The 49,075-nt window shown below is 60.0% G+C and carries 47 protein-coding genes, 1 tRNA gene and 3 pseudogenes; 28 read left to right on the plus strand and 23 right to left on the minus strand.

All coding sequences use genetic code 11. The features are described 5' to 3' along the window. Together ltrA and P0D96_RS40145 are read left to right on the plus strand one after the other, a co-directional pair. Positions 1–1,026: group II intron reverse transcriptase/maturase (gene ltrA / locus P0D96_RS40140; RefSeq protein WP_408319321.1), on the plus strand; the 1,026-nt coding region annotated here is incomplete at its 5' end. Between the two features lie 398 nt (positions 1,027–1,424). Continuing rightward, the gene (locus P0D96_RS40145; RefSeq protein ID WP_408319403.1) at positions 1,425–1,733 is read left to right on the plus strand and encodes an HU family DNA-binding protein; all 309 of its coding nucleotides are present in this window, start codon (positions 1,425–1,427) and stop codon (positions 1,731–1,733) included. A 525-nt stretch (positions 1,734–2,258) separates the two neighbouring features. Here the strand turns inward: P0D96_RS40145 and P0D96_RS40150 are convergent. Continuing rightward, entirely contained in the window at positions 2,259–3,173 is a 915-nt protein-coding gene (locus tag P0D96_RS40150) for a LysR family transcriptional regulator (protein WP_408319323.1), read from the minus strand. 130 nt (positions 3,174–3,303) lie between these two features. Between P0D96_RS40150 and P0D96_RS40155 the strand changes: the two genes are divergently transcribed. The 4 genes from P0D96_RS40155 to P0D96_RS40170 are packed head-to-tail and all read left to right on the plus strand — an operon-like array spanning position 3,304 to position 7,265. After that, complete coding sequence (locus tag P0D96_RS40155; RefSeq protein ID WP_408319325.1) at positions 3,304–4,296, plus strand: hydroxyacid dehydrogenase; 993 nt, start codon at positions 3,304–3,306, stop codon at positions 4,294–4,296. Continuing rightward, positions 4,293–4,994, plus strand: coding sequence for an RraA family protein (locus tag P0D96_RS40160; protein WP_408319327.1), 702 nt, complete (start codon positions 4,293–4,295; stop codon positions 4,992–4,994). Before P0D96_RS40155 ends, P0D96_RS40160 begins: the two co-directional genes overlap by 4 nt. Positions 4,995–5,029: 35 nt before the next feature. Beyond that, on the plus strand, positions 5,030–5,866 hold the full coding sequence (locus P0D96_RS40165) for an amidohydrolase family protein (RefSeq protein ID WP_408319329.1): 837 nt from the start codon (positions 5,030–5,032) through the stop codon (positions 5,864–5,866). 43 nt (positions 5,867–5,909) lie between these two features. Beyond that, on the plus strand, positions 5,910–7,265 hold the full coding sequence (locus P0D96_RS40170) for an MFS transporter (protein WP_408319331.1): 1,356 nt from the start codon (positions 5,910–5,912) through the stop codon (positions 7,263–7,265). 379 nt (positions 7,266–7,644) lie between these two features. On the opposite strand, the gene P0D96_RS40175 is transcribed toward P0D96_RS40170, so the two are convergent. The 10 genes from P0D96_RS40175 to P0D96_RS40220 all read right to left on the minus strand — a co-directional run bounded on the left by P0D96_RS40175 (position 7,645) and on the right by P0D96_RS40220 (position 17,859). After that, positions 7,645–8,712 (minus strand): SDR family oxidoreductase, encoded by a 1,068-nt coding sequence (locus P0D96_RS40175; RefSeq protein ID WP_408319333.1) that lies wholly within the window; start codon positions 8,710–8,712, stop codon positions 7,645–7,647. 95 nt (positions 8,713–8,807) lie between these two features. Continuing rightward, a complete protein-coding gene (locus tag P0D96_RS40180; protein ID WP_408319335.1) occupies positions 8,808–9,887 on the minus strand; it encodes a maleylacetate reductase in 1,080 nt (359 codons plus the stop codon). Then, a complete protein-coding gene (locus P0D96_RS40185) occupies positions 9,884–10,747 on the minus strand; it encodes an intradiol ring-cleavage dioxygenase (protein ID WP_408319337.1) in 864 nt (287 codons plus the stop codon). Before P0D96_RS40185 ends, P0D96_RS40180 begins: the two co-directional genes overlap by 4 nt. Positions 10,748–10,773: 26 nt before the next feature. Next, a complete protein-coding gene (locus tag P0D96_RS40190) occupies positions 10,774–11,058 on the minus strand; it encodes a YciI family protein (protein ID WP_408319338.1) in 285 nt (94 codons plus the stop codon). Positions 11,059–11,097: 39 nt separating this feature from the next. Then, positions 11,098–12,003, minus strand: coding sequence for an NAD(P)-dependent oxidoreductase (locus P0D96_RS40195; protein WP_408319340.1), 906 nt, complete (start codon positions 12,001–12,003; stop codon positions 11,098–11,100). A gap of 33 nt (positions 12,004–12,036) precedes the next feature. After that, positions 12,037–13,107: a 2,3-butanediol dehydrogenase gene (locus P0D96_RS40200; RefSeq protein ID WP_408290775.1), complete on the minus strand. Its 1,071-nt coding sequence runs from the start codon at positions 13,105–13,107 to the stop codon at positions 12,037–12,039. 103 nt (positions 13,108–13,210) lie between these two features. Further along, positions 13,211–14,182: an ABC transporter permease gene (locus P0D96_RS40205; RefSeq protein ID WP_408319341.1), complete on the minus strand. Its 972-nt coding sequence runs from the start codon at positions 14,180–14,182 to the stop codon at positions 13,211–13,213. Next, positions 14,179–15,153, minus strand: a complete 975-nt coding sequence (locus tag P0D96_RS40210; RefSeq protein WP_408319343.1) for an ABC transporter permease — start codon at positions 15,151–15,153, stop codon at positions 14,179–14,181. Before P0D96_RS40210 ends, P0D96_RS40205 begins: the two co-directional genes overlap by 4 nt. A 1-nt stretch (position 15,154) precedes the next feature. Next, positions 15,155–16,711: a sugar ABC transporter ATP-binding protein gene (locus tag P0D96_RS40215; protein ID WP_408319345.1), complete on the minus strand. Its 1,557-nt coding sequence runs from the start codon at positions 16,709–16,711 to the stop codon at positions 15,155–15,157. Beyond that, a complete protein-coding gene (locus P0D96_RS40220; protein WP_408319347.1) occupies positions 16,708–17,859 on the minus strand; it encodes an ABC transporter substrate-binding protein in 1,152 nt (383 codons plus the stop codon). The genes P0D96_RS40215 and P0D96_RS40220 overlap by 4 nt, the downstream gene beginning before the upstream one ends. 193 nt (positions 17,860–18,052) lie before the next feature. On the opposite strand from P0D96_RS40220, the gene P0D96_RS40225 reads away from it, so the two are divergent. The 4 genes from P0D96_RS40225 (at position 18,053) to P0D96_RS40240 (ending at position 22,448) form a co-directional block, all read left to right on the plus strand. Then, positions 18,053–18,970 carry a helix-turn-helix transcriptional regulator gene (locus P0D96_RS40225; RefSeq protein ID WP_408319349.1) on the plus strand — a complete coding sequence of 306 codons (918 nt, stop codon included), beginning with the start codon at positions 18,053–18,055 and terminating at the stop codon, positions 18,968–18,970. 392 nt (positions 18,971–19,362) lie between these two features. Further along, complete coding sequence (locus tag P0D96_RS40230) at positions 19,363–20,178, plus strand: IclR family transcriptional regulator (protein ID WP_408319351.1); 816 nt, start codon at positions 19,363–19,365, stop codon at positions 20,176–20,178. A 162-nt stretch (positions 20,179–20,340) separates the two neighbouring features. Then, entirely contained in the window at positions 20,341–21,705 is a 1,365-nt protein-coding gene (locus tag P0D96_RS40235) for an MFS transporter (protein ID WP_408319353.1), read from the plus strand. A 98-nt stretch (positions 21,706–21,803) separates the two neighbouring features. Continuing rightward, the gene (locus P0D96_RS40240) at positions 21,804–22,448 is read left to right on the plus strand and encodes a hypothetical protein (RefSeq protein ID WP_408319355.1); all 645 of its coding nucleotides are present in this window, start codon (positions 21,804–21,806) and stop codon (positions 22,446–22,448) included. An 875-nt stretch (positions 22,449–23,323) separates the two neighbouring features. On the opposite strand, the gene P0D96_RS40245 is transcribed toward P0D96_RS40240, so the two are convergent. The 5 genes from P0D96_RS40245 to P0D96_RS40265 all read right to left on the minus strand — a co-directional run bounded on the left by P0D96_RS40245 (position 23,324) and on the right by P0D96_RS40265 (position 26,398). Beyond that, positions 23,324–23,698 carry a phage holin family protein gene (locus tag P0D96_RS40245; RefSeq protein ID WP_408319357.1) on the minus strand — a complete coding sequence of 125 codons (375 nt, stop codon included), beginning with the start codon at positions 23,696–23,698 and terminating at the stop codon, positions 23,324–23,326. 108 nt (positions 23,699–23,806) lie between these two features. After that, positions 23,807–24,103 carry a CsbD family protein gene (locus tag P0D96_RS40250; RefSeq protein ID WP_408319359.1) on the minus strand — a complete coding sequence of 99 codons (297 nt, stop codon included), beginning with the start codon at positions 24,101–24,103 and terminating at the stop codon, positions 23,807–23,809. A 1,492-nt stretch (positions 24,104–25,595) separates the two neighbouring features. Beyond that, positions 25,596–25,772: a hypothetical protein gene (locus P0D96_RS40255; protein WP_408319361.1), complete on the minus strand. Its 177-nt coding sequence runs from the start codon at positions 25,770–25,772 to the stop codon at positions 25,596–25,598. Between the two features lie 95 nt (positions 25,773–25,867). Further along, the gene (locus P0D96_RS40260; protein ID WP_408319405.1) at positions 25,868–26,026 is read right to left on the minus strand and encodes a divalent metal cation transporter; all 159 of its coding nucleotides are present in this window, start codon (positions 26,024–26,026) and stop codon (positions 25,868–25,870) included. A 63-nt stretch (positions 26,027–26,089) separates the two neighbouring features. Beyond that, complete coding sequence (locus P0D96_RS40265; protein ID WP_408319363.1) at positions 26,090–26,398, minus strand: hypothetical protein; 309 nt, start codon at positions 26,396–26,398, stop codon at positions 26,090–26,092. 460 nt (positions 26,399–26,858) lie between these two features. Here P0D96_RS40265 and P0D96_RS40270 point away from each other — a divergent pair. Further along, positions 26,859–27,050 (plus strand): annotated as a pseudogene (locus P0D96_RS40270) (DEAD/DEAH box helicase); the annotation flags it as partial. Here P0D96_RS40270 and P0D96_RS40275 read toward each other — a convergent pair. Further along, positions 27,034–27,417 carry a hypothetical protein gene (locus P0D96_RS40275; protein WP_408319365.1) on the minus strand — a complete coding sequence of 128 codons (384 nt, stop codon included), beginning with the start codon at positions 27,415–27,417 and terminating at the stop codon, positions 27,034–27,036. The pseudogene P0D96_RS40270 and the gene P0D96_RS40275 overlap by 17 nt on opposite strands. Between P0D96_RS40275 and P0D96_RS40280 the strand changes: the two genes are divergently transcribed. The 8 genes and pseudogenes from P0D96_RS40280 (at position 27,416) to P0D96_RS40315 (ending at position 33,449) form a co-directional block, all read left to right on the plus strand. Next, positions 27,416–27,622, plus strand: coding sequence for a hypothetical protein (locus tag P0D96_RS40280; protein ID WP_408319367.1), 207 nt, complete (start codon positions 27,416–27,418; stop codon positions 27,620–27,622). The two genes, P0D96_RS40275 and P0D96_RS40280, sit on opposite strands and share 2 nt — an antisense overlap. A gap of 37 nt (positions 27,623–27,659) precedes the next feature. Then, a complete protein-coding gene (locus P0D96_RS40285; RefSeq protein ID WP_408319369.1) occupies positions 27,660–28,100 on the plus strand; it encodes an Hsp20/alpha crystallin family protein in 441 nt (146 codons plus the stop codon). A gap of 24 nt (positions 28,101–28,124) precedes the next feature. Continuing rightward, positions 28,125–28,532 carry an Hsp20/alpha crystallin family protein gene (locus tag P0D96_RS40290; RefSeq protein WP_408319371.1) on the plus strand — a complete coding sequence of 136 codons (408 nt, stop codon included), beginning with the start codon at positions 28,125–28,127 and terminating at the stop codon, positions 28,530–28,532. Positions 28,533–28,665: 133 nt separating this feature from the next. Then, positions 28,666–29,229: an Hsp20/alpha crystallin family protein gene (locus P0D96_RS40295; protein ID WP_408319407.1), complete on the plus strand. Its 564-nt coding sequence runs from the start codon at positions 28,666–28,668 to the stop codon at positions 29,227–29,229. 49 nt (positions 29,230–29,278) lie between these two features. After that, positions 29,279–29,354, plus strand: a tRNA-Lys gene (locus tag P0D96_RS40300). A gap of 882 nt (positions 29,355–30,236) precedes the next feature. Beyond that, positions 30,237–30,461, plus strand: a pseudogene (locus P0D96_RS40305) (sugar ABC transporter substrate-binding protein); the annotation flags it as partial. A gap of 21 nt (positions 30,462–30,482) precedes the next feature. Continuing rightward, positions 30,483–30,836 carry an FAD-binding protein gene (locus P0D96_RS40310; RefSeq protein ID WP_408319373.1) on the plus strand — a complete coding sequence of 118 codons (354 nt, stop codon included), beginning with the start codon at positions 30,483–30,485 and terminating at the stop codon, positions 30,834–30,836. A 1,104-nt stretch (positions 30,837–31,940) separates the two neighbouring features. Next, positions 31,941–33,449, plus strand: coding sequence for an alkaline phosphatase family protein (locus tag P0D96_RS40315; RefSeq protein ID WP_408319375.1), 1,509 nt, complete (start codon positions 31,941–31,943; stop codon positions 33,447–33,449). 397 nt (positions 33,450–33,846) lie between these two features. On the opposite strand, the pseudogene P0D96_RS40320 reads toward P0D96_RS40315, so the two are convergent. After that, positions 33,847–34,139: pseudogene (locus P0D96_RS40320) on the minus strand (hypothetical protein). A gap of 1,106 nt (positions 34,140–35,245) precedes the next feature. Here P0D96_RS40320 and P0D96_RS40325 point away from each other — a divergent pair. Beyond that, entirely contained in the window at positions 35,246–36,046 is an 801-nt protein-coding gene (locus P0D96_RS40325; protein ID WP_408319377.1) for a uracil-DNA glycosylase family protein, read from the plus strand. A gap of 213 nt (positions 36,047–36,259) precedes the next feature. Here P0D96_RS40325 and P0D96_RS40330 read toward each other — a convergent pair whose 3' ends face one another. The 4 genes from P0D96_RS40330 to P0D96_RS40345 all read right to left on the minus strand — a co-directional run bounded on the left by P0D96_RS40330 (position 36,260) and on the right by P0D96_RS40345 (position 39,802). Then, positions 36,260–36,880, minus strand: a complete 621-nt coding sequence (locus P0D96_RS40330; RefSeq protein WP_408319379.1) for an NADPH-dependent F420 reductase — start codon at positions 36,878–36,880, stop codon at positions 36,260–36,262. 164 nt (positions 36,881–37,044) lie between these two features. After that, positions 37,045–37,986: an SDR family oxidoreductase gene (locus tag P0D96_RS40335; RefSeq protein ID WP_408319381.1), complete on the minus strand. Its 942-nt coding sequence runs from the start codon at positions 37,984–37,986 to the stop codon at positions 37,045–37,047. Between the two features lie 172 nt (positions 37,987–38,158). Further along, the gene (locus P0D96_RS40340; RefSeq protein ID WP_408319383.1) at positions 38,159–39,118 is read right to left on the minus strand and encodes an SDR family oxidoreductase; all 960 of its coding nucleotides are present in this window, start codon (positions 39,116–39,118) and stop codon (positions 38,159–38,161) included. Positions 39,119–39,166: 48 nt separating this feature from the next. Continuing rightward, positions 39,167–39,802: an NADPH-dependent F420 reductase gene (locus tag P0D96_RS40345; RefSeq protein ID WP_408319385.1), complete on the minus strand. Its 636-nt coding sequence runs from the start codon at positions 39,800–39,802 to the stop codon at positions 39,167–39,169. Positions 39,803–39,925: 123 nt separating this feature from the next. Here P0D96_RS40345 and P0D96_RS40350 point away from each other — a divergent pair, with 123 nt between their 5' ends. Further along, the gene (locus P0D96_RS40350; protein ID WP_408319387.1) at positions 39,926–40,378 is read left to right on the plus strand and encodes a winged helix-turn-helix transcriptional regulator; all 453 of its coding nucleotides are present in this window, start codon (positions 39,926–39,928) and stop codon (positions 40,376–40,378) included. 601 nt (positions 40,379–40,979) lie between these two features. On the opposite strand, the gene P0D96_RS40355 is transcribed toward P0D96_RS40350, so the two are convergent. Then, the gene (locus P0D96_RS40355; protein WP_408319389.1) at positions 40,980–41,618 is read right to left on the minus strand and encodes a hypothetical protein; all 639 of its coding nucleotides are present in this window, start codon (positions 41,616–41,618) and stop codon (positions 40,980–40,982) included. 909 nt (positions 41,619–42,527) lie between these two features. On the opposite strand from P0D96_RS40355, the gene P0D96_RS40360 reads away from it, so the two are divergent. The 7 genes from P0D96_RS40360 to P0D96_RS40390 all read left to right on the plus strand — a co-directional run bounded on the left by P0D96_RS40360 (position 42,528) and on the right by P0D96_RS40390 (position 48,504). Further along, positions 42,528–42,986 carry a hypothetical protein gene (locus tag P0D96_RS40360; RefSeq protein WP_408319391.1) on the plus strand — a complete coding sequence of 153 codons (459 nt, stop codon included), beginning with the start codon at positions 42,528–42,530 and terminating at the stop codon, positions 42,984–42,986. Then, positions 42,983–43,204, plus strand: coding sequence for a hypothetical protein (locus tag P0D96_RS40365; RefSeq protein ID WP_408319393.1), 222 nt, complete (start codon positions 42,983–42,985; stop codon positions 43,202–43,204). The genes P0D96_RS40360 and P0D96_RS40365 overlap by 4 nt, the downstream gene beginning before the upstream one ends. Positions 43,205–44,080: 876 nt before the next feature. Continuing rightward, complete coding sequence (tnpA, locus tag P0D96_RS40370) at positions 44,081–44,488, plus strand: IS66-like element accessory protein TnpA (protein ID WP_408319409.1); 408 nt, start codon at positions 44,081–44,083, stop codon at positions 44,486–44,488. Beyond that, positions 44,485–44,832 carry an IS66 family insertion sequence element accessory protein TnpB gene (tnpB, locus tag P0D96_RS40375; RefSeq protein ID WP_408319395.1) on the plus strand — a complete coding sequence of 116 codons (348 nt, stop codon included), beginning with the start codon at positions 44,485–44,487 and terminating at the stop codon, positions 44,830–44,832. The genes tnpA and tnpB overlap by 4 nt, the downstream gene beginning before the upstream one ends. A 51-nt stretch (positions 44,833–44,883) precedes the next feature. Continuing rightward, positions 44,884–46,473 carry an IS66 family transposase gene (gene tnpC, locus P0D96_RS40380; protein WP_408319397.1) on the plus strand — a complete coding sequence of 530 codons (1,590 nt, stop codon included), beginning with the start codon at positions 44,884–44,886 and terminating at the stop codon, positions 46,471–46,473. A gap of 490 nt (positions 46,474–46,963) precedes the next feature. Continuing rightward, positions 46,964–47,458, plus strand: coding sequence for a hypothetical protein (locus tag P0D96_RS40385; protein ID WP_408319399.1), 495 nt, complete (start codon positions 46,964–46,966; stop codon positions 47,456–47,458). Positions 47,459–48,060: 602 nt separating this feature from the next. After that, on the plus strand, positions 48,061–48,504 hold the full coding sequence (locus P0D96_RS40390; protein ID WP_408319401.1) for a hypothetical protein: 444 nt from the start codon (positions 48,061–48,063) through the stop codon (positions 48,502–48,504). The last annotated feature ends 571 nt before the right edge of the window (positions 48,505–49,075 follow it).

The raw sequence follows: 49,075 nt of genomic DNA on the forward strand, positions 1-49,075 counted from the left end.
CCACGTGTGCAGTTCGCGCTGACCGTCCCGACGGTGACGGACCGGCTGATCCAGCAGGCGTTACTGCAGGTACTGCAGCCGGTTCTGGACCCGACCTTCAGCGAGCATAGCTACGGCTTCCGGCCCGGGCGGCGTGCGCACGACGCGGTGCTTGCCGCGCAGTCGTACGTGCAGTCAGGGCGTCGGATCGTGGTAGACGTGGACCTGGAGAAGTTCTTCGACCGGGTCAACCACGACATCCTGATCGATCGTCTGCAGAAACGCATAGACGATGCCGGCGTAATCCGGCTGGTCCGGGCGTATCTGAACAGCGGCATCATGGATGGCGGGGTGGTCCAGCAGCGGGATCAGGGCACGCCGCAGGGCGGGCCACTATCCCCGCTGCTGGCCAACGTGCTGCTCGATGAGGTGGACAAGGAACTGGAGCGGCGGGGCCATTGCTTTGCGCGTTACGCCGACGACGCGAATGTTTATGTTCGTAGTCGCCGGGCGGGTGAGCGGGTGATGGCGCTGCTACGACGTCTGTATGGTCGACTGCGGCTGAAGGTCAACGAGACTAAAAGCGCGGTGGCAAGTGTGTTTGGTCGCAAGTTTCTGGGCTACAGCTTGTGGGTGGCTCCGGGCGGTGTGGTGAAGCGCAAGGTGGCGGCTAAACCGCTGCTGGCGTTCAAACGCCGCATCCGTGAACTGACGCGTCGGTCTGGTGGACGCAGCATGAAGGATGTGGTGGAACGGTTACGGTCCTACGTGCAGGGCTGGAAGGCGTACTTCCGGCTGGCGCAAACGCCGCGCGTCTGGTTAGCATTGGACAAGTGGCTGCGTCACCGGTTGCGTGCCATTCAGCTTAAACACTGGCGCCGTGGCACTACCATCTACCGGGCACTGCGTGCGCTGGGGGCATCGGCTGACGTTGCGCGACACGTCGCGGCGAACAGTCGCCGCTGGTGGCGCAACAGCGACCAATTGCTCAACAGCGTGCTGACCATCGCGTACTTCGATCGGCTGGGCGTGCCACGACTCTCATAACTTCAACTTCCCGAACCGCCCGGTGCGGACCCGCATGCCGGGTGGTGTGGCAGGGGTACGGCCTTCTGGCCGTCCCCTATGCCGATTGGACAACCGTCCCTTTCTCCAAATAAGGATGTGGCCAGACGCCATCGAACCGGCGCCACGGCGCGCGGTAACCGATGCCGACCGGCGCCGGATTGGGGCGCAGGTGCGCAGACGCCGGCGCTGACTTAATTGGCGCGCCGAGCCATAACGTTGAGGTAGTGGAGTCCGGAACGCTGCACGGGGCAAATTCCTGTCGGGGCAGACCGCTGGCCATCGCATCGACAGACGGTGCCAACGTCGGGCGCGATCGCGCCACGTACGATCCTGCGTGCGGATTGCGCGAAGGCGCGCCGATCGGGTAGGGTGACGAGATCGTCACCAACCACGACCGGGGCACAACGATGAACAAGCAGGAGTTGGTGGATGCAGTCGCCGCGAAGACCGGCGCAAGCAAGGCGGCCGCCGGCGAGGCGATCGATGCGTTTATCGGCACGGTCACCGCGGCCGTCACGAAAGGTGACACCGTGCAGCTGATCGGCTTTGGATCATTTTCGACGGGGGCGCGCGCCGCGCGCGTCGGCCGCAATCCGGCGACCGGCGCCGAAATCCAGATCGCGGCTGCGAAGACAGTGAAGTTCACGGCGGGCAAGGCGTTCAAGGATGCCGTGAACGGCGCCTGAGACCCGACGCAGACCGTCGGCCGGATGTCTGCCGATGGCGCGGCTGCCAGCAGTAGCCGCTGCAGGTACTGGCGGCAGCGACGGCGCGGCGTGATCGGGCAGGGCCTGGACCCCGGCCAGCCGGCCTGGTAGGATCAGTGCGAGATGCCGCGACATACTGCGGCCCCCGCGATTCGCTGCACATCTATATAGATAGCCGTATGGAAAAGAAACGATCGCGGACCGGGCGCGAAATCTCGTGCCCAACGATCGGCGCGTTACTGCGCTACCGGACGCGCATCGTGCAGTGATTCATGACGGACTCTGCTGACGCCGACGACACCCGACGTCCTTCCGTTCTGGCGCGCTGACAGTCGACAAGATCCTTTCTATCCGAGGCGGATGGTTACGACCGGTGGAAAAGCCGCGCTAGCAGAATTAAGGGACAGCATTAGCGCTTCAACGGACACCGCCAGCAAAATTAACGATCTCCAACACCAATCCTGACTTGTCGAATTGATTCTGGTGGGAATCAAATTCACTCGCTCAAGCGGCGTCGCGCGGAGGTTTGCTTTGGGCCTGGACAATCTGAATGAAGCGCTGTGTCGCCGGTGACAGATACGCATCGGTCCGATGGACGACGCCGAATTCGCGCGTCATGGTGGTGTCGGCGTTGAAGACCTCGACGAGTCTAGGCGCGAAGCGCCGGTCGTTCAGGTTGCGCCGCGAGATGAAACTGAGCAGGCCGGTTTCCGCAATGAGGCGGGGCACGGCATTGATCGAACTCGTCATTATGGCCGCGCGAGGCGGCGGCAAGCCACGCGCCGCGAACACCCGTTCGAGCCATTGCCGTGTCGCAACCGAGCGCGCCGGCAATACCCAGCCGTATTCGCACATATCTTCAAGTGGCGCGTGCTGGCCGGCGAGCGGATGCGTCGCGCTGACCGCGACCACCACGTGGTCCTCCGTAATCGGAATTCCCACCAGTTCTTCATCGCGAGTGCCGAGCGGGCCGATTACCACATCGAGCAGGCGACTGCGCAACGACTCGTGCAGTACATCGTTCATGCCGATCTGCAAATCGATCACCACATCGGGCGCCTCCTGCTGCAACGCCCGGCAGGCCTCCGGCATGATGAATTCGGCGACGGTCGCCGCCGCGCCCGCCCTGATCAAGCCTGCCAGCCCCTTGCCCAGCGATGAAATCTGCCGGTACGTCTCGTCGAGCGTACGTTCCACCAGCAGCGAGCGCGTGTAGAGCAGGTGCCCTGCGTCCGTGAGCCGGATGCCGCGGCCGCTGCGCTCGAACAGATCGGCACCGTAGGTCTCTTCAAGACGGTCAATACATTTCGACAGGGCCGGCTGCGTGATGTGCAAGGCGTGTGAAGCACGCCCAAGATGCCCTAGTTCGGCAACTTTGACGAAGTAAAGAAGGTCGCGCACCTGCAGGTTCATCGCCATTGCGTGATCTCCCTTAGCCACAAAATCCCAGCTCGAATCATAACTGGCAGGAATGTAAAGATGAAAAATTGAAAATAGACATTATGAGTCCATCCGTCAACAATGTGTCCAAACATTCAAGGAGACATTGATGTCTTACCGGATTCTCGTCACCGCTCCGCTGCTTGCCGCTGCCGGCCAGCGCGCATTGGCCGAGGCGCAATGTGAGGTCGTCTATATCGCCGACGCGCAGGATTCCGCGGAGGTCGAGCGCATCCTGACCACGCAGCCCATCGACGCCGTGATCTCGCGCACGGTCGAATTGTCCGCCGCTGGCATCGGGGCGTGTCCGACGCTCAAGGTGATCTGCAAGCACGGCGTGGGCGTGACCAATATCGATGTCGATGCAGCCACTCAAGCCGGCATCCCCGTCTTTACGACACCCGGCACCAACACGTTTTCGGTGGCCGAACTGACAATCGGACTGATGCTTGCGGCAGCCCGCAAAATCAATTTCTATGACAGCGAGCTGCGCGCCGGCCGCTGGACGCGCACCGGCGACGGCGTGCAATTGCATGGCCGCACGCTGGGCCTGGTGGGTTACGGCCAGATTGGACGGCATGTCGCGACAATCGCGCACGCACTCGGCATGCGCGTGCATGTGTTCGATCCCGCGTTGAGCGAGGGCAGCGTGGAGGCGCATGTGACTGTGGAGCGCTCGCTGCAGGATCTGTATGCACGTGCGGATGTGCTGAGCCTTCACTGTCCGGTGAACGCCCACACGCGCGGGATGATCGATGCGCATGCCATTGCCGCGCTGCCGGATCGCGCAATTGTGATCAACACGGCACGTGGTGAACTGATCGACGAGGCTGCGCTGGTGGCGGCGTTGCAAAGCGGGAAGCTGGCGGCGGCCGGACTCGACACCTTCGCGCATGAACCGCTCGGACGGGAAGATCCGCTCCTCGCGCTTCCCAATATTGTCCTAACGCCACATGTCGGCGGTTCGACGCCGGATGCACTCGACGCCGTCGCGACTTCGGCGGTGGCTACCAGCGTGCGTTATCTGCGTGGCGATGAAGTCGATACGGCAAGCTGCGTCAATCCGCAGATTCTTCTCTCTGACAGAAAGGTTATCGCATGAGCGTCATTCAGAATCGGGCCGGCTGGCCCGCAGGATTTTTCGTCGGCCAACGCACTTCCGTGCCCACTGCTGCGCAGGTCGACGCGTTCCGCACGGTGCCGGTCGCGCATGCAGGCGACTGCATGGGCCGCAGCGTGGGCGCTACGGGGCTGGTCGCGTACCACAACTCTCTGTCGCTGACGATGTGCGGCCCGGCGATCACGGTGCGCGTGCGTCCTGGTGACAATATGATGATTCACAAGGCAATCGAGCTCGCGCAACCAGGCGATGTCATCGTCGTCGACGGCGCTGGCGATCTGACCCAGGCGTTGATCGGCGGATTGATGCGGACGTCGGCGCTGACCAGGAAGATCGGCGGTTTCGTGATCGACGGCGCGGTTCGCGATCTCGCCGAATGGGCCGAGGGCGAGATTCCGGTCTACGCTCGCGGCCATACGTTTCGCGGGCCGAGCAAGGAAGGGCCGGGGGAGGTGAATGTGACGATCGCGTGCGCCGGCATGGTGGTGAATCCCGGCGATCTGGTGCTGGGCGACGCGGACGGCGTGATTGCCGTGCCGGTCGATCAACTCGACGCGCTGTTGCCACTGGTGCTCGCGCATGCCGACAAGGAAGCCGGTATTCGCGCGACCAACCGGGCCGGCACCGCCGATCCGGAGCGCTTCAACGCGCTGCTGCGCAAGAAGGGTTGCCCGGTTTGACCTCGCGCGTCCCGGCCGTCAATGCGGCGCCCGACATGCCAGTGCCCTTTTCCGCGGGCACGGGTGCGCCACGTCTCAATGTGCCGCCACTTGCCTGCGACTGCCACATGCATGTGTATTCAGATCGCTACGCGGTCGCGGACGATGCCGTATTGCTGCCGCCGGACGCGTCGCTAGCGGACTATCGCAAGCTGCAGCGACGGCTAGGTACGACTCGCAACGTGTTCGTCCTTCCGTCGACGTATGGCGTCGACAACGCCAGCGTGCTCGATGCAATCGCTGCATCGAATGGCGAAGCGAGAGGAATTGGCGTAGCTGACCGTTCTCTTACCCTGTCGAGCCTGGAAAAACTGGATCGAGGCGGCATGGTGGGGCTCCGGTTCAACCTGGCCCGCGCCGGTGCGAATGCGCTGACCGACGCAACGTTGCTCGCGCCCGCTCTCGCCGAACGTGGCTGGCATGCTGAATTTCACGTCAGTGGGCTGAGCCTGGCCGATATCGCGCCGACGCTAGCGGGCTTGCCATGCGATGTCGTACTCGACCACATGGCACGCATGCCTTTTAACGAAGGAACCGTGCAACCGGCGTTTCGCCTGTTGCGCGAACTGCTCGATGGTGACGCCTTCTGGGTGAAGCTGAGCGGGACTTATCTCGACACGCAGGCAAGTGTCGGAAACGTCGTCGAATTCGGCAAGGCGCTTGTTGAGCATCGCCCCGATCGCCTCGTATGGGGCAGCGACTGGCCTCATCCAGCGGCCAAAGCAATTCCCGACGACGCCGGGCAACTGGATTACTTGCTGGATTGGGCGCCCGATGCGGCAACGCGCAATTCGATACTGGTTGACAACCCCGCGCGGCTATATCGCTTTTAGATTGCAGATAAAAGAGCAACGAAACGCCTAAACAGGAGACTGTATGAAATCCGATTCATCCACTGCGTTCGCGCAGGATGCGGCGCGGGCCGTGTCGATCGCCGCAGCGCAAGCGGTGGAAGACGCCGACCAGTGTAGCAAGGCGGTGCGTAAAGCATCGTTTCGCTTGCTGCCGGTATTGTTGCTCGGCTATATCTGCAGCTATCTCGATCGCACCAACGTCGGTTTCGCCGCGCTCACGATGAACCGCGAACTCGGGCTGACATCGCTCGAGTTCGGCTGGGGAGCGGGTTTGTTTTTCGTGAGCTACGCGCTGTGCGAGGTGCCGAGCAATCTCGCACTACATCGATTCGGCGCGCGCCGCTGGCTGTCGCGCATTATGGTAACGTGGGGGTTGCTCTCTGCAGCGACCGCTTTTGTTGTCGGCCCCCATTCGTTCTATGGATTGCGACTCGTGCTCGGTGTGGCGGAAGCGGGCTTCTTTCCGGGTGTGGCCTTTTACCTGACGTCATGGTTTCCGCGCGCATACCGGGCGCGTGTGCTCGCTTGGTTCACGTTGGGCATTCCCTTGTCAGCTGTCATTGGCGGGCCTCTTTCCGGGGCTTTGCTTGGCATTCACACGTTTCTTGGGCTTTCAGGGTGGCAATGGCTATTCATTGCGCAAGGGCTTCCGGCTTCACTACTTGGTGTGTGCGCGTGGTTCCTGCTCTCCGATTCACCACAGGAGGCGCGCTGGCTTAGCGAGGGCCAACGCAGCGCTTTGTGCGCGCAGCTGGCGGCTGAGGTGAAATCCGGAAATGAGCGCAGCTTTCGCGCCGCCGTGCGCGATCCCCGTGTGCTGCTGCTGACCGCTGCGCTGTTCGGATTATCCGTGGGTATCACCGGGGTGGGCATGTGGTTGCCTCAGATCATTCGCCGCGATGGGCTCGGTCTCTTTCATACGGGGCTACTCTCCACGATCCCCTACTTGTTCGCGGGACTATGCATGGTGGTCTGGGCGCGCTGGATGGACCGCCGCGGCAATTACGTGGCGAGCCTGATCGCTGCCGCTGTCGTCGCCGCGCTCGGCTTCGGCGTCTCAACTTTTTCTGGGTCGGTCAGCGTGGCGCTCGTCGGCATAACCATTGCGATGATCGGCGTCAATGCAGCAAGAACCGCGTTGTGGGCGATCCCGCCGACTTTCCTGTCCGGCGCGGCCGCGGCTGGCGGTATCGCGTTCATTAACGCAATCGCGAATTTTGCCGGCTTCGTGGGTCCCGCGATGGTCGGTTTCATCAAGGAAATCACTGGGTCGTTCACTGCGGGGCTCATGAGTCTGGCGTTCTCGCTGGTGTTGACCGCAGGTGTCGCGGTCATGCTGGGCACGGTGTCGCGCCGATATCACCCTGGCTCGCGCTAGCGACTGAGAGACCTGACGAACTCTAATAAAATTGGAGCCTTTGACATGTACGACTTCACGAGTATCCCCATTATGGGTCGCAGGACGAAAGCGTTATGAGAGTGCCGAGAATCCTGGGGTCAGGGGCACATGAAAGCGATGCGACCGGCGAGCGCCCGAGTGCCCCCTACAGCGGTTCGTCATCGCCGACTGAACTGTCAGCACGCGAAGCCCCAAACTTGCGAAGCAAGGTCGCTGGCGAACCCTGACGAAGATCGCATGACGAGCTTTCGCTCAGTTTGGTAGAGGCGCAGGGTTGGCCGCCATACGCCCCGCGCCCTTGTTGTTCAATCCTAGGCGTCGGTGTCGAGCGCCTCGAGTGAACTTGTTTCGGGTTGCATCATGCAGGAATGATCCGCTCTGCCTTCAGCCGGTCAAACAACGCAAAGAATGCGTCTGGCGTGCTCTGATAGTCAAGAAAGCCCGCCTTGCGGCTCTTCGTCATGTCGGTGAGCACTTCCATCGGGCGTCCGAGATCGGCATCGGTATGCCACCACGACACCAGCTTGCCGATGTCCGCTTCGATCAGACCGAACCGCGCCGCAATCCCGGACCATTGCTGTTGCGCGTCCTGCATCCGGCTCTCGAGCGGACGCACCACGCCATCGAATGGAATCGCTTCAATGCCGAAGTAATCCGCAATGCGCGACCACATCCATTTCCAGCGAAACACATCGCCGTTGACCACGTTGAAATCCTGGTTACGGGCATTCGCGGAAGTCGCGGCCCATTCCAGATGTCGCGCGAGCAACCGGGCATCCGTCATGTCGGTGAGACTGTCCCACTGGGCGGCGGAACCGGGAAACAGGAATGGCTTGCCCTCCTGCTTGCAAAGCGTCGCGTAGACGGCGAGCGTCACCCCCATGTTCATCGCGTTGCCGACAGCAAAACCGATGATCGTATGCGGACGATGCACGCTCCAGCTAAAGCCGTATCGTTGCGCCGCTTCGAACAGGCGGTCTTCCTGTTCGTAATAAAAATTGTCGACCGGCTGGCGGCCCTGTTCTTCCCGAAACGGTGTAATCGGCACTGCGCCCGTCGCGTATGCCTCGAAAGGACCGAGATAGTGCTTCAGGCCGGTGACGAGCGCGGCGTGCGACACGGCGCCCGTCGGTCCAATCGCGTCCAGAACGTGACGCACCATGCCGCCGTTGACGCGGATGTTCTCCTTCTCCGTGGCCTGGCGGGCCCATGCCGTGAAGAACAGGTGACTGAAGGCTCTACCGGCTAACGCGTGACTGACGGATTCAGGTGAGGTCAGATCGGCGGTGATCGATTCGATCGCAGGCGACACCGCAGTGCGGCCCCGCGAGAGCCCCGAAACGCTCCAGCCAGCTGAAAGCAGACGATCGGCCAGATTGCTGCCGACAATGCCGCTTGCCCCAATGATAAGTGCCCGATTTTCCATGAGTGAGAAATTCAAAAAGTGAATGCCTGTTGACACAGGGAGGGTTCTGCGACCGATCGTTCCCCGTGGATGGAACGCGTCTCCAGCGAAATTCGTTAGACATCGTCGAATGAATGCAGATTCGGCGGTGCGCCGTCGAAAGCGATTTGCAGCAAGCGGCGAAGCGCGCCGCAGGACAGTGGCCTCGGATTGAAATACGGTGAACGCATGGCGACTTCGGCCGCGTGATCGAGATCAGTTTCGCTCAGACCGAGCGCCGCTAGCGACGAGGGCGCTCCAAGCCGCCGTCCGAGTTCATGCAGAGATGTCACCGGATCACGGGTGTCTAACGCACGGCAGAGCCGCTCAGCAGCCTGAGTCGCTGCCGGCAGATTGAACGCCATTGCATACGGTAGAACTACCGCGTGTGTTTCCGCGTGCGGCAGGTTGAATGTACCGCCCAGTGTGTGACAAAGCTTGTGATGCAACGCCATACCGACATTGCCCAGCACGGTTCCACACAGCCACGCACCGTACTGCGCGGTTTCGCGTGCCGCTACGTCATCGGGGCGCGCGCACACCGCCGGCAGCGCGAGCGCCAGATTGCGAATACCTTCCTCCGCGAATAACGACATCACCGGATTCACATCCTGCGCGTACAGACCCTCGGCAGCATGCGCAATGGCGTTCAGCCCGCTTGTTGCTGAGAGACCCGCAGGCAATGTCAACGTGAGGCTCGCGTCGTAAATCACGGTGCGCGGCAGTACGCGATAGCTCTTGCCGGTTTTCTTTTCATTGCCCGAGGTCATGCCATAGATCGGCGTGACTTCGGACCCCGCGTAAGTGGTCGGGATGGCGACGATGGGCAGCGACGTTTCGAGTGCGATCGCCTTGGCGAGTCCGAGCGTGGAGCCTCCACCCGCAGCAATCAATCCATCCGCTTCGACTGCACGCGCTGCGTCGACACCTGCTTGCGCGACTTCGACTGGAACATGCATGACGGCACCGTCGAACACGTCCACACAACGCTCGCTGCCCAACTTGCGAACGCGGTCGGCAAGGAAGCGCTGTTCCGGCGTCGACAGCACGAGTGCTCGCCGGATGCCCAGTTCGTCGAGTTCCTCGCCGAGCCTTTCGAGCGATCCCGAGCCGAAAACGATCCGGCCGGGCCGGCTGGTGTAAGTAAAGGGTGTCATGTTGAGCGGCTCAGGACGAAATCGAATTCAAGCGTGCTGAACGGAACGCTCATTCGCGTTCCATCCGGCGCCTGGCCGTCGGCATGTCGTATCCATTGCGCGACAAGCGACGAGCGCACGCCGAATACGGCATCCGAATCGAGATACCTGTCGCCCTCGCGGAAAACATGCGTGACGAGACGCTCGTATCCCGGTGCGGTAATCATGAAATGCAGATGCGCCGGCCTCCAGGGATGACGCCCAAGTGCCTCCAACATCCTGCCGACAGGGCCGTCGTGCGGAATCGGGTATGGCTCGGCCACGATCGAGCGAAAGTGGTAACGCCCGTCCGCGAGACTATGCAACATGCCTCTCGCCCGATGCGCCTCTCCGCCTGCCAGCTGCACGTCATAGAAGCCGTCCGAATCGGCCTGCCACACTTCGATACGGGCGCCGGCTACGGGTTCGCCATCGGGTCCCTTGGCCGAGCCGGATACGAAGCACGGTTCGCCGCGCGCGCCGTTCGCTACATCGTCGCCGTTCTGATAGACGGGCGCACCCTCGACGAAAAACGGCCCGAACACCGTCGCTTCTGTGCAGCCTGCGGGCTTGCGGTTGGCCATTGCCGTAACGAGCATCGACAACCCGAGGGTGTCCGACAGCAGAATGAATTCCTGGCGGTTGTCGTCGGTGATGTGGCCGACCTCAGTCAAAAAGCGGATGCCTTGCTCCCATTCGCTTTCCGTCAGGTTCACTTCGCGCGCAAACGCATGCAGATGCTGAACGAGGCTCGTCACAATGGTTTTCAGGCGTTCGTCGGCCGCATGCTCATGCCGTGCCAGCACTGCTTCGGTGATGGTATTTTCGTCGAGATTGCGCATGGCCGTGATGTCCCTCTCCGGTTGGTCTAGCGATTATCTACCCGCTTGAGGAAAGGTCGGATATCGACGGTGCGCCAGATGCCGGCTTCGTTGAAGGGGTCGTTGCTGTTAAAGCGCATCACGTCGGCGATATCGTCGGCTTCGTACAGGAAGAAACTGCCAATCATGGTTTCCTGGTCGCCGGCCAGCAACGGACCGGACATGACCATCCTGATCGGCGCCGTTGCCAGATAGGCTTTGTGTGCATCGTAATGAGCGAGGCGGCGTTCGACCATATTGTCGTGATCGAGGCAATAGACTGTGAAATGCATTGCAGCTCCTGAGAGTAAGTAAATGATCGGCGTAGACGTTCAACCAGCAATACCTGCTGCCGATTCGACCGCCCGCACGATCGAAAAGAAATCGAGTTCCGCGCCATCGCCGTTCACGTATTGCGCGAACTGCTCACGTACGAGCGACGCGGCGGCCATCGGCACACCGGCCGCATCACCGGCGTCGACCACGAGCGTCATGTCCTTCAGCATTTGCGTGGAGGAAAACGCGGGTGAGAAGTCGCGTTGCTTCAATGGCTCAAGCTTGTATTTGATCAATGGCGACGCAGCGACGCTGTCACCGATCACGGTCAGCATCTCCGTCCAGTCGAGACCGCCTTTTCTGCCGAGCGTCAACGCTTCCGCAAGCAGCACAGCCGTCGACCCAACCAGATGATTGATCGCGAGCTTCAGATAGCGCGCCTGCTGGTCCGCGCCGACGTAGTACTGGCGTGCCGAAAGCGCCTGGAAAACTGGCAGCGCGTGCTCAAATGCGGGCTTCGGACCCGATGCAAAAACCGTCAGTTGCGCCTTCTCAGCGAGTACGGTGCTGCCCGAAACGGGCGCAGCGATGAAATCGATCGCGCGTGCGCGCGCCGCATCCCGCACGGTCTCCGAAACGGTTGGCGACACGGTGCTCATGTCGATGTACACCGCGTCATCTCGTGCATGTGCAATCACCCCTTGCGGGCCGAGCGCGACCTTTTGCAAAACTGAGTCGTCGGGAATGATCGAGAAGATCAGTTGCGCTGATGCCGCGACGCCAGCGATGTCTTTCGAGAGCCGCGCGCCCCGTTGCGCGAGCTCTTCCGCACGGCGCGAGTCGACGTCGTACACCACGACGTCGAAGCCCGCCTTGAGCAGATTGCCGACAATGGGCGAGCCCATCTTGCCAAGGCCGATCCAGCCAATCGTGGTTCTGTTCTGCGTGCCTGTTCCAGTCATGCCATTCTCCAGCTGCGTTATCACATCGGCGCCTTAGCGCGATTGCGGATTGATAAGGATCTTCATCTTGTCGCTGCCTTTGTCGCTCAGTACGTCAAAGCCCTTTGCAACCACATCGTCCGCGTCAATCAGATCGTGAATCAGCTTTTCGACCGGGAACTTGCCGTTCGCGATCATGCCGATGATGCGCGGCCAGATCGTGACCGGATAACACCATGTTCCTTCGATGCGAATATCCTTGAGCGACCACTTCATCGGATCGACGCTCGCCGTACCCACGTGCAGTCCCGCCTGTACGACGGCGCCGGCCGAACGCACGGCGTCGACACAGGCATTGAGCGCATGCTGGTTGCCCGCGCATTCGATCGCGACGTCCACGCCGACGCCTTCAGTCAGGTCGCGGATCTTTTGTGGCAGCTCACCGTCGGAGGGATCGAAGATATCGGTCGCGACGCCGAAGCCAGCCATCTTTGCAGCGCGTGCCGGGTTAGGATCGCTGACGAAGATTTTCGAAGCGCCGGCTGCGTGGCAGGCCAACGCGGCGAGTACGCCGATAGGCCCCGCGCCGGTAATGAGAACAGTCGACCCCACCGTCACGCCGCCGCGATCGACGGCATAAAGTGCGACCGCAGCCGGCTCGATCAGCGCGCCTTGCTTGTCGCTGACCGTGTCGGGCAGTTTGTTCGCGTGATAGTCGTTCAGCACCGTGTATTCGGCCATACCGCCGCCGTCCCAGCTCAGGCCCACGCAACCCATCTTCGTGCACAGGTGACGCAAGCCACGTGCGCAGTAGTAGCACTGACCACACGACGCCAGCGGCATCACCGAGATACGGTCGCCGGGTTGGACGTTCTTCACGTCTTTGCCGACTTCGATCACTTCAGCGCTGAATTCATGTCCGAGCACCTGCGGCGCCTTCGCGCCCGTGAGTGCATGCGGTTCGGTGGGCACGACAATCGGACCGGCCTGATACTCGTGCAGGTCGGTACCGCATATGCCGCACCACATGGGCTTGACGATCATCTGGTTCGCGCCCATCCCGCTCGGGTCGGGCACGTTCTCGACGCGGATGTCGTGTGCGCAGTGAAAACGGACTGCTCTCATGTGTCTGCTCCTGTTTGCGTTGACGTCCCTACACGGGCGTCGTTCTCCGATGTTCCTGGTTGCGTCGAAAGCGCTGTATGCGGTGTGATATGAAGCCACTGCGCTAACGCCGCCGCCGGACGACATAACACGCCGACGCACCGATGATGATTACGCCCTTGACGATGATCTGTGCCTGCACGGGCATGCCAACCAGCAGGACGATGTTGAAGACGATGACGAGGATCGCCGCGCCGGCCAGGCCACCGGGCAAGGAGCCGCGTCCACCCGAGAGCGCGAGGCCGCCCATCACGGCTGCCACGATCGAATCGAGTTCGAAGCCGCGTCCGACCCAGTTGTCGACGATGCCGACGTAACCCGACAGCGCAAGTCCGGCAAGCCCTGCGAGCAATGCGCTGATGACGTAGCAAACGATGCGCACAGCGTCCGGACTGACACCCACGAGCCGCGCCGCTTCCGGATTGCCGCCGACCATATAGACGCGTCTTCCGAACGTCGACAGATGCAAGAGCACGCCGAACACAACGGCACACGCGACCAGCATCAATACGCTGACGGGCATGCCGCCTATCGCACCTGTCCCCATTTCATGAAAGAGCGGCGGCACATTACCCGACGGCGCGCCCTGCGTATAGGCGAAGCGCATGCCCTGCAACACGATCGCGGTCGCAAAGGTAGCGAGAAAGGGCGACACCTGCCGCTTCGTGACGAGCAGGCCGTTCAACAGTCCAGCGCATACGCACATGACAAACGTCGCGCCGAATATCGCGGGTGTCGATGCATCGGTTCCGTCGAATGCGGTCGCGATCACGGCGGCAGTCGCCATGACGGAAGCAACTGACAGATCGAGTCCACCCACCAGAATCACGAACACCTGGCCGATCACGACAATGCCGAGTGGCGCGAACTGCACCAGCATGTTGACGACGTTGTCACTGCGCAGGAAAGTCGGCGACAGTGCACCTGAAACGACAACAAGCAGGATGAAGAACAGGAAAATGCCGTAGCGTCGCGCAATATCGATCGACAGGAACCGGACGAAAGACGGGCGGCGTCGGGAAGCGATCGAATTCATGCTGCCACCCGTTTGCGTTGCAGATTGACGGATACCGCGACAATGATTGCTGCGCCCTGGACGATCAACTGATAGTGTGAAGGAATGCCCGCAAAGTTGATCAGGTTGTTCAGCAGGCTGAGCAGATAAACGCCGATCAATGTGCCGATCACGCCGCCGCGTCCGCCGCTGAGAACCGTGCCGCCCACCACCACCGGCGTGATCGAAGCGAGCGTGTAGTTCGCGCCGAGGTACGGCTGGCCCGAGCCGAATTGCGCAGCGAGATAGATACCCGTCAAGCCTGCGCAGAGTGCGGAGAACACATAGACGAACAGGATCACGCGCGCTCGCGGAAGGCCCGACAGCGTTGCCGCGTATTCGTCGTCGCCGACCATATACACGTAGTGGCCCAGCCTGAAGTGGCGCATGAAGTACGAGACGGCGAAGTACAGCAGCACGACGATCGTCGCGGCGACGGGCACGCCGGCATAACGGCCATACGCGAGCGAATCAAATCCGTCAGGCACATTGCCTGCGGGGCCGCTCGAGTAGTAGAGAATAGCGCCCTGCAGTACTGCTCCCATGCCGAGTGTAACGATTAGCGGATGCACGCGTAGCCAGAGAACGAGGAATCCGTTCACGAGGCCAACAACGAGCGACAAGGCAAGAACCAGCACGATGGCCGTGATCCAGCCGCCGTACGGGTTGTCGGAGAGACCGGACGTAAGCGTCGCCGTCACGCTGATCAGCGAGCCCACGGACAGGTCGATACCGCCTGTGAGAATCGCAAGGGTCTGGCCAAGCGCCACCAGTGCAAGCCCCGTCGCCTGTTGATGCACATTCAGCAGGTTCGACACCGTCGCGAACCGGTCGCTCACATAAGCGCCGGCCAGCAGCAGAACCAGCAGCAGGCCGGCTACGACATACGCTGCACCGTTCGGCATCACATGATGTTTCAGCAGGCTTGTGCCGCTATTGGTTGACGAAAGCATGCTAGGCTCCTTGGGCTTGCGGCTGTGAAACGGTGGCAAGCCGCATGATGTCGTGCTCGGTCATCTGGCCGCCCGTCACCTCGCCGTTGATCCGGCCTTCGCGCATCACGAACACGCGGTCAGACATGCCGATCACCTCCTGCAATTCCGAACTGATCATCAGGATTCCGAGGCCTCGCTGCGTCAGTTGTCGCATTACACGATAGATCTCGGCTTTCGCGCCCACATCGACACCACGCGTCGGCTCGTCGAGAATCAGCACGCTCTTGCTCACACGAACCCATCGACTGATCAGCACCTTCTGCTGATTGCCGCCTGAGAGTGTTGCGACGCTGCCCGCAGGACGTGCGCCGGCAATGCCGTATTCCCGGATAGAAGCCGCGCCGGCCTCGCGCTCGGCACGCGAGCGCAACAGACCGAAACGTGAGATCCTGTCGAGCGTTGTCGCCGTGACGTTCTGGGCGACATTCAGGTACATCAGCAAGCCTTGCGATTTTCGATCCTCGGTGACGAAGCCGAGACCCAGGCGAATCGCTGCGCCCGGTGTCATGCGTGTGCGCCGGGTGCCGCGCACGTCGACGGTGCCGCGCACAATGCGCATTGCGCCAAAAATGCCCGACGCGAGTTCGGTGCGCCCGGAGCCAACCATCCCGGCAAGGCCGACAATTTCACCCGCACGCACGGTGAGCGACGCGTCGAACACGCGGTCTTGGACCTGCAAGCTATCGACTGCAAGCAATATGGGCGCGTCATGCGCGAGCGCCACTTTAGGCGGATAGATCTCCTTCATCTCGCGGCCCACCATCATCCTGACCAGAGCGTCGCGGGTCGTCGCGCTCACGTCCTGCGTCGCGATCTTGCGGCCGTCTTTCATCACCGTGACGCGATCGCAGAGCGCGAAAATTTCTTCCAGGCGGTGCGAGATGTAAATGATCGCAACGCCTCTCGCGCGCAGCACGCGCAGCCGCTCGAACAGTAACTGCACTTCCTTACCCGCGATCACGGCAGTCGGTTCGTCCAGTACGAGTACGCGCGTTTCACCTGCCATGGCCTTCGCGATTTCAACCATTTGCTGATCCGCGACCGAGAGATTCCTCAACCGGTCGCGAGGATCCAGGCGCACGCCGAGTTCATTGAGCAAGGTTTGCGCCTGACGGTTCATGCGTCGATGATCGATTGTGCCAAGCGATGTGCGCGGCTCGGCCCCGGCAAAAATGTTTTCGGCCACCGTCGATTGCGGAAACAACACGAGTTCCTGATAGATGACGTGAATGCCGCGCGCCTTGGCGTCCGCTGCCGATTTCCACTGCACCGGCTCGCCTTCGAAACGGATCTCGCCTTCGTCAGGCGTATACGCGCCAGCCATCACTTTCATCAGCGTCGACTTGCCCGCGCCGTTTTCACCAACCAGCGCGTGGATTTCTCCGCCGCGCACGCCGAACGTCACGGCGTCGAGACTCTTCACGCCGGGGAACTGTTTCGTCACGCTGACGACCTCGATCCTGTCAGGAGACCGTGGAGCCGCGTCGCCTGCAACCTTCGGCGAGGGATCGCTCATTTTTCCCCCGGCAGCTTGACCTTGAACGTCGACGGGTTGTAGCCCGGCCCCATGCCGCCGTCGATTATTTCGTCCGGCGGTCCCTTCGCATCGACGATCTGGTCGATGTACTGATCCGGATGCGGGACCGAGGCCGTTTCATCGCCACGCGTCAGTGCGATCTGTGGACTGATCTCGTAAATTTTCGGCAGAGGCTGGCCATCCAGGACCTTCAATGCAACGTCGAGTGCGGTACGGCCCATGGCCGGCGGGTAGCCGATTTCGAGCATCGGAATCCTGTATTTGAGCGCGAGTTGCAGTGGGCCGTTGAGGTCTGCCGTGGTGTGCGGCGGAATCTCGCCCGCCTTGAAGCCAGCCGCAACGAATGCATCGATCGAACCCGCAACCGGCAAACCGTGCGCGCACCACACCGCGTTAATCGTATGCCCGTATTTGGCGATCATTGCCTGCATCTGTTGCTTGGCTTTCACCGGGCTCCAGTCCGAATAGACAGTATCCAGCACCTTGATGCCCGGATACTGCGAGAAGACCTGATGCGCTGCGGCTTCGCGATCCGCGCTGACGCTGGAGCCTGCCTGGCCCGCGAGCATGATCACGTTACCTTTGCCGTGCAGCTTCTCGACGATCCATTGCGCCCACACACGGCCCATCATGGCATCGGAACCCGTCACGAACGACACGAAGTTGTCCGATGAAATGCGGCGATCGACCATCACGACAGGAATGCCTTGCTTCATGGCACGCGTGACAACAGGGTCGAGTGCTTTCTGTGTATTCGCACTCACGATCAGCAGATCGACGCCTCGGGAAACCAGATCCTGGATGTCGGCAGCCTGCTTCGCGTCGTCCATGTTGCCGTTCGTGATGATCAGCTGTTTGATGACGTCCGCATGCTCCGATGCGGCCTTCATCAACGACTGCTGCATCACGACACGCCAACTGTCTCCAAGCCCGGCGTTCGCAAAACCGATGACATACGGTGCCTTCTTTTTGAACTTCGCGGTGTCGGAAAAGGGAATCTGCACAGCGGGGTTGAACAGGAACGTTCTGGGTGCACCGCTGTAGTCTGCATGGGCACTATTCAAGGGAAGAAGAAGTGCTGCTGCTACGGTGAAAACACTCGCACGTAAGACGATCAAGCGGCGCATGTATGTCTCCATGAGTATTCTGGTTGTTGTCGGACCGACACCTTCCTTCGGAGCGCGATCTATAATCAGGCGCTGCGGATTCGGATCAACGGACGTCCAGCCGACGACTGAACTTTGGCACGGATACACTGGGGCATCTAGCAATTGCCATTACTAGTAATGGCAGTAACAGGGAAGTGACAGGAGGGGCGCGATGGAAAAGCAGCAGCGGTTGAATGAACTGGCTGATTTTTTACGGACGCGGCGAGCCCGCCTTCGCCCGGAAGACATCGACTTCCCGGCAGGCAACCGCAGGAAGACGCCAGGACTGCGGCGCGAAGAAGTCGCCGAACGGGCGGGGATTAGCGTGACCTGGTACGCGTGGCTCGAGCAGGGCCGCGAGGTCAACGTTTCTTTCAAAACTATCGAAAGCCTTGCGAACGCGTTGAATCTTTCCCAGCACGAGCGCACCCATCTGTTCGAACTCGCCAATCACTACACGCCACCGGGCCCTTACCCGATCGCGCAAAACGTGACCGACACTATTCGTCGGATGCTCGATCAGCTGGGCAACATGCCGGCGTATGTCGTCGACGGAAACTGGAACTACGTGACGTGGAACGAGGCGGCGGTCAAGGTATTCACCGACTTTCGCAAGATGCCGGCCGGCCGCTGCAATCTGCTCTGGTTCACGTTTCAGCACGAAGGCGCGCGCTCATTGTTCCGGGGGTGGGATGCGTACGCGAAGTGCGTGCTGGCGCAGTTTCGGGGCGACTACATCCTTCGCCCTTCGGGGGAAGTGTTCCTTCGCGATCTGGTCGAAGAATTGACGGATACCGATGCGGACTTTTGTCGTTGGTGGGCCGAGCATGAAGTGCTCAAGCGCAGCGACTGGCGCAAGGTGATTGAGCATCCGGTCGCGGGAGTGCTTGAACTGGACGCACTTTCGCTCGAAGTGCCCGATGCGCCAGGAATGCGCATCATGGTCTACACACCCGCGCCGTCGACGGATACTGCACAGCGTATCGAAGCCCTCATGAAAAGTTCGCTTACGGCAACGAGGCCGTTTGAGGCGGTGGCTGTGCTGGAGACCTTCCGCAAGCCGCGAACGTCTGCAGGAAGGAAAGGCTGATAAGGGCCGGCTAATACCGGAAGCGCGTTGTCCGCCCGGAAGGAGCAACGCGGTCTGCGCGATTCGCGCTAACGAACTGGCTGGTGAACGCGCTTCGTTCAGCGCAGCACCCCTGAGCACCCGTGGTCGTCCGCCGATGATCTATAAGCAGATTCATACCTGGCGCGAACACACTTCGTTTGACCGAACTCGAATTGAGATCGGACGTTCGCATTGGCATCCAGACCCCGAAACGGTCAGCGCGCCAATCAGCAGACAAGAAGGGAGCCACACGACGTAATTTTGAAAAGCATTTGCTTTTTGGAAAGACTTTCCACTATGATGGCGCCTGTGTCGAATGGGAGCGTCATTGGGACGCACCGTAGCGAATCCGTGGATTCAGGTGACAAGCAATGAGCGCCGTAGCCGAACGCATCCTCCGTGTACTGGAAGAGCTCGCCAATGCGCCAGAGGGCAAAACGCTTTCAGAACTTTCCAGCACGCTCGACCTGCCGGTTAGCGCGACTCATCGGCTGCTCGCCGATCTCGTGGAGCAAGGTTATGTGCGAAAAGACGAACGGCGCGGCGAATTTTCCCTCACCATGAAAATGCCCTCGCTGGGTCTACGGTTTCTTAGCGCCGGCGGTGTGGTGGACGTCGCGCAGCCCATTTTGGAGCGGCTTGCCACGACATCGGGTGAATTGATCCGGCTGGCGATCGTCGATGGAGAGCAACTGATTTACGTTGCCAAAGCGCAAGGTGCACGGCAAGGCATTCGCTATGACCCCGAGATGGGCCGCGCGGTGACCCTTTCATGCAGCGCTGCGGGCATGATCTGGTTAGCTGGCAAGAGCGAAGAAGATGCGTTAAGGCTTGTTTCGAAACAGGGCTTTGGCATGCCATCTGACTTTGGTCCGCGTGCACCGACAACATTCAAAGCTCTGCTGCCAATGATTGAGCGTGCGCGCAAGAATGGTTACGCGACTACGCAAGACATGTTTCTGCCAGCCATGAGTTCTATGGCAACGCCTGTGCGTACGGCTGGGGGGGAAGTGCACGCAATCTTGATCATCGCGGGGCCGATGTCGCGCCTGACAGAAGAGCGAATGAAAGAACTCGTTCCGGCGCTCATGTCGACCGCTACGGAATTGTCCGATGCAAGCGGCGTGTCGCCCATGCTTAAGCAGGCGCTGCGAGGCGCCTGCCGCGCGGCAGGTGCTGAGCGTTAGGCCGGGTCGTCTACTGCGAGGGCGTAGTTCATTCACGACTTGACATGGTAGAAGGCGAATTGAAATTCGCCTTCACTTTGAATTAATAATTAGTATTACGAAGCAATGATGTCGGATTGACAAAAAGGCAAGGCAGCCTCTTTTAAACAGCAGGAGACACGCATGACCCACGTTACGGATGAGAGTACCTCGCATTCCATGGCCAACCGGGCGGTGAGCGCCGCTACGCTCGGTACGGCGCTTGAATGGTTCGATTTCACGCTCTATGGATCAGTCGCAGCCACCGTGCTGCCCAAACTGTTCTTTCCTGCGATGGATTCGAATTCCGCCATGCTCGCGTCGCTGGCAACTTTCAGTGTCGGATTGGCCGCGCGCCCACTCGGTGCGATCATCTGCGGATACTTTGGCGACAAGGTTGGGCGTCGTAACCTGATGCTCGGTACGGTATCCGTAATGGGGATTACTTCGGTGCTGATGGGGCTTCTGCCGACGTATGCGCAGATTGGTGTCTATGCCCCTCTGTTGCTTGTGATTCTCCGCATCATCCAAGGCTTCGCGCTGGGCGGCGAATCAACTGGCGGTCAGCTCATGGCGCTTGAACATGCACCAGCAGACCGGCGAGGCAAATACTCGGGCCTGATAGGCATGTGCGCCCCGCTGAGCCAGATAGTCGCCAACGCGGCGCTTCTGCTGCTCTCATCGACGATGAGTGCGGGTGCTTTCATAAGCTACGGCTGGCGCATTCCTTTCGTGCTGAGCTTTGTCCTGGTGCTGGTCGGCATTTACATCCGGCTGCGCGTTGCCGAGACACCGGCGTTCGTCAAGCTGCAGCAGTCCGCCGTCGCCAAGGTCGGAAGCCCGTTACGGGATGCATTCCGTCTGCATTACAAGACAATCATTCGCATGATGCTGTTCTTCTGTGGGCCGACCGCACTTTTTTACCTCGCCGTCGTGTTCACTTTGAGCTACCTGACGAACACGCTCGGCGTGCCGAAGCAGACCGGTTTCATGTTGTTGATGATCGCCAATGCATGTGCTATCGCGGGTTCGATTGGTGGCGGCTTGCTGAGTGACCGGATTGGTCGCAAGCGCGCGTTGCTGCTTGCGTCAGCCGCGACGTTCGTGATCATGCTGTTCTATTTTCAGGTGCTCGCCACACGGAGCTTCGTACCGATGGCGATAGCAATGGGTCTTTTCATGGCATTCACGCAGGTCCAGACCGGAATTCAGCCTGTTGCTTTCGCCGAGGTGTTCCCGACCAATGTCCGGTATTCCGGTTCGGCGCTCGCCTTCACCGGTGCGAGCCTGTTCGCGGGCGGCCCAATTCCGGTGGTCGCCGCGTGGTTGCTGCACCTGGGCAATGGCTCTCCGTGGGCGCTGATCGCACTGGTTGGAGCACTCAATATCCTGTCGTTCTGCATGATCGCCATCGGACCCGAGACCGCCGGTATCGACATGAACCGCCTCGACTCAGCAGCCGAAATTGCTGGCGAACGTGAGTCTGTCTCCGGGCAGGCGACTTACTGATCCTTCGGGGAGTGCATTCGCCCTGCGGGGCGGAGGGCATAGCCTCGGCGCACTGAAAAGCAGACGGAGAAAAGCAAATGATCAAAGACGAAACCGGCTTGCTCGCGATCTGGAGCACGATCGCAGCCGAATCTGAAACGGACTACATGCACTGGCTGACCCGGGAGCACATCTTCGAACGTGTGAGCGTACCTGGCTTTCGATCCGGGCGCGTATTCAAACGACGCAACAGCCGGCCCTCGGAATACATGATGCTTTATGAGCTCGACAATGCGGACGTAATGTCGAGCCCTGGCTACCTGGAACGATTGAACAATCCGACACCGTGGACGCAACGGATCATGCCGACGCTGGAACAGTTTCGTCGCGGCGGCGGCTCTATTGTCGCGCGGGGCGGCAACCCGGCCGGACACGGCGGCCACATTTCGATCGCACGCTTCGAGGATGCTCTGCCGGATCGTCTGGCCGCGCACGAAGGGCTGGAACTGGTGAAAGCGCTAGCGAAAGTCGATTGGGTTGTGAGCGCGCAGCTCATGTCCGTCAAAAACGATGCGACAGCCATCGCCACGCAGGAAAAGTCTATGCGTCGAAGTTCGGAAGGTGAGTTCGCTGGGCTACTCCTCGTGGAGTCGCTCGGTACTGGCTCCCTTGACAGGGCGATTGCGCAAGCCAGCGAATCGGCCGGCATCGAGCCCGATACGTTCGATTCATACGATCTCGTTTTCGTGTGCCATTCGCGGTAGGCGTAGAGCGAAGCAAATCTGTCACTGCCTGGCATAGTGCTGTTTACGCTCGTGAGTGGGCTAGTTGAGCTCGATTGCAAGCAGATCGATATAGTCTCCATGGAGCCGGAAAATTACACGCGACGACAACCGGGAGGGGACCAGTTCGCGCTGTCCGAAACCACGCTTGGATATCAGCCGATTCCTCGCTCCGTAGTCGATCTCGTGCAGTGATGATCTTGAGGCGGGGGTGTTTATTCTCGGATTCGAATCGGAGAGGCTGGAGCGTGCGCTTGAAGAGCACCGGATGATCGCAGACAAGGAAGTCAAGATAGTCTTCGGTGTTCTAGCGTATCGGCCGGGATGGGATCTGGATTCAATCGTTCCGCATTTGCAGACCCTGCAGACGGCGCGCCTCGAGATCGAGTACTGCTCGGCAAGCGATCCGGAGGCCGTATTCGAATGTCTTGAGCGCACGCGCCGATCGCTCGGCGTGGGGAAGCGCATGCTCGTGGCTCCGATTGGTCCGAAACCTTGCGGAATTGCTGCTGCAGTGTACGGGGTCCCCGCGCGGTCCCTTGCATGTGCAACTCACACAGATCTGAGAATGACTTTCCGGACGGTGCCACCTAGCCATGCGGTGATCCCCGAACGGCTGACAATTCCAATAGTCCGGCGAGGTCCGAGGACGGTCGCGCCAACGCACAACGCCAGTAGCAGCGTGACGCGCGGTGCGTCGGCGAGCGAAGCGATCAGGCCGACCGCAGGAGGCCGCGTCTGTCCGTGTACGGCCGGGACCGATGATGGAGTGCTATTCGCCGCTAGCAGCGCTGTGCGTGATTCCGCCATGCGCAGCAGGATCGCGGTCTCGGCTTCACTATTGGTCGGTACGCGGCTCATTTTAGCGCCTCCTTCAACGTGTCGAGATCGCTCCGGAGCTCCCCCTGGAGAAGATGAAGCGAACGTCCAGGTTTCTGGGCGCGGACGAAGAGCAGAGAGACAACGGAAACAACCAGCCACATCGCGGCAACGCCCCAGACCACCGGCAGGAAGTAAGGCGTCCGCCACGCCGTCGCGATGATCGCAATGCACACAAACGAAAGTGTGAACAGGCCAGCGACGGCCAGGGCAACAAGTGCGCTCAACTCGCGGACCAGAGATTTCCTGGTCTCCACAAGTTCGACGCCGAGGAGCTCACCATAGTCGGTGGCTCGCTCGACGCAGAATCTGCCGACGTTTCGCCACTTCGTGACTTTCGAACGCATGGACATTGCGGGACTCCTCGGGACTGGCTTGTTGCGGAAACGCCGGCGCGGCCCGCGCCAGGTGTTTGCCGTCTACACCTTTCAGGCCGCGTCGAAGGCAAGACGCGTGTAGCCTCACTCCCGATCGCTCGAGTCGCTTCGGCCGTTATCGGGCCTTGAGCGATTCGCTGCGCGCAACGCTCCAAGAATGAAGCCCACGCCGGCGGCAATTGCCAGCGCCGCGAACGGCCGCTCCACCGTGGACTCGCGTACGACATCCACAAAATCGGCATAGAGTTGCTGAGCCTTGCCACTCAACTCTTTCGCTGTTCCGCTAACCTGTGCGCCGGCACTGCCCAGCAGGTCCCCGGCGGCTTGCTGAACGTCGCCAGCAACCTCCCGTAGCGTTCCTTCTGCTTTCGTCGTTTCCATTGTCTGCTCCTCAAGTGAGTGCGATTCAGGCCGCACGGGAAAATGCGCCGGCATGCAAGTCGAGAACCACGCCTCTATGTGAAGCGCTGGCTCGGCAGCGGGACGGCGTGCCAGATGCTGCGCAAAAGTTGGGCCCAGCTCGCAACTCTCTGACGCACGCAGTGGCAAGGCCGGCGCTCTCCAAAGTCAGCTTTCAACCGGAATTTCGTCGGAAGTAACAAAAATGCTGGTCCCGTCGTTCAGCGGATCTAACATGAAAGCACCCCTCTGCAAAGCGCGTAGCATGGCCTGCCTCGTGCAGGCCGCCTCAGGGTGCAACTTCCAAATGGAGGCGACCTTCCGGTGAAGACGTGCTCAAGTGAGTGTCTTTGTGACGTCCCAGGGGCCGCGTACCGCACTTCAGATTTCGTCGAGCCCTCGACGGGCGTAAGACACGGGGTGGCGTTCGCTCTGCTCATGATGCCTGCCGTTTGGCCCAGTCGCGGCGATCATCAAATCAGAGCGGTGAGGATTCGGCGGAGCCCGTCCGCCTTCCCGGAAGAAGCCTTCGGCGTGTCAGCAGCGATTTGTCGAGTTAACGCGCGCGCACCGACGGATGCGTGCACCTGGCGATGGAGACGAAAATGGAAGTCCTCTTTAAAAGCTTCGCAGCTGCAGCGCTGATGTCGATCTTTGCGGCGACTGGATCTGCGCAGAATACAGGCGCGGCCCGCGAGGCGGGAGCGAGTGGTGGAGGGGCGGCCCGCTCGGGGGCGGGGATGCGAGGCGCTAGCGTCGCGGAGGCGCCTCAGAGCGACGATCGATCGCGCGTGCCTGGAGCAATCCGCGCGCCCCATTCTGGGTCGGCGGCCTCCGGACGACGCGAGACAGCGCCTGATAACCGCGGGGCGAGCGCGCCGACCGATCAAGGGGTGACGCGCGGTGGACCTGAGAATCCGAGCGGACTGAAGAAGCCCGATTGACTCGCCAGTGTGTTCAGGAACGCGTCTGGGCTCCAATCGTGAGGCGATTGACGAACAGTTCAGGAGCCGATCAGACACGGGTCAGTCGGCGGCCGCGAACTATGCGCACGTGCTCGCCGTTGGAAGGCCCCCCGTCTGCTGGACGATAGGCCGTTATCCATCTGAGGGTGGCTTGAGGTCGAACGCTTCCCGACAGGAAGCAACGGATCACAGACCTTCAGGAAAACGGACAGGAGGCGAAGGGAAACGCAGCTGAAGCCTTTGATCTGCGAACACAGCTAAGGCAATGCCGCGGTTGCCCCGTTCGCCCTGATCCGCCAAGGACTGTCGATTTCTCGATCGTTCGCAGTTCATCATTTCTTCCGTGGTCGACTGTTTCCGACGTGGGCGCGGGTCGAGCGTCCTCTTCCTCAACGGAGATGCGGGCCTGGCGCTCCAGAACGGATTCCATTAAGGGCGGACATTGGAAGGGCGAATTAAGTATGAAACATAAATCCAATGTGGTTCGCGCGCCCGCACTGCTCACGCACTCAAGGAGCGAGCATGAACCCCAACATGGCGAGCGTGGCAGCGCCCATGGCAATCGTCGCGGTCCAGCGGGTGATGCGATGGCGCACTGCAATGATGAAGCTGCACATGATGTTTGGATTCGCCGCTGTGAACATGATCAGCCCCATGATCGGGACGGAAACCACGCCGTTGATCACAGCGCTCCAGTAAAGTGCCTCGATAGGATCGATCCTTGTAAAGCCGATCACAAGACCGACTAGCGCCGACAGGGCGATGATGCCTTAGAAACGTTTTACCAATTGTGTTTCAGGGCGAGGCTGTTTCGCCAGTTAAACGCACCCGCCATTGCATAGGCTGCAGACCCCGCGAGTATTGGCAATGCGAGCAGGCCCGTGCCGATGATTCCCAGGCTGAACAGAGTGAAAGCGAAGTTGCCAGCGATGGGTTTCAGCGCAACAGCGGGCTGTCACACGGCACCGCCGGAAGCCACCAACCGGACGCGCGGCCCCGCCTGTCAGCAACCGATGCTGAGCGTTGTCTTCGCTGATCCTGAATCATCTTTTGGCCGCAGCACTTCGCCCGACCCCTGCAACTCACTGCGGCCGACGATATCGTCCGGGCCCAGACTTCGACCGCACGCTGGGCAGCCGGGCTTCATTTTTGCAAAGAGTCCGTCACCTCCGTCGTACGTCCCGGCATGGGTCAGGTTACGCAGCCACGTCCGGTACCGGTGGTCGGAAAAATCGCCGATGTCCAGGCTTTCGATGAGGGCTCCGCGATGTCCGCATGGGCATTCGACGTAAGTAAAAATGCGGGTTTTCATGATGGCCTCCTGCCGGTTAAAGCGAGCGCAGCATGAACTGGGCCAAGAAACTATTCACGGGTCCGCGGCGCGCGGAACGCTCGTGCCCGGGCTCGTCGCTTCGCTGGACTGGAAACGCCCGTTGCTGTTTTCAGGCGCCGTATGTCTACGCTGCCTGACTGCAATCGTGCGGTCATCCACCGCACCAGGCTGGCGTGCATCGTGTCCGTGGCGAGTGCAAGGGATGACTGGGCACCCTTCAATACACGACGCGCATCGATTACCGGCGCGATTGCGGCCTGTCGCGCATTCGACCGGCCAGCCTGCTGGATCAAGGTCAGGCTCGAGGATAGACGACTCTCGGCACGGCGGTTGCTAGTTACCGGATCACGACCAGCAAAAGAGAAGAACTGCGCATGAATTTCCCCGCTTTTCCCGGCCGCCGTCTGACTTCATGACACGCGACTAGCGCCTTCGCAGCATGCGCAAGACCATGCGCGATATGTTCGGTATCGCCAGGTTGCGTGCCGGGCAGGAGGACATCATGCGCAGCGTGCTGGAACGGCGCGATACGCTGGCCACGATGCCGACCGGCGCCGGAAAGTCGCTAGGCTATCGACTGCCCGCGCTGCATCTCGACGGCATGACGCTGGTCATCACTGGATTGGCGGCACCACGCCCAGTTTTTCGACCAGCATGCGCTCATACACGCCGAAGTGCAGGTCGACTTCCTCCTGGCTTACTGTCGTCACGATGATGTTAACCTGCTCCGACAGCAGGCCGAGCACGAGCGCGATCGCCGCTTCGAGTTGCGGCGCACAAACGCTGTCTTCCGCCAGGGTCGTGCCAACGGCGATATCGTATGTGTGGGGCTGCTGGAAGACGATCTCGACCAGCCGCGCGCGGGCGCTCATGTTGTTGTCAATCGCGAGGCGCACGACCTCCGCGGCGCTACGCATCAATTCCGTCGGAAAGCCTCTGGTCGAGCGCAGCCGGACGCGATGTCTGCCAAGCGTGAGCCAGTCCGAATCGAATTCCATGGTGTCCTCCGTTTCCGTTGCAATGCACCGCGATAATATTATTTGGCAGGGGATTTTCAAGACAGGAATTTCACCACCACCCCTTGAAATTTTCACCGTAGGTTCTATCTTTGATTTCGCTCAGGCAGTTGCGCCGGTCACATCCGGTGCGCTGCGTGTTTCGATTTGTTTGCCAGCGGCCTGGCAGGCGGACTGGAGCGCGTAGGCCCGTTCGCCTCCTCGCTGCATCGAAGGAGGATACGATGAGTGATCTCTTTTCCGGAACCGACCTGTTCAGTGAGTTTGACCGTCTGCAACGGCAGATGGACAGCCTGTTCGGCGGCTTCCCGTCCAGCATCCGCTCGGGCCGCTTCGGGGCCTTTCCGCAGGTGAACATCGGGACGACCGACGACTCGATCGAAATCGTCGCGTTCGCGCCGGGCCTCACGCTGGCCGACCTCGACGTGTCGATCGACAAGGGCCTGCTGACGATCAGCGGTGAGCGCAAGCCTGCCCGGGCCGGGACCGATGACGACACCCGCACCTATGCGCAGGAGCGCTTCACCGGCATTTTCCGACGCGTGATCGAGCTGCCGCAGAACGCTGACCCCGACAGGGTGCAGGCCCGCTACACCAACGGCTGCCTGTCGATCACCGTCGGCAAGCGCGAAGCGTCGAAGCCACGGGTCATTACCGTCCAGTAATGCCAGTTATTCAAGGAGCAAGCCATGAACGACAGGACACAGGTTGCTGAGCGCGACCAGAATGCAGTAGCGCGACGCGAGGGCGACCAGTCAGCACGTCGGAGGACACTCACACCGGCGGTGGACGTGTTCGAGGACAGCCAGGGCATCACGCTGTGGGCGGACCTGCCAGGCGTCACAAAGGACAAACTCGACGTGAAGGTGCACGACGGCAACCTCTATATCGAGGCCGAAGCGGTCGTGCCGACGCCCGCCGGTCTGCAGCTGCAGCACGCCGAGATCCGTGAACCGCATTTCGCGCGCGCTTTCTCCGTGAGCCCGGACTTCGACACGTCGAAGATCGATGCAAACCTGCAGGACGGCGTGCTGAAGCTGACGATTCCGCGTCGCGACGAAGCACGGCCGCGACGAATCGAGGTGCAGACGAACTGAACCCGGAAGACCAGCAACGGCGACCGGAGAAAAACCGGTGGCGACTGCGAGGTCGCCACCGCCCGGTTCGTGGAGGCGCCGGATGCAGATCATCGTGGTCCGGCTCTCCTGCCAGATCATTGAGGAGCAGCAGATGAACACCGACCCCAAAAAGTGGAATCCTTTCAAATTTCTCCGCGGCTCAGCGCGCAAGCCCGATGCGGACGGTCCGCAAAGTCCGCCGGCCAGCGAAACATGGCGTGCCGGATGGCCAGATATCCAGCGGCTTTTCGCCCGCGATCCGTGGCGTGCGATGGAGGATTTCTTTCACGATCCGTTTGCAACCCGCGGCCCGCTTGATCGATGGTTTGGCGACTTCAGCTCATCGCGTTTCCAGCCGCGCGTCGACGTCGTCGACGAAGGAAAGGTCCTGCGCGTGACTGTCGAGTTGCCGGGCATGGAAAGGGAGAATCTGACCGTCAGCGTCGAGGATGGAGCGATGGTGTTGCGCGGCGAGAAAAAGCAGGATGTGCACAGTGAGGAAGACGGCTGCTATCGACTTGAACGCGCGTATGGGGCCTTCACGCGCACGATCCCGATGCCGGAAAACGCCGACCCTGACCACGCGCTCGCAAAGTTTGACAAGGGTGTGCTTACGTTGACCGTGCCGAAACAGGAACCGCCGCGATCGGCGAGCCGCACGATCGAAATAGGCTAGCGTTGGGCGGCGATCCGACGCTTGCGAGATGAATGAATGGGAGTGGCTCGGGTCGTTAGCTCAGCTGGTAGAGCAGCGGACTTTTAATCCGTTGGTCACTGGTTCGAATCCAGTACGGCCTACCAAAGAATCGGCACTTGATCCAGTCCGCGTGACCGGGATCTTTGCTTTCTGGTCCATTTCCGGTCCGGTTGCAGTGAGGACGGCTCGCGGGCAAGTCGTCTTTTTACAGTCTGTGGCACACCTTCTTCGCCTTTCCGCTGCGGCTCAAGTCCCTCGTTCCTTTACCGTGAGGCCCCCTGTCCAACGACTTGCGTTGACTGAGCTGATGTTGAAGTCCTTAAAACTGCTATGAATGTCCATGGATTGCGCTAATGTAAGATTGTATTTTTGCGGCGCAAAATCAGGCATAGCAGCGGTTTCACAGCCTTTCTAGGCGTTGCGTTTCAGCAAAGCACGCACGCTCGGATGTCCGTTGATTTTGCTAACGCGTTTGTGTCCGCTAATTCGACTAATGCGGTTGTAGAGGAGCGTGATAGCTGTATTCGCTTGAAGCGGCAGCTAGTGCAAATACAGGTCATTTTTTGATCTTCGGAAGGTGCCCATCTCAGTGCGCAGATCAAAAACGCCATACAGTATGGCGCTTTGTGCGTCACTGCTGCGGCCTTCAGCATCCCCTTGTGTGGATGTTGGTCTGCGCGGCGTCGTCCTGCGCTTAGTCAGTCGTGTCGGGCAGTGAGTTCGTGATGCGGTAGAAAGCCGCGCTAGCAGCGTTAGTGGGCACGATTAGCGAGCCAAGGACATCATTAACAAATTTGCGAACTTCAACAGAAGGCGCGACGCCGACGGTGTCGGGAGTATCGGCGCGGTCAGTCAGGAACAGGAGTTGCAAAATGTCGCCGCCCGGTCAAATCAGCGCCACCAGCACGGACGCAGTGAACGGCACGCAGCTTTTCCCGATTGCTTCGCAATGGAAGAAATAGAAGTGTCCGGCGACACGATCAACGGTGTTGAGAGCGATCGAATCGGCCGACCCGAACGACTCATCGCTCAGGAAGGTGCCGTACAGCGGAATTTAATTCGTAGGCATCCCCGAGTTCCCGTCCTTCGGGACTGTGGTGGGGCAAGCGATTGCGGGCGTCGTTGCTGGGCAAACCAGTGTGGACGCAGCGCTGAAGGCGGGCAACGCCGCCGCCGATCGCGCTGTGAAGCAGGCGGGTTATCAGAAGTGAGCCCCAGGAGCTCTCGACGCCATGCATGGAAGGTTGCTCAGTAAGCTCGTTTCGTCTGGATGTCGAGGACCGGTGATCGGTCGTGACCATCCAGACTACGACAATGCGCGGCGGGTGTGGAATGGCCTTGTGGACCGCAGGCCCGCCGCCATATTGCAGGCGGAGAGTGTCGATGACGTTCGAAGGGACATCGACTCGGCAGCCCAGTGCAATGCCCTCCTGGCAGTGCGTGGAGGCGGGCATAGCATACCGGGCCTATCCACCTGTGACGATGGTCTCGTGCTTGATCTCTCGCGGTTCAATTCGGTCGTCATGGATGAAAAGGCCCGGGAGTATCACGAGCAATGCGATCGATACGCTGCTCCGGGAGTTTGATGCGGCCCCCACTCCAGATTCGGAGTTTTATGTATTGCAGCTCGGAGGCGCGGTCGCGGACGTGCCAGAGGATGCGACCGCCTACTCCGGGAGACAAGCGGCATACTGTTGGATTGCCGAGCCCGTGTGGGACGATTCGGCGGACGACGAACGCTGCGTGGCATGGGGGCGGGCTGCCGCCACAAAGATATCTGACCAGTCCATACAGGCCAATTACCTCAACGAACAGGGAGATACCGCCATCGCTCCAAGTGCATATGGCGCTCTCAAATATGAAAGGCTTGCGCGTCTGAAAGCCCGTGCGATCCGGCGAACCTCTTCCGCCTTAATCAAAATATCGTACCCTTCTCGCGACCTCCCTCTGCGTGATTTTTCGGTGCAACGAATATCCCCGATGACCGTGAGCAGCGAGAAAGACGGAAAGAGCGTCCGTCGGTCTATTTGCGAGCGGCGATAAGTAAAGTAAAAGAAAGCGAGTGGCGGTACGGAATGACGGTTCCACTCAGAATGCCGGCCCTTGCACACACAATCGGTGAAACCGACGCGCCAACAATGCCAAGCGATGCGAGAGAAGCTGCCACGAACCCGGTTGTTTTCGTGTCTTCAACAAACTGCCGCGGAACATGCCCGGCAGCTTCATCGCGGTTCTTCGTACCTCCTATTGCTTGGTGAATTGCTATGAATCGTTGGTCCAGCAATCTAAGACCAGGGTTCCAGGAGGCGTCGGTTTCCAGTTGTTGTTTACCCCAGCGGCCACCTCCGAGCGCTGTTCGAGAAAGATTGTAACGACAGCGGCACTCTCATTATTACGGAATCAGGATTTTTGTCTGGACTATTAAAAAGTTCTTCGGTTCCCCACCGACATAGATCCGCAACGAGTCAGAGTCATTTTTATTCCATTCGCGCAGTGTTTTTATTTGCGTCACCGCCGAGAATTTGTTACCCACGCGTCAGACGGCTGTCATTTTGCGCCTAGAGAATCGGCGCTTTTGGTACGAGACGACGTTCACGGGATACGTCGGTTGCGTCGTTGACGGTGCAATCAATAGCGTTGTGTTCGTGGCGCAATCGTGTCGTACTCCAATTCATACAACGGAGTGCAAATTGAACAGCGGTGAAAACAACAAGGGTGGAATCGACCGTCGCACTTTCCTTGCTGGCCTCGCAGCAGGCACGGGTGCACTTGCGCTGTCGGCATGTGGCGGGTCGTCCGACGGCGGCAGCAGCACGACGGTCGGTTCGGCCGGAAGTACCAGTACGAGTACCGGCAGCACATCGGCAAATGAGATTCCCTCACCCGACGGCACGAACCGCTATACGTTGCCGCGCCCAGTATTGCCCGATCCGACGACTTCGGGCATCGATCACATCGTGCTCGTAACGATGGAAAACCGTTCGTTCGACCACTTCATGAGCTGGGTACCAGGCGCCGAGGGAATGCCGCCGAACCAATTGTTCACCGACAACTTCGCACAGCAGCATGCGCCTTTCCTATTGTCCGCCAATCCCGACTATGGCTACCAGGCATGCAATTTCGCGGATCCGAACCATAGCTTTGCCGGCGGGCGGATCCACCTTGCCAATGGCGCGATGAACGGTTTCCTGCTGTCGACTGCGACGAGCAAAACGCAGGGTGACCTGCTGCCGATCGGCTTCTATCAGGCTGCCGACCTCGACTTCTTTCGGGGTGTAGCAAGCCAATATACGGTTTCCGATTTCTACTTCAGTGGCATTTTGTCCGAGACGTTCCCCAATCGCATCTATCTGCATGCGGGCGCAACGGACCGGCTTAGCAACACGACGACCGTTTCGACACTGCCGACGATGTGGGACAAGCTGGCCGCCAAGAATGTCAGCGCCACCTATTTTTATCACGACACACCGTTCACCGCGCTCTTCGGGAGCCGCTACACGGGCATATCCCAGATGTTTCCGCAGTTTCTGACCCAGGCCGCGAACGGCACACTGCCCTCGTTTTGCATGATCGATCCGATCTTCTCCGGCGAAGCGCAGGGGGTCTCGGCAGACGATCATCCGCACGCGGACATCCGCAACGGCGAAGCCCTGCTCGGCCAGATCTACGACGCACTGCGAACCGGGCCGAACTGGGACCGCACACTGATGATCGTCGTCTATGATGAATGGGGCGGCTTCCACGACCACGTGATTCCCCCGACGCGTCCCATGAGCGACGCAGAAACGGCGCTTGGAAATGACGGAAAGCTGGGTTTTCGTGTGCCTTGCGTACTGCTCGGCCCGCGTGTTCCAGCGGCGACCGTGACGCGCTTTCCGTTTGACCCGAGTTCGATTCACCAACTGATTCAATGGCGCTTTGGCATCGATCCGGTTGGCGTACGCGGCAATGCTTCCGGCACGTTCAATCTTGCATACGCTCTGGATTTCACTCGTCCGGCGCGTACCGACGCGCCGGCCATTCCGGTCGCTCCGGGACCGTTCGGCAACGCATGTCCGATACCGGCGCCCGCAGCGCCGGCCAGCGGAGCGTCGGGAGCCGTTACGGCGGTGACCATGGCTGCCGAAATATCAAACGAGATACCGCGATTCACCGATGTGCGTGAACTCGCCGATACCTTCGGGTTCCCGAGACCCTAAGTTTGTCCGCGACCGTTGGCCGGTTATTGTCGGACCACGGGTGCTGTCAGGCTTCGAGAAGCTGCCAGCGATCAAATCGGCAGCTTGATGAACCGGCACGTCCACTTATAAACTCGATCTGACCGTCCGCACCAACGGCGCCACCTCTATCTGCACGCCATAGATTGGACATTTAATTCCACGGCTCCCTAACTGCCTTCTCCCGCCGGCCTTCGTAGCGTAGGGAATCGTGGAAACTTACTTCTTCGTTCCCGAGCATGACCGCGTTATTCATTTTCCTTGGCATCTGCCCGGTCGCGTTCGGCGTGCTGATCGCCTTCGCCGCGCGCATCGATCCTCGCTCAGGACGCTGGCGCCGACGCTCGCCCGAGCGACGGCGCGCGTAGCGTCGTGGTCGCTATTGCTCGCAGCGAACCACCATCGACCGGTTCTTCACGTTCGCGCCGAAAATACCACCGGCTGTTCCGCCCGAGGTCCCGACGCTGTCGACGTCTTTCGAAACCACGTCGCAGCCGTGGTTGCCGCAGACTTCACCCGCGCGTCTGTAGCACTCGGCCCAGGTCGAGCTCGCGTCGCTGCCGCTGCAGCTGATCGCAAAGCCGGCTTCGCCGTTTGGCAGGCACGTCACGATGGTGGTGCTGGGGCACAGCCGCCGAGGCTGACGAGCGTCAGCAGGCCGAGACTGAACATCGAGCGGTACTGGCGGATGCCATTGCGGGCACCGCACTTACCATCGCGACTGCGACAGAGGCGGTTTTTGTCGTTCGCCTCCCTCCCTGGCCGCTTGGGGAGCGCTTACTCGCGCGAAATGGAGTCGCTGCGTTCGTAGGCTTTCTCGGGGTCCTTCTGGTGGTCCGACCTCAAGGTGGCGTGTCTAATCTTATTGGCCCTTGTCTGCTCCTGCTGAGCGCTTTGTGTGGTGCTCTTTCCATGATTCAGATTCGCAAGCTTAAGGCTATCTTGAGTGTTGTCTCGGGTGAACCTGGTCTTTCAAGTGACGAGCCGCTGAAGTTTCGGCTCACCGATTGCTGCAGGCCCGGATACGTCAGGAGCCCTGCCTTATCGGCATACGTCCAGCTCTGGACTGCGCGGTCAAGCAGCCGCGAGCGGTGACACAATTCCTTCGGCGGTAAGTATTTGAACAGTCAGCGCCATTTCCCGGGCCACGGGTTGGGCGCCCGTGATTGACACAATTCCTGACACAACGGAGACAGATCCCTTCGTTCTACGTCTGGCGTTCGACAGCTTCCTCATGGTACCCCTTTACACACTGCCCGGTTAGACAGGTTCAGCGCCGTTTAGAGTAGAGCTGACGGGCACGCCCCGCTATCATTTTCCCGCCCCCGGACAAGTCTCGCTGCCTGGTCAGCCGTTCGTGTGGAGTAAGAGCAGGGACGGGCGGCATCGCGCGGCGGCGGACATTCGACCTCGTCCTTAGACGGCCATTAAAAGGACCGTTCCGGTTAGATAGCGGAGCCACACGACAATATCAGAAGGTCGGTTCGTACTTTCACGCCAATGCTCAGACGTGTTCCGGAGATTGAAGCGGCACGTCATATCGGTGGAAAGCGCAGACGCTTCTATGTATGGGTTTGTCCGCATACACACGGAGCACGCTTCATCGCCACGTACGTTCGAAACGTCGATCGGCTGACGGGCGTCGCCATCGGCCCTGTCGGCGATCTGTACCTCGTCAACGGCCCCGGAGCCATTCGCGTGGATCACGATACGCTGAAAACCCAGACGGTCGTCGATCCGTACCCGTCGACCGTCGCACGGGCATTATCGCAACGTTGGTGGTCGGTGACATCGATGGAGCGGGTCCGCAGAGCGTTCTCGCGACTGCAGTCGGCTTCACCTACCTTGTCTCCACGGCGTTTAGCCGACGCAACGATATGTTCTGTGCCGATTCTGGCCTGAACGCCGTGCATGAACTGGCGTCGTTGAAGAGACGGGTATCGGCGCCGTTTCTCCTCAGCGTATCTCAGGGTTACCTCGATGCGCCCGTCCGCGTAATGTTCATCGGGAAGGAAACTAACGGTTGGTGTGGCAAGCTAGGAGCCTTCTACGAGCGTCCGGACAGAATCGATATGGCGAAAGCTCGCTACGAGAATCAATACGCCTGTGGCACCGGCAATAGTGAGTTATTGCGGCAGTGGAAGCGGTTCGCTGATGCGTTCGCTGGAGGCGATCGAGCGGCTGTTTGCTGGAACAATCTAATGAAGATGGACTGGCACCGCCCAAAGCGCGGCTACTCTCGGACCTCTATCGGGCATTCCGCTCATCTGTTTAATTTCTCGGTGGCGGTCGTCCAATTCGAAATCGAACTGCTTAAGCCAGACCTGATAATCTTCGGCAGTGGACACACGTACGATCGCGCCTTGAAAGCTGTGCTTCCGAATCGTCAGACTGTGGAGGTTGAGCCAAAGGCCCTCTGGCACTTCCGGTCGAATGACATCGAGTGTTTTAGGACATTTCACCCAGATGCGTGGAATAACCACGCCCCGAGACCAATCAAAGAGTACTACCAGAAGATTATCGACACCGCTTCGAAGGCGTTTTCTGAGCGCCTATCGATGCAGAAAGCTTCGGCATAGGCTGACTTTGTCGCAACATTCTTCCGCACGGTCGTACGGCAACCGGCGCTGTGTTGACGAGCCGGTATGCGGCCCATATGTGACCTTCTCATGTGGTCGAAAAGCCGCCGTCGATAAACAACTCTACTGGAATGGGTTGATGAGAACGACGTGAGAGATGACTTGCTCCCAATGGGGTTGTGGACCTGCCGGTGAGGACGTGGCGTCGGTGATTCAGCCGATCTCGACGTTCAAGGCGATATCCCAGGTGCCGGCGCCGTTTTTCGCCAGGCCGATCATCATCAGACCGAGCGCCTCGAGCGTCGAGGCCATGTGCAGGCCACCGACATCCAACGGACGCAGTCCGAGACTTTCGATTACGGTCGAGACGCGCGCTTTGGCCTCCGCATCGTCGGCTGCGATGAAAGCGTCGAGGCGTCCGCTCTTGGCAAGTACGTGGCCAAAGATGGTGTTGAACGCCTTTACGACGTGCGCGGAGGCGGGAAGACCCTTGGCGATCTCCTGCGCGCCGGAACTGCCGTGTGGGGTGACGAGGCCGGAAAGGTCCGGGGCGACCGGATTGGTGATTTCGATGATCACCTTGCCGTCGAGCGCGTCTCCATAATCGGCCACTACCGCCGCCGCACTGCCGTACGGCACGGCGAGGATGACGATATCGCCGGTCGGCGCGGCGGCGTAAATCCCCGTGGTCGCTCCCGCTGAGAGCTTATCGGCCAGCGCCCGCGCCTTGGCGGGGTCGCGGCTCAGGACCTCGACAGAATGTCCTGCCTTGGCGATACGGCCGGCGACCGCCGTGGCCATGCCTCCTGTGCCAATGATGCTAATAGTGCTCATGAAAATCTCCTTCTAAGTTGGGGTATCCCCGTAATCTGTACGAGGCTTTCGCCCATAATGTTTTCCGTGTGCGCCGAGCCACTTGTGTCACTCTCCTACCACTCCGGGGGATGGTGTCCTGGTCGGACTCGGCGCGATGCGGGAGTCCCTGCCGTCCGCTTAGCTCAACTGGCAGGGAAGTAGTGGCCATTGTCCATATCGGCAAACAGGCCGGGCTGCGTTGGTGTCCAGCCGAGCGTCTGGCGCGTGATGGCATTCGACGCCGGGGTATCCAGCGTGACCAGATTCGCAAGGAACCCGAAATACCCCGGCAGCATCAGCACGTCCGCGGGAATGGGCACGGCGGGCAGCTTCAAGCGACTGCCGATGGCCTCGGCGATCTCGCGGTACGGAATGCTCTCGTCTGCAACCGCGTGCCAGCTTCTGCCGGCGGCGCCCTTCTCAAGCGCCAGGCGGAACACGGTGGCGAGGTCGCGTGTGTGTACGGCGGCCCACCTGTTCGCACCGTCTCCAGGGTAACCGACGATACCCTTTTTCTTCGCCAGCCCGATCAGCAGCGGAAGGAAGCCGGCATTATCGGTCGTGCTGTGCATGATTTCAGGAATCCGAACGACCGAAGACTGCACGCCTTTTTCGGCGAGGCCGATTACGGTGGTTTCCACGATGTTACGAACCCGCAAGGTGTTCTTGTATGGATCGCCGCCGGGAAGAGGCGGATCCTCCTCGGTGGCCGGTCGACCCAGGTTTTCCCAGCCGGGCGAGCCGATGCTTCCCGATGAGACCAGCGGCTTTCCGGTTCCGGCCAGCGCCTCGCCATATGCGAGCATGATCTGAAGCTCCGCATCCGCCACGGCGTTGATCCCGCCGACCGGAATCAGGTCCTGCCGGTGTGCGACATGGATGACACCGTCGGAGGCGGCGGCCGCTTCTTTAAGACCGTCAAGATCCTCGAGGCTACCGAGACGCGCCTTCGCACCGAGTGCGGACACCGCAGCGACCGCCTTGTCTGAACGAGCCAGGGCGGTGACCTCATGGCCGGCGGCGATGAGGTCGGAGATGATGTACGGACCGGAATGGCCGGTCCCGCCAGTGACGAATACGTGCATGTTAGGGTTCCTGTCGATGATGTGGTGTGAGAATTTCTGCGAGTGCGCTCAGCCGAGAAGGCTGGCGCCGAGTGCGAAGATGGCGGGTTTTGTAATATTCATGGGCAGTTTTACTCATGAGTTTGGGTATGATGGCCGCGTGCGTTGCTACCGGCTCCCTGCCGTCAGCTTGTCAGCCGGCAGGGAAGTAATGACCGTTGTCCAAGTCCGCGATCAGGCCGGGCTGAGCAGGCTCCCAGCCGAGGACCTGGCGCGTGATCGCGTTGGACGCCGCGAGGTCCAGCGTCACCACCGCCGTCAGGAACCCGAAATAGCCTGGCAGCATCAGTTCGTCAGCGGGAATGCTCACGGCGGGCAGGCCCAGGCGGGCGGCAATGGCCTCCGCTATCTCGCGGAACCGGATACCCTCGTCGCCGACCGCGTGCCAGGTCCTGCCCGCAGGTCCTTTTTCGAGCGCCAGGCGGAACAAGGAGGCCAGATCGCTGGTGTGCACCGCGGGCCACCGGTTTTCGCCGTCGCCGGGGTAGCCGACGAAGCCCTTCGTTTTCGCGAGCCCGATCAGTTGCAGGCGCCCGGTCGAACTATGAACCAAGGTAGGAATTCGCACGACCGACGAACGCACGCCCCTCTCTGCGAGCCCCACTACAGCAGTCTCCACGATGTTGCGAGCCACCAGCGTGCCCGCGTCCATGGGTCCACAAGGAAGGGCCGGGTCATCCTCGGTCGCCGGTCGGCCAAGGCTGGCTGGTGCGAAGAGCGGGCCTGCCCGTCCCAAGTTCGTGGGCGCGCCGATGCTCCCCGCCGCGACGAGTGGCTTTCCGGTGCCCGCCAACGCCTCGCCGAATGCGAGCACGATCGAAAGCTCCGAATCGCCTAAGGCAGTAATCCCGCCAGACGAAAGCAGTTCGGCCCTGTACCCGAGGTGGATGACGCCGTCGGACTCCGCCGCCGCCGTCTTCAGATCGTCAAGGTCGGTAAGGTTTCCACGTCGTACCCTGGCGCCGAGTGCAGACACTGCCGCCGCAGACGCGTCCGACCGGGCCAAGGCGACGACCTCATGCCCGGCGGCGATGAGGTCAGGAATGAGGTATGAACCGACCTGGCCGGTCCCGCCAGTGACGAAAACGTGCATATGATCCTTATGAGTAATGTGATGCGAGAAGCGGTGGTACCGGTGCACTCAACCGAGAAGGCTGACGCTGATTGAGAAGTTGGTGTGCTTGACGGAGTGGGTGAGGAGACCCAGCGACAGCAGGCAGGCGTGCTCCAGCGTCCTCGCCATGGGCAGCGGCCCGGTATCCATAGGGCGCAGTCCGAGGCTCTCGACGAACGCCGACACGAGTGCCTTCGCCTGCGCGTAGTCCCCCGCGATGAACACGTCCAATGGGTGGCCCTCGGCGGGACCGGCAGCCAGTACGTGTGAGAACTGAGTGTTGAACGCCTTGACGACTTTCGTATTGCCAGGGGCTGCCTTGGCGATCTCCAGCGCGCCGAAGCTGTCGCCGGGGGTCACAAAGCTCGTGTGGCCAGAGGCGGCGGGATTGGTGACGTCAACAAGAACCTTGCCTGCCAACTCTTCGCCGTACTGTTTCACCACGTCAAGAACGGCGGAGTAGGGAACCGCCAGGACGACCATGTCTCCGGCCGGGGCGGCGCCGTACGTTCCTGTCGTCGCGCCGGCTTCGATCTGCTCGGCGAGCGCCTGCCCCTTGGCGGCGTCGCGACTCATCACCTCGACGGTGTGTCTGGCCTTGGCGGCAAGGCCGCCAATCGCAGCGGCCATGCCGCCCGTGCCGATGATGCTGACGGTGCTCATGCAGTCTCCTGGTTGTTGGGTGCTGCTCGTACTCCCGAACAACCATGCTAGACACATTGCTTGCAAAAAACAAGTAAACAGCGGAATTTACTTGTGATACGCAAGCGATGTTAATATTTAGCCATGAAGACGACATCTAAAGAAGACATTCGGTCCCATTGCGCGGTGAACTACGGCGTGGAGCTCTTCGGCGACCGGTGGTCGCTCTTGATCATTCGCGATATCGTTTTTGTCGGCAAGAAGACCTATGGCGAGTTCCTGAAATCGGAAGAGGGAATCGCGACCAATGTCCTTGCGTCCCGCCTTGCTTTTCTCGAGGAGCAAGGAATTCTTTCGAAGGCGCCCAGCCCCAACGACAGGCGCAAGGACTTCTACGCGCTGACCGAAAAAGGCTTGGATCTCATTCCCATGGTGCTCAACATAGTCCTTTGGAGTGCAAAGTACGATTCGAAGTCTTACGTGCGGCGCCGCAAGGAGTTCGTCGCTCGATTAAGTCAAAGCCCCTTGCAGGTGAGCGAAGAGGTGAAGGCGCTGGTCCGCAATGGTGGATGTATGTTTCCTGAGAGCAAGGAATGAGCAAGACGGCAAGCGCGCCCTGTCACGTCGCACGAACGATATGCACACACCACCGGCTACGAGGTGCAGCGAATAGCGGGGGCCGATGTCCGAAACGGTCCTGGAAGCCGCCATTAATGTTTCACCAACCCCAGCGGCGGTTCAGGGTCGCGTGTCGCCAATCGACGACCGGCAGTGACCGGCCCAGTTAGAGACGATCGGCGTTCCGGTGAAGATTGTCGACAATCGGAGCTTGGCAGCGTGTGCGTGTTCACCTCGGGCCATTGCGACTGTATTTTCGCAGTTGGGCGGACCGTCTAGAGACCCGGGCGCCACGGGACCGAATTGTTTCGGTCGGCGCATCCAGTTATCGGCTTTTGCAAGGGCTGGGTCGAATCGCCGATCGCCAACGTCGCTGTTCTTGGACCGGGCGGTTGAAATAAGGATGGTCGCCCGCTGCATGCAAGGATATGGATCGCAACGGTGAGAGGCCATCCGTGCCGGTAAGGGCGGTAACGATTGCGGCCGACCAAGAAGGGCACACCCAGGTCGTCGTTAGTGTTGCTCGCCAGCGGCGCCCTGCGTACAACCAACACGATTGGACGTTTGCATCATCGCAGCGTTATTGGCATGTCACACTCACATTGGAGATGTCGCCGTCCGGGACGGTGCCGGTGCCGTTAGTCACTACGCACGTCCGCGTTGGTGGGATCGGCTGCGCCGAGACCGTAACCGAATAAGCATCACCGTATCGCACCTTCGTGGGAAAGTTGAAACTGCCGTTAGCTGCGAGAGCGAGGGAATTCGCACCGTTGTTTTGCAGCGTGATGGTCGTACCCGGTGCGAGGCCATTCAGGGTGCCACCCAGGGTATGACTGTTTGGGGTGCAGACGACGTTAACATTTGCGTCGGCGGGGCCGTAGCCGCTTCCATCCTGGTGGTAGATAGTGCATGACTGCCCGACCGGCTGGGTTAGAACCGTGACGCTAAAGTTGCGGGAGCTGTCCACCGTGTTGTTAAACGAAAATCCTCCATTGTTGCTCAGCGTCAGATTGTCGGTGCCGTTGTCTTGAAGGGTAACCGAACTGTTGGCGAGAAGCCCGGAAAGGCTGCCACCGACAGTATAGCAAGTGCCCTCGTCCAGACAGTCGGAACCACCCCCGCACGAAGATAATGTCAGTGCTATCGCAGCAGCAGCCAGATACGGGCGACAACGAAACAGGTGATGCGCGCTTTCGGCTGAGGAGTAAGCGGAGTTCATCTAGATCAACCTTAGGTCTGCATCAAAAGGGCTACCTTGCGTCGTCGGGCAACGCGTCTGTCGGTGCTCGACGATCAAAATAAGGTTCGTGCGGGGAACCGACCGCGCCGCACCGGAATCATCACGACCTATGCTCACACCGGGCAGGACCACCGTCGGCGGCCATGTCGGCTGGGTCAAACCGCACGTTTCGATCGAGGCTTGTCGAAGCTGCGCCGGCGAGAACAGCGCACAACACTTCAGTCGTCATTCGGAGCGTCGTTTGACACGCCAGCGTGTGGAGCGCAGTCGTGAAACCTGTGCGTATTGCGCAGAGCGCGAGAGCGGCTGGCTTACCCGGCAACATGCGAATAAATTATTACCAAATCATTACGAAGGCTATGCTTCGCATCCGTCCACGACAACCGGGCAAACCCGAGGGTGCACTGCAGCAAACCGTTCTGTAACAAAAGCTGTCGCTGAGCTGGCGCCGGGTTGATCCTGGGTAATTTTGGAAACCTGTGCATTCGCGATCCATACGCCACCTGAACGGGCCGGGCCTGAAGGGCGGCTTCCGAAGTGCAATGAGTCGCCATCCGGGGCCACAACTGACCCGACGCCACGGACCGCGAGTGAATGACCACTGCATCCTAGAATCGGACGGCTAAGTAGGGCTTGGTCCGACGTCCGTAGTGGGGTCGAACTGAGCCGTTGAAAGTCACTGTGCGGGGTCTTCCCGGGCGGCGATGGATCAGGGGTGGAAAGACAGGTGCGAAGCCTGTCAGTTAACCCAGTTTCAGCACAGTCTCCCAGATTCCAGCCGTGCCCGATGCTGGCGTTCATGCATGGCGCATCAACTACGGTGCACCGAATAATTCGCCTTACTTGTCAGTTAAAATCGGTGCTCCCTAGTTGATGACGGTACACGCTATGGCTAGTACTTGCGGCGATTTCGGCAACGCGTTTACGCAGAACATGAGTGCGCTGGGCCTGCCTGCCCCCAATAGCCTGTTTGGCTCTATTCAGGCGGCGGCTTCGAATGTCGCCACGATGCTGGGCGCACTCAAGACGCTGGGACCGAGCGCAACCGTCGCGGAACTAATCGGCGCGACTACTGCACTGGAGGCGCTATCGGTCATCGGCGCGTTGAGCGCATCGTTCTACGTAGGCGCATGTGTCGGCTCGCTGGTTGTTGCAGCGAACGCCGCCATGACATGCACCAGCGGTGCTACTGCTGCTGCCACTGCACGGACTACAGCGGCCCGCGTTGGGCTGGTCATCCCCGATACGATGCTGGCGTTTATTCAGCGCCACCCGGAAGTCATGATGGGTAGTCCGTCGCGTGGTAACTATGCGTTCCTCGCGTCGCACCAGCGGGCGGCGGCATGAAGTGGCTACTCGACAAGGCGGCGCTTCTGCTCGCTGCCATCGCGTGCGCGGGTGCCGCGTGGGGACTGATTCACTACAGCGGCCAGTGGTTCTATCTGCTGCTGTTCGTGCTGGCGTTTGCCGGGTTGTTTGCCGATAACCAGCGACTCCGCACCCGCCTGAAAGAACTCGGCGTAGATCCAAGCCAGCGCGACCCAAGCCGCCGCGTACGGCGTTAAGGCCGTACGGTTGAGTGCAATTTTCCCCGATGCTGCATAAGCTGAATGTCGATCACCGCCGAATCGTCACTCCTGCTCAGGTGTCCGCCAGAGGCGCTGACGGTCGTCCACTCGGCGGTTCGCCACTACGTCAGTCACAGCAATTGATTAAGCGGCGCTCACCGCTGTCGCAGTGCGGCCACCTGTCGTCGGTCACGACAGGCACAGTTCCGGCCACAACCTGCCGTTCACATGCACCGGCGGTCGGACGTTCAAGCGTCGGCTACACCTCGTAACCGGCCGTCGAATCGTAAATGACCAACGCTCGTCATCGGCCATTGCCGACACTGGCGCGGGCTGGATGCTACGTCAGCAATTTGGCAGATTGCTGACGGTGGCGGCATCGATCAGCCGGACGGCGGCTTCCTGCATCAGCGAACTCACACTCCCGACCCTGAGCAGCCGTTCGAGATGGTCATAAATGGGCGTCTGCTCACGCAAGCAAAGCAGCCAATCCGACGGCAAATTTTCACTTCGCTGAGCCCGAATTTTGAGCGACGACTGTCCAATGCGGTTAGCGTAAGGCGCCCCCACACATCACTGCGCTCAACCTTGGCCGTAGGGCTTCGGTTGACGTGTGTCACATGCACGAACGATTTCCTGCAAGAGACTCCGCCTCTCCGGGGGCCGCTTGAACCGTTCGTCTCAAAGGCGATCAGACAACCTGCTTCATCCCACAGCCACGACCGCACACCATCGCTGCATCAGCTACGATCCAAAAAAACATAAGCCCAGTTAAAGAGTAAGCATCTGATTTGTACCGTTCCCCGTCTTGCGTAGAAGATGCAATCATCGCCTGCGACGGACACGAGTGACCGACTCTGTCCACAAACGGGAATGGACACAGTGCCTCAGACAGTCGAGTTACCTGCCAAGCGCCAGAACCGACGGTATCCATTGGAATGGAAACGATCGGTCGTCGAGCAGACGTTTGAACCCGGCGCGTCGGTCGCAAGGGTCGCTCGCGACAACAACATCAACGCCAATCAGGTGTGGGCCTGGCGCAAACTGTACGCTCAGGGTCTGTTGATCGAAGATGCGCAGACGCAGACCATGTTGCCTGTCGTTGTCGATGTACAGTCCGATCGACCGGCGGCCCGTGCTCCGGAAGCGACGAACGCGCCGGCACCTCTGGAGGCTGCAAAGGGCAGCATTCAGCTTCAGCATGGCAATACGTCGGTCCGGATAGAAGGCGTGCCCGACACGACGATATTGCGCCTGGTCCTCGAGCGGATTCTGCGATGATCGGGCCGCCTGCAAACACACGGATCTGGATCGCTGCCGGCGTCACTGACATGCGCTCCGGCTTCAATTCCCTTGCGGCGAAGGTACAGATGGTGCTTGAGAAGGATCCATACGGCGGCCATGTTTTTATCTTCAGGGGCCGCCGTGGTGATCTGCTGAAGGCGCTGTACTGGAGCGATGGCGGCCTATGTTTATTTGCGAAGCGTCTTGAGAAAGGGCGTTTTGCATGGCCCCGCGCCGACGCCGGCGTCGTGGCGTTGACCACCGCTCAACTCTCGCTCCTGCTCGAAGGGTTTGACTGGCGACAACCAATCGAAGCGGCACGCCCGCGCAGTGCTTTGTAAACGTCTGTTACCCGATGATCCGTGTGCGGCAGATGGTCGTAAACTGTCGCAATGGATCTGACCGATATCGACCTGCCCGACGACATTGATGCGCTGAAGGCGCTGGTTCGCGCGCATGCGGCGTCGGCTCACGCAAACGCGCAGCGGGTCGTCGAATTGCAGGACCAGCTCAGTTCCCGCGTAATCGAGATCGAACATCTGAAGCTGACGATTGCGAAGCTGCGTCGCATGCAGTTCGGTCGCAAGTCTGAGAAGGTGGAGCGTCAGATAGAGCAGCTTGAACTGCGACTTGAGGACCTGCAGGCAGACGAAGGTGCGGCCACCCAGGCTGACTCAAAGAAGGCGCAGCAACGGCGCGAGAGTGCCTGTCGCAAACCACTGCCCGATCACCTCGAACGCGAAGAGCGTGTGCATCGGCCCCTCGAGGAACACTGCCCGGGGTGCGGTGGCGCGCTCAAACCGCTGGGCGAAGACGTTTCCGAACAGCTTGAATACGTGCGCGCGCACTTCCGCGTCATCCGTCATCGCCGTCCCAAGTTCGCCTGTTCGTGCTGCGACTGTATCGTGCAGGCCGCAGCGCCGAGCCGGCCGATCGATCGTGGCCTGCCGGGTCCGGCTTTGCTCGCCCACATCACGACATCGAAGTTCGCATACCACATCCCGTTCTATCGCCAGTCCGTCATGTACGCGCGCGACGGCGTCGAGATCGAAGCGGGCACCATGGGCCACTGGCTGGGTAGTCTGACATGGCTACTCAACCCTCTGGTCGACGCAGTGCGCCGCCACGCGCTTGGTGGCACCAAGGTTCACGCCGACGACACCCCGCTGCCGGTGCTCGCGCCGGGCAATGGCAGGACGAAGACCGGTCGGCTCTGGGTGTATGTGCGCGATGATCGGCCCAGTGGTTCGGACGAAGCGCCGGCCGTCTGGTTTGCCTATACACCGGATCGTCGCGGCGAACATCCACAGCGTCACCTTGCCAACTTCACCGGCGTACTGCAGGCAGACGCCTTCGCCGGTTATGCGGATCTGTATCTGGGCGGTCAGATTCACGAAGCAGCGTGCATGGCGCATGCACGTCGAAAGCTACATGAGCTACACGCTGTTCGGGCATCGCCGATCACCAGCGAGGCACTCGAGCGCATCGGCGCACTCTATCGCATCGAAGAGTACATTCGTGGCAAGCCGCCTGAAGAACGACGGCGCGTTCGCCAGGAGAAGGCTGCGCCGCTGCTTGATGACATGAAACGGTGGCTCGAGACGACGCTTCTCACACTCTCCGCGAAATCGGACACCACTAAAGCGATCCAGTATTCGTTGAATCGCTGGCCTGCGCTGGTCTATTACTGCAGTGATGGTCTGGCCGAGACTGACAATCTGATTGCCGAGCGCGCATTGCGCGGCGTGGCAATCGGAAGACGGAATTTTTTATTTGCCGGTGCGGACTCAGGCGGAGAACGTGCAGCCGCGATGTACAGCCTGATCGGATCTGCCCGCATGAACGGCATTGATCCCGAAGCCTACCTGCATTACGTCATCGAGCGCATCGCCGATCACCCAGTGAACCGCATCGACGAACTGCTACCCTGGAACGTCGCTCCTTTGCTGCCCGCCGCCTCACACATCGATCCCGTTCGCTAGCAGCCGATCCTCTCGCGCGTCAACAAAATCCGCGACGGTGTAGATCCGATGCTTACGTTAAAGAAAGCGGACAGCCTGCCTATACATTGACTTGCGTAGTTTCATTAACTGGGAAAGTAACAAAAATGCGCAATGAATTATCTGCTATCGCCGTAGCCTGTTTTATGCTTGCCGCATGCGGAAATTCAATTGAACGATCTGAAGGACCAGCCGTGTCTTCAGGCACATAGCGAGGTGCATCTTGCGACGCCTTACTGCAAGGTCCGGAACCCTGCCGCCAAGTTACGAGACCTGACTCGGACGAAAGAAAGTCGGGCACAGATCTAAAGTTTTCCGTTTTTGAGTCCGACAACACTTGTAGGCTGGTAGCGCGCGATCCTCTGGCGGACTGCGGCCGAACACGATTCGAGCTTTCGCTCAACGGCACCTCGCGGAACTGGGGCATGGAAACATCTTGTTAAACACTGCAATCATAAAAATTGAAAATCGCATGAATACGAAAAATATTGTCGCTGCCGGTCTTGCAATAGCGCTTTGTGGCTGCTCGGCGATGCAACAGACTTCATCACAACCGCAGACTACGCCGACGGCTTCGCCATCTACATCGTCGACAACAGCAGGAAGCAACCATCAGTCAACTTCAACCGACGATGGCCGCAGCATCCAGAAAATCCATGTCGGAGGAATCGACGGTGAAATGGTCGGTACACCTGCGAAGAACAGCAAATTTGCGAAAGTGCGGATTGGTATGGGTCAGAAGCAAGTCGAAGACTTGATCGGTGCTCCGAATGACTCTCACGATTACACGACAGGTAAGGCATTTATCCCGTTCTATTTTGGAAAAGACGCTTATCGTATTGAAACTTTTTACAAGAAAGAAGGTTCTCTTACCTATCAGGGCGGCGGTATTAGTGGGACCAGCAAAGTACTTATCCGCGTGAGTGTCGATACGACAGCGGATGGCTATGCACATAACGGCAAATAAATAATCATTGTGATTGATTGCCCGAAGGCGCCAAGGTCGTGCAGGTATATCGCATGTTTTGGGGCTTGCTGACACACATCGCTAGCCACGCTACGAATGCCGGGAAAGGCGCTTTTGCGAACTCATCGATGCCAATTCACGAGTGTCTGGCATCCGAACAAGCTGTTGCGCGAAATCTGGCTAGGAACGACCGCCTTCGGATGGAAGCGGTCGTCCGAGTGACGCATTGTCAACGGTCACCTGCGTCGCGTATTGGCCGAACTCTGCTCGATGCCGACGCGCGCCAGAACTCTCGAACCGCACATCGCGCAGAGGACCGTAGCCGACCCGAATCCGTCACTTGTCCAGCCGTTCGCAAAAGTCTGCTTACTGACGCGTAGTTGACAGCCCCACATACGAGCTAATGGTCGAATAGGCGCCCATATGCACACGCTGTACCCTCGTTCGTTGTCGACGTTGAAGATGCATTTGCGCGTTGCAATGTGAACTATGCGTGATCACCAAAACCACTAAATATTCGCCGGATTGTGCCGATAACACGGAGGCAACAGTTTTCTTAAGAGTGGTGCCGATTCCGCTGACCATCCACCTGGAGCATTTATTTGAAACCCTCGCCTATCTTTGCCATTACCACTCTTTGCTTACTTACTCTAGGAGCATTGCTTCTTTCCGGAGTTCAACGAGCTGAGGCTTGCCAATTTCATTGGCATCACTATGGAGACGGCGACATAAAAAATATTATAGGCAACGAAATCGGTGCCCATATACCCGATGCATTTTGCAAATATTCAAGCAAATATGAAATAGTGCTTGAAACAAGTGCGGTAGTGACAAGGGGCGTCAGGGCCGCAACCGGCACGGGATGGGGGGTTGCCACCATGCGGCCTATAGGTTCAAAAATTCAGCAAAACGACCGATACGTACACACGATGACGGATCCGGATTGCACAACTGTCGGTTGCACAAACGCCCTTGCGAAGGACGCTGCATTGCTTTCGCTTGACGACATGATGTCAAATCTTGAAAATTACGAATTCACAAAATAAAGTGGAGAAAATAAAGCCCGCGATCCCCACGATTGCTGTCTTGTTAGTTTTACCGATGACGTCTTGGTCGCAGTCAACAAGCCCGCTCAATCATTTCGCGGCGCTTGACGCTGCGGCGAGGACTGCCAGATCCGGCGCTCAGGTAGCGCCGGATCAAGCGCTTTCTGACGAACCTCGTCGCATCTCGCTGCCGCCCAGCGGCCGACGGAAGTTTGGTCGGGAGCACAGGTTCGCTAACAACGAGGCCTGGCATTCATAGTCATCGAGGTGGGCGCGGCCGGAAGCGATTTGAAACTGCTTCACCGACGTTGTTGTCTGAGCGTTGGCAACGGCCGATTGACGCGACCTCCGCACGCGCGATTTCAATGACCGCTTCCGGGGCGCAACCGACGCCTGAATGTCTAATCGTCGTTGCCGGCGAAGGTCGCTTCTTGGCCGAATCCGGAAGTCCGGCCACTGCAAGCGACCGCCGATCGCACCGCTTCGTCGAACCTCCGTAGCCGGGCCGCACTGGCACATTCTCCGTTCGGCGCTGCCAGCCCCAGACAGGATGGTTAGGAGCCGCTCCCAC

It is taken from the genome of Paraburkholderia sp. RL17-347-BIC-D, assembly GCF_046027915.1.
GTDB lineage: Bacteria > Pseudomonadota > Gammaproteobacteria > Burkholderiales > Burkholderiaceae > Paraburkholderia.

What these genes read in the sequence shown, in the direction of transcription:
- P0D96_RS40150 (WP_408319323.1), bottom strand. Translation starts at nt 3,173, where the DNA reads ATGGCGATGAACCTGCAGGTGCGCGACCTTCTTTACTTCGTCAAAGTT.
- P0D96_RS40155 (WP_408319325.1), top strand. Translation starts at nt 3,304, where the DNA reads ATGTCTTACCGGATTCTCGTCACCGCTCCGCTGCTTGCCGCTGCCGGC.
- P0D96_RS40160 (WP_408319327.1), top strand. Translation starts at nt 4,293, where the DNA reads ATGAGCGTCATTCAGAATCGGGCCGGCTGGCCCGCAGGATTTTTCGTC.
- P0D96_RS40165 (WP_408319329.1), top strand. Translation starts at nt 5,030, where the DNA reads ATGCCAGTGCCCTTTTCCGCGGGCACGGGTGCGCCACGTCTCAATGTG.
- P0D96_RS40170 (WP_408319331.1), top strand. Translation starts at nt 5,910, where the DNA reads ATGAAATCCGATTCATCCACTGCGTTCGCGCAGGATGCGGCGCGGGCC.
- P0D96_RS40175 (WP_408319333.1), bottom strand. Translation starts at nt 8,712, where the DNA reads ATGGAAAATCGGGCACTTATCATTGGGGCAAGCGGCATTGTCGGCAGC.
- P0D96_RS40180 (WP_408319335.1), bottom strand. Translation starts at nt 9,887, where the DNA reads ATGACACCCTTTACTTACACCAGCCGGCCCGGCCGGATCGTTTTCGGC.
- P0D96_RS40185 (WP_408319337.1), bottom strand. Translation starts at nt 10,747, where the DNA reads ATGCGCAATCTCGACGAAAATACCATCACCGAAGCAGTGCTGGCACGG.
- P0D96_RS40190 (WP_408319338.1), bottom strand. Translation starts at nt 11,058, where the DNA reads ATGCATTTCACAGTCTATTGCCTCGATCACGACAATATGGTCGAACGC.
- P0D96_RS40195 (WP_408319340.1), bottom strand. Translation starts at nt 12,003, where the DNA reads ATGACTGGAACAGGCACGCAGAACAGAACCACGATTGGCTGGATCGGC.
- P0D96_RS40200 (WP_408290775.1), bottom strand. Translation starts at nt 13,107, where the DNA reads ATGAGAGCAGTCCGTTTTCACTGCGCACACGACATCCGCGTCGAGAAC.
- P0D96_RS40205 (WP_408319341.1), bottom strand. Translation starts at nt 14,182, where the DNA reads ATGAATTCGATCGCTTCCCGACGCCGCCCGTCTTTCGTCCGGTTCCTG.
- P0D96_RS40210 (WP_408319343.1), bottom strand. Translation starts at nt 15,153, where the DNA reads ATGCTTTCGTCAACCAATAGCGGCACAAGCCTGCTGAAACATCATGTG.
- P0D96_RS40215 (WP_408319345.1), bottom strand. Translation starts at nt 16,711, where the DNA reads ATGAGCGATCCCTCGCCGAAGGTTGCAGGCGACGCGGCTCCACGGTCT.
- P0D96_RS40220 (WP_408319347.1), bottom strand. Translation starts at nt 17,859, where the DNA reads ATGCGCCGCTTGATCGTCTTACGTGCGAGTGTTTTCACCGTAGCAGCA.
- P0D96_RS40225 (WP_408319349.1), top strand. Translation starts at nt 18,053, where the DNA reads ATGGAAAAGCAGCAGCGGTTGAATGAACTGGCTGATTTTTTACGGACG.
- P0D96_RS40230 (WP_408319351.1), top strand. Translation starts at nt 19,363, where the DNA reads ATGAGCGCCGTAGCCGAACGCATCCTCCGTGTACTGGAAGAGCTCGCC.
- P0D96_RS40235 (WP_408319353.1), top strand. Translation starts at nt 20,341, where the DNA reads ATGACCCACGTTACGGATGAGAGTACCTCGCATTCCATGGCCAACCGG.
- P0D96_RS40245 (WP_408319357.1), bottom strand. Translation starts at nt 23,698, where the DNA reads ATGTCCATGCGTTCGAAAGTCACGAAGTGGCGAAACGTCGGCAGATTC.
- P0D96_RS40250 (WP_408319359.1), bottom strand. Translation starts at nt 24,103, where the DNA reads ATGGAAACGACGAAAGCAGAAGGAACGCTACGGGAGGTTGCTGGCGAC.
- P0D96_RS40265 (WP_408319363.1), bottom strand. Translation starts at nt 26,398, where the DNA reads ATGAAAACCCGCATTTTTACTTACGTCGAATGCCCATGCGGACATCGC.
- P0D96_RS40280 (WP_408319367.1), top strand. Translation starts at nt 27,416, where the DNA reads ATGGTGTCCTCCGTTTCCGTTGCAATGCACCGCGATAATATTATTTGG.
- P0D96_RS40275 (WP_408319365.1), bottom strand. Translation starts at nt 27,417, where the DNA reads ATGGAATTCGATTCGGACTGGCTCACGCTTGGCAGACATCGCGTCCGG.
- P0D96_RS40285 (WP_408319369.1), top strand. Translation starts at nt 27,660, where the DNA reads ATGAGTGATCTCTTTTCCGGAACCGACCTGTTCAGTGAGTTTGACCGT.
- P0D96_RS40290 (WP_408319371.1), top strand. Translation starts at nt 28,125, where the DNA reads ATGAACGACAGGACACAGGTTGCTGAGCGCGACCAGAATGCAGTAGCG.
- P0D96_RS40295 (WP_408319407.1), top strand. Translation starts at nt 28,666, where the DNA reads ATGAACACCGACCCCAAAAAGTGGAATCCTTTCAAATTTCTCCGCGGC.
- P0D96_RS40310 (WP_408319373.1), top strand. Translation starts at nt 30,483, where the DNA reads ATGCATGGAAGGTTGCTCAGTAAGCTCGTTTCGTCTGGATGTCGAGGA.
- P0D96_RS40330 (WP_408319379.1), bottom strand. Translation starts at nt 36,880, where the DNA reads ATGAGCACTATTAGCATCATTGGCACAGGAGGCATGGCCACGGCGGTC.
- P0D96_RS40335 (WP_408319381.1), bottom strand. Translation starts at nt 37,986, where the DNA reads ATGCACGTATTCGTCACTGGCGGGACCGGCCATTCCGGTCCGTACATC.
- P0D96_RS40340 (WP_408319383.1), bottom strand. Translation starts at nt 39,118, where the DNA reads ATGCACGTTTTCGTCACTGGCGGGACCGGCCAGGTCGGTTCATACCTC.
- P0D96_RS40345 (WP_408319385.1), bottom strand. Translation starts at nt 39,802, where the DNA reads ATGAGCACCGTCAGCATCATCGGCACGGGCGGCATGGCCGCTGCGATT.
- P0D96_RS40350 (WP_408319387.1), top strand. Translation starts at nt 39,926, where the DNA reads ATGAAGACGACATCTAAAGAAGACATTCGGTCCCATTGCGCGGTGAAC.
- P0D96_RS40355 (WP_408319389.1), bottom strand. Translation starts at nt 41,618, where the DNA reads ATGAACTCCGCTTACTCCTCAGCCGAAAGCGCGCATCACCTGTTTCGT.
- P0D96_RS40360 (WP_408319391.1), top strand. Translation starts at nt 42,528, where the DNA reads ATGGCTAGTACTTGCGGCGATTTCGGCAACGCGTTTACGCAGAACATG.
- P0D96_RS40365 (WP_408319393.1), top strand. Translation starts at nt 42,983, where the DNA reads ATGAAGTGGCTACTCGACAAGGCGGCGCTTCTGCTCGCTGCCATCGCG.
- tnpA (WP_408319409.1), top strand. Translation starts at nt 44,081, where the DNA reads ATGGACACAGTGCCTCAGACAGTCGAGTTACCTGCCAAGCGCCAGAAC.
- tnpB (WP_408319395.1), top strand. Translation starts at nt 44,485, where the DNA reads ATGATCGGGCCGCCTGCAAACACACGGATCTGGATCGCTGCCGGCGTC.
- tnpC (WP_408319397.1), top strand. Translation starts at nt 44,884, where the DNA reads ATGGATCTGACCGATATCGACCTGCCCGACGACATTGATGCGCTGAAG.
- P0D96_RS40385 (WP_408319399.1), top strand. Translation starts at nt 46,964, where the DNA reads ATGAATACGAAAAATATTGTCGCTGCCGGTCTTGCAATAGCGCTTTGT.